This is a genomic window from Flavobacterium sp. FlaQc-52 (assembly GCF_044007495.1).
GTDB classification, from domain to species: Bacteria; Bacteroidota; Bacteroidia; order Flavobacteriales; family Flavobacteriaceae; genus Flavobacterium; species Flavobacterium cupriresistens.
The window spans coordinates 1-57,671 of record NZ_JBIPCV010000015.1; the positions used below are offsets into that span (position 1 = coordinate 1).

Annotated in this window: 45 protein-coding genes (1 of these 45 running past the window's edge); 31 read left to right on the forward strand and 14 right to left on the reverse strand. The window is 34.5% G+C overall.

The window, feature by feature from the left end; genetic code table 11:
• The first annotated feature begins 457 nt into the window (after positions 1–457).
• Positions 458–1,087 (forward strand): DUF4230 domain-containing protein, encoded by a 630-nt coding sequence (locus ACHRV5_RS20305; protein ID WP_230004712.1) that lies wholly within the window; start codon positions 458–460, stop codon positions 1,085–1,087.
• A 163-nt stretch (positions 1,088–1,250) separates the two neighbouring features.
• Here the strand turns inward: ACHRV5_RS20305 and ACHRV5_RS20310 are convergent, their stop codons facing one another.
• From ACHRV5_RS20310 to ACHRV5_RS20335, 6 genes are all read right to left on the reverse strand, one after another.
• Positions 1,251–3,008: an aromatic amino acid hydroxylase gene (locus tag ACHRV5_RS20310; protein WP_395427963.1), complete on the reverse strand. Its 1,758-nt coding sequence runs from the start codon at positions 3,006–3,008 to the stop codon at positions 1,251–1,253.
• Between the two features lie 245 nt (positions 3,009–3,253).
• Entirely contained in the window at positions 3,254–3,646 is a 393-nt protein-coding gene (locus ACHRV5_RS20315; RefSeq protein WP_047778025.1) for a group III truncated hemoglobin, read from the reverse strand.
• Between the two features lie 81 nt (positions 3,647–3,727).
• The gene (gene ilvA, locus ACHRV5_RS20320) at positions 3,728–4,972 is read right to left on the reverse strand and encodes a threonine ammonia-lyase IlvA (RefSeq protein WP_047777968.1); all 1,245 of its coding nucleotides are present in this window, start codon (positions 4,970–4,972) and stop codon (positions 3,728–3,730) included.
• Positions 4,973–5,490: 518 nt separating this feature from the next.
• Positions 5,491–6,036, reverse strand: coding sequence for a DUF4136 domain-containing protein (locus tag ACHRV5_RS20325; protein ID WP_230004714.1), 546 nt, complete (start codon positions 6,034–6,036; stop codon positions 5,491–5,493).
• 46 nt (positions 6,037–6,082) lie between these two features.
• Positions 6,083–8,059, reverse strand: a complete 1,977-nt coding sequence (locus tag ACHRV5_RS20330) for a urocanate hydratase (protein ID WP_395427964.1) — start codon at positions 8,057–8,059, stop codon at positions 6,083–6,085.
• Positions 8,060–8,331: 272 nt separating this feature from the next.
• Positions 8,332–8,514 (reverse strand): DUF5522 domain-containing protein, encoded by a 183-nt coding sequence (locus tag ACHRV5_RS20335; RefSeq protein ID WP_082210652.1) that lies wholly within the window; start codon positions 8,512–8,514, stop codon positions 8,332–8,334.
• Between the two features lie 111 nt (positions 8,515–8,625).
• On the opposite strand from ACHRV5_RS20335, the gene ACHRV5_RS20340 reads away from it, so the two are divergent.
• The 5 genes from ACHRV5_RS20340 to ACHRV5_RS20360 all read left to right on the forward strand — a co-directional run bounded on the left by ACHRV5_RS20340 (position 8,626) and on the right by ACHRV5_RS20360 (position 14,787).
• The gene (locus ACHRV5_RS20340) at positions 8,626–8,967 is read left to right on the forward strand and encodes a hypothetical protein (RefSeq protein ID WP_395427965.1); all 342 of its coding nucleotides are present in this window, start codon (positions 8,626–8,628) and stop codon (positions 8,965–8,967) included.
• A gap of 3 nt (positions 8,968–8,970) precedes the next feature.
• Complete coding sequence (locus ACHRV5_RS20345) at positions 8,971–9,867, forward strand: 1-aminocyclopropane-1-carboxylate deaminase/D-cysteine desulfhydrase (RefSeq protein ID WP_395427966.1); 897 nt, start codon at positions 8,971–8,973, stop codon at positions 9,865–9,867.
• Positions 9,860–10,759: a glucosaminidase domain-containing protein gene (locus ACHRV5_RS20350; protein ID WP_395427967.1), complete on the forward strand. Its 900-nt coding sequence runs from the start codon at positions 9,860–9,862 to the stop codon at positions 10,757–10,759. The genes ACHRV5_RS20345 and ACHRV5_RS20350 overlap by 8 nt, the downstream gene beginning before the upstream one ends.
• An 85-nt stretch (positions 10,760–10,844) precedes the next feature.
• Positions 10,845–12,131 (forward strand): glutamate-1-semialdehyde 2,1-aminomutase, encoded by a 1,287-nt coding sequence (hemL, locus tag ACHRV5_RS20355; RefSeq protein WP_395427968.1) that lies wholly within the window; start codon positions 10,845–10,847, stop codon positions 12,129–12,131.
• Between the two features lie 181 nt (positions 12,132–12,312).
• The gene (locus ACHRV5_RS20360) at positions 12,313–14,787 is read left to right on the forward strand and encodes a zinc-dependent metalloprotease (protein WP_395427969.1); all 2,475 of its coding nucleotides are present in this window, start codon (positions 12,313–12,315) and stop codon (positions 14,785–14,787) included.
• Between the two features lie 48 nt (positions 14,788–14,835).
• On the opposite strand, the gene ACHRV5_RS20365 is transcribed toward ACHRV5_RS20360, so the two are convergent.
• A complete protein-coding gene (locus ACHRV5_RS20365; RefSeq protein WP_047777954.1) occupies positions 14,836–15,270 on the reverse strand; it encodes a hypothetical protein in 435 nt (144 codons plus the stop codon).
• A gap of 195 nt (positions 15,271–15,465) precedes the next feature.
• Here ACHRV5_RS20365 and ACHRV5_RS20370 point away from each other — a divergent pair, with 195 nt between their 5' ends.
• Positions 15,466–16,485 (forward strand): 2-hydroxyacid dehydrogenase, encoded by a 1,020-nt coding sequence (locus tag ACHRV5_RS20370; protein WP_395427970.1) that lies wholly within the window; start codon positions 15,466–15,468, stop codon positions 16,483–16,485.
• Positions 16,486–16,538: 53 nt separating this feature from the next.
• On the forward strand, positions 16,539–17,141 hold the full coding sequence (locus ACHRV5_RS20375; RefSeq protein ID WP_395427971.1) for a hypothetical protein: 603 nt from the start codon (positions 16,539–16,541) through the stop codon (positions 17,139–17,141).
• Positions 17,142–17,232: 91 nt separating this feature from the next.
• Here the strand turns inward: ACHRV5_RS20375 and lysS are convergent, their stop codons facing one another.
• The gene (gene lysS, locus ACHRV5_RS20380; protein ID WP_047777948.1) at positions 17,233–18,936 is read right to left on the reverse strand and encodes a lysine--tRNA ligase; all 1,704 of its coding nucleotides are present in this window, start codon (positions 18,934–18,936) and stop codon (positions 17,233–17,235) included.
• A 332-nt stretch (positions 18,937–19,268) separates the two neighbouring features.
• On the opposite strand from lysS, the gene ACHRV5_RS20385 reads away from it, so the two are divergent.
• From ACHRV5_RS20385 to ACHRV5_RS20400, 4 genes are all read left to right on the forward strand, one after another.
• Positions 19,269–19,997 (forward strand): hypothetical protein, encoded by a 729-nt coding sequence (locus ACHRV5_RS20385; RefSeq protein ID WP_395427972.1) that lies wholly within the window; start codon positions 19,269–19,271, stop codon positions 19,995–19,997.
• Positions 19,998–20,907: 910 nt separating this feature from the next.
• Positions 20,908–24,183: a SusC/RagA family TonB-linked outer membrane protein gene (locus tag ACHRV5_RS20390; RefSeq protein WP_395427973.1), complete on the forward strand. Its 3,276-nt coding sequence runs from the start codon at positions 20,908–20,910 to the stop codon at positions 24,181–24,183.
• 11 nt (positions 24,184–24,194) lie between these two features.
• Positions 24,195–25,592 carry a RagB/SusD family nutrient uptake outer membrane protein gene (locus ACHRV5_RS20395; RefSeq protein WP_047777945.1) on the forward strand — a complete coding sequence of 466 codons (1,398 nt, stop codon included), beginning with the start codon at positions 24,195–24,197 and terminating at the stop codon, positions 25,590–25,592.
• A 106-nt stretch (positions 25,593–25,698) separates the two neighbouring features.
• Positions 25,699–26,601, forward strand: coding sequence for a glycerophosphodiester phosphodiesterase family protein (locus tag ACHRV5_RS20400; protein ID WP_395427974.1), 903 nt, complete (start codon positions 25,699–25,701; stop codon positions 26,599–26,601).
• A gap of 926 nt (positions 26,602–27,527) precedes the next feature.
• Here ACHRV5_RS20400 and ACHRV5_RS20405 read toward each other — a convergent pair.
• The 3 genes from ACHRV5_RS20405 to ACHRV5_RS20415 are packed head-to-tail and all read right to left on the reverse strand — an operon-like array spanning position 27,528 to position 31,412.
• On the reverse strand, positions 27,528–28,616 hold the full coding sequence (locus tag ACHRV5_RS20405) for a T9SS type A sorting domain-containing protein (RefSeq protein ID WP_395427976.1): 1,089 nt from the start codon (positions 28,614–28,616) through the stop codon (positions 27,528–27,530).
• A 21-nt stretch (positions 28,617–28,637) separates the two neighbouring features.
• Positions 28,638–30,320 carry a glycerophosphodiester phosphodiesterase family protein gene (locus ACHRV5_RS20410; protein ID WP_395427977.1) on the reverse strand — a complete coding sequence of 561 codons (1,683 nt, stop codon included), beginning with the start codon at positions 30,318–30,320 and terminating at the stop codon, positions 28,638–28,640.
• A gap of 12 nt (positions 30,321–30,332) precedes the next feature.
• Positions 30,333–31,412, reverse strand: a complete 1,080-nt coding sequence (locus tag ACHRV5_RS20415; RefSeq protein ID WP_395427978.1) for a hypothetical protein — start codon at positions 31,410–31,412, stop codon at positions 30,333–30,335.
• An 875-nt stretch (positions 31,413–32,287) separates the two neighbouring features.
• Between ACHRV5_RS20415 and ACHRV5_RS20420 the strand changes: the two genes are divergently transcribed.
• From ACHRV5_RS20420 to ACHRV5_RS20455, 8 genes are all read left to right on the forward strand, one after another.
• Positions 32,288–33,040: a hypothetical protein gene (locus ACHRV5_RS20420; protein WP_395427979.1), complete on the forward strand. Its 753-nt coding sequence runs from the start codon at positions 32,288–32,290 to the stop codon at positions 33,038–33,040.
• Between the two features lie 6 nt (positions 33,041–33,046).
• A complete protein-coding gene (gene lipB / locus ACHRV5_RS20425; protein WP_230004732.1) occupies positions 33,047–33,745 on the forward strand; it encodes a lipoyl(octanoyl) transferase LipB in 699 nt (232 codons plus the stop codon).
• Between the two features lie 27 nt (positions 33,746–33,772).
• Positions 33,773–34,594, forward strand: coding sequence for a DUF6597 domain-containing transcriptional factor (locus ACHRV5_RS20430; protein ID WP_395427980.1), 822 nt, complete (start codon positions 33,773–33,775; stop codon positions 34,592–34,594).
• A gap of 93 nt (positions 34,595–34,687) precedes the next feature.
• Positions 34,688–35,278: an NAD(P)H-dependent oxidoreductase gene (locus ACHRV5_RS20435; RefSeq protein WP_395427981.1), complete on the forward strand. Its 591-nt coding sequence runs from the start codon at positions 34,688–34,690 to the stop codon at positions 35,276–35,278.
• 120 nt (positions 35,279–35,398) lie between these two features.
• Positions 35,399–35,974 (forward strand): Crp/Fnr family transcriptional regulator, encoded by a 576-nt coding sequence (locus tag ACHRV5_RS20440; RefSeq protein WP_395427983.1) that lies wholly within the window; start codon positions 35,399–35,401, stop codon positions 35,972–35,974.
• A 64-nt stretch (positions 35,975–36,038) separates the two neighbouring features.
• On the forward strand, positions 36,039–36,779 hold the full coding sequence (locus ACHRV5_RS20445) for an SDR family oxidoreductase (protein WP_395427984.1): 741 nt from the start codon (positions 36,039–36,041) through the stop codon (positions 36,777–36,779).
• A gap of 135 nt (positions 36,780–36,914) precedes the next feature.
• Complete coding sequence (locus ACHRV5_RS20450) at positions 36,915–37,502, forward strand: Crp/Fnr family transcriptional regulator (protein WP_395427986.1); 588 nt, start codon at positions 36,915–36,917, stop codon at positions 37,500–37,502.
• Positions 37,503–37,564: 62 nt separating this feature from the next.
• A complete protein-coding gene (locus tag ACHRV5_RS20455; RefSeq protein ID WP_395427987.1) occupies positions 37,565–39,940 on the forward strand; it encodes a carboxypeptidase-like regulatory domain-containing protein in 2,376 nt (791 codons plus the stop codon).
• Between the two features lie 257 nt (positions 39,941–40,197).
• Here ACHRV5_RS20455 and ACHRV5_RS20460 read toward each other — a convergent pair whose 3' ends face one another.
• Both ACHRV5_RS20460 and ACHRV5_RS20465 read right to left on the reverse strand, forming a co-directional pair.
• The gene (locus ACHRV5_RS20460; protein ID WP_395427988.1) at positions 40,198–41,208 is read right to left on the reverse strand and encodes an OmpA family protein; all 1,011 of its coding nucleotides are present in this window, start codon (positions 41,206–41,208) and stop codon (positions 40,198–40,200) included.
• Between the two features lie 221 nt (positions 41,209–41,429).
• On the reverse strand, positions 41,430–42,086 hold the full coding sequence (locus ACHRV5_RS20465) for a ribonuclease HII (protein ID WP_395427989.1): 657 nt from the start codon (positions 42,084–42,086) through the stop codon (positions 41,430–41,432).
• A 360-nt stretch (positions 42,087–42,446) separates the two neighbouring features.
• Here ACHRV5_RS20465 and ACHRV5_RS20470 point away from each other — a divergent pair, with 360 nt between their 5' ends.
• The 7 genes from ACHRV5_RS20470 (at position 42,447) to ACHRV5_RS20500 (ending at position 53,077) form a co-directional block, all read left to right on the forward strand.
• Complete coding sequence (locus ACHRV5_RS20470; protein ID WP_395427990.1) at positions 42,447–45,587, forward strand: SusC/RagA family TonB-linked outer membrane protein; 3,141 nt, start codon at positions 42,447–42,449, stop codon at positions 45,585–45,587.
• A 12-nt stretch (positions 45,588–45,599) separates the two neighbouring features.
• Positions 45,600–47,072, forward strand: a complete 1,473-nt coding sequence (locus ACHRV5_RS20475; protein WP_395427992.1) for a RagB/SusD family nutrient uptake outer membrane protein — start codon at positions 45,600–45,602, stop codon at positions 47,070–47,072.
• Positions 47,073–47,429: 357 nt separating this feature from the next.
• Complete coding sequence (locus tag ACHRV5_RS20480) at positions 47,430–49,400, forward strand: putative porin (protein WP_395427993.1); 1,971 nt, start codon at positions 47,430–47,432, stop codon at positions 49,398–49,400.
• Between the two features lie 50 nt (positions 49,401–49,450).
• Positions 49,451–50,812, forward strand: coding sequence for a pyridoxal-phosphate dependent enzyme (locus ACHRV5_RS20485; protein WP_047777929.1), 1,362 nt, complete (start codon positions 49,451–49,453; stop codon positions 50,810–50,812).
• An 87-nt stretch (positions 50,813–50,899) separates the two neighbouring features.
• On the forward strand, positions 50,900–51,382 hold the full coding sequence (locus tag ACHRV5_RS20490; protein ID WP_047777927.1) for a 3'-5' exonuclease: 483 nt from the start codon (positions 50,900–50,902) through the stop codon (positions 51,380–51,382).
• Positions 51,383–51,460: 78 nt separating this feature from the next.
• Positions 51,461–52,732 carry a DUF2851 family protein gene (locus ACHRV5_RS20495; protein WP_395427994.1) on the forward strand — a complete coding sequence of 424 codons (1,272 nt, stop codon included), beginning with the start codon at positions 51,461–51,463 and terminating at the stop codon, positions 52,730–52,732.
• 117 nt (positions 52,733–52,849) lie between these two features.
• Entirely contained in the window at positions 52,850–53,077 is a 228-nt protein-coding gene (locus ACHRV5_RS20500) for a PspC family transcriptional regulator (RefSeq protein WP_047777924.1), read from the forward strand.
• Positions 53,078–53,134: 57 nt separating this feature from the next.
• Here ACHRV5_RS20500 and ACHRV5_RS20505 read toward each other — a convergent pair whose 3' ends face one another.
• Positions 53,135–54,595 carry an APC family permease gene (locus tag ACHRV5_RS20505; RefSeq protein WP_047777922.1) on the reverse strand — a complete coding sequence of 487 codons (1,461 nt, stop codon included), beginning with the start codon at positions 54,593–54,595 and terminating at the stop codon, positions 53,135–53,137.
• A 278-nt stretch (positions 54,596–54,873) separates the two neighbouring features.
• On the opposite strand from ACHRV5_RS20505, the gene ACHRV5_RS20510 reads away from it, so the two are divergent.
• The 4 genes from ACHRV5_RS20510 to ACHRV5_RS20525 form a co-directional block, all read left to right on the forward strand.
• Positions 54,874–55,770, forward strand: a complete 897-nt coding sequence (locus ACHRV5_RS20510; protein WP_395427995.1) for a ComEA family DNA-binding protein — start codon at positions 54,874–54,876, stop codon at positions 55,768–55,770.
• A 16-nt stretch (positions 55,771–55,786) separates the two neighbouring features.
• Positions 55,787–56,929 carry an acyl-CoA dehydrogenase family protein gene (locus ACHRV5_RS20515; protein ID WP_047777919.1) on the forward strand — a complete coding sequence of 381 codons (1,143 nt, stop codon included), beginning with the start codon at positions 55,787–55,789 and terminating at the stop codon, positions 56,927–56,929.
• Between the two features lie 194 nt (positions 56,930–57,123).
• On the forward strand, positions 57,124–57,318 hold the full coding sequence (gene rpsU / locus ACHRV5_RS20520; RefSeq protein ID WP_026985791.1) for a 30S ribosomal protein S21: 195 nt from the start codon (positions 57,124–57,126) through the stop codon (positions 57,316–57,318).
• Between the two features lie 338 nt (positions 57,319–57,656).
• Positions 57,657–57,671, forward strand: the beginning of a protein-coding gene (locus ACHRV5_RS20525; RefSeq protein WP_395427996.1) for a tyrosine-type recombinase/integrase. Its footprint extends 879 nt past the window's final position; the window shows 15 of its 894 coding nt (coding positions 1–15); the start codon lies at positions 57,657–57,659; its stop codon lies off the right edge, out of view.

Sequence of the window (57,671 nt, forward strand, 5' to 3'; positions counted from 1 at the left end):
TCAACACGAATTACACGAATTAACACGAAGGTTGGTGTCTTTTAAATGGTATTTCTCAAATTAAAAATTCGTGAAATTGAAGGGGCAAACACAAAGATTAATTAGTGTAAATCAGTGTAATTCGTGTTAAACCTTTTTTCGCCACGAATTACACGAATTACCGCGAAGGTTGGTGTCTTTTAAATGGTGTTTTTCAAATTAAAAATTCGTGAAATTGAAGGAGCAAACACAAAGAATAATTAGTGCAAATTAGTGCAATTCGTGTTAAACCTTTTTTCGCCACGAATTACCGCGAAGGTTGGTGTCTTTTTAATTGAATTTATCAAATAAAATTTGTGTAATTGACTATTATGCGCAAAGTGAGATTAGTGTAAATTAGTGAAATTCGTGTCAAAAAAAATAGCAACAGAAAACTTCTTAAAAAAAAGAAGTAAATTCGTCTAACTAATTTAATCGAATGCAAAACTTAATAAAGAGAATTTTAGCTGTAGCCGTAATCGTGGTCATTGTGATTTTGGCTTTTAAATATTGTGGGTTTAAAAAAGAGGAGGACCCGGAAATCGGTTATAACACCAATTTAATTCAGCAGCAAATTTTAAATGTTGGGAAATTGGTAGTCACCGAAGGTCATTTCTCGGAAGTCATCACATACAAAAACCAGCAGAAGTATTTGATGGATATGGTTTCTTTTGAGAAAAAAGCACTTATTGTAGTAAATGCCAATGTTACAGTAGCGTATGATTTACATCAAATGAAATACGATATCGACGAAAAAAATAAAACAATCACGATCCTGAATATTCCAAAAGAAGAAATTACAATCAATCCGGACATTCAGTTTTATGATGTGGAACAAAGTAAATTGAATCCGTTTACAGGAGACGATTACAATAAAATCAATAAATCGGTAAAGGCAAATCTGGCCAAGAAAATCGAAAAATCATCCTTAAAAACCAATGCTCAAAACAGATTGATTAGTGAATTATCTAAGATTTTAATTTTGACGAATTCAATGGGGTGGAAACTGCAGTACAATGGGAAAACGATTGAATCGGATAAGGATTTTAATAAGGATTTGAAATTGTAACGGTTAGCGCCGCAAAGGCTCAAAGCCGCAAAGTTTTTATTTTGCCACAATTTAAAATGATTAAAAAAAATTTTGCGATTTCGCGACTTTGCGAGATTAAAAAACCGCAGTAAAAACACGCAGTAAAAAAACTTAGTGCCTTTGTGCCTTAGCGGCAAAAAACCTAAACAGCTTCCTTATCAAAAATCAAATCCAAACCACCCGAAATCAAATGTGCTACTTCAGCACGTTTTGTTTTCAACTGATCCAGGTGTACTAATACTTCCTGTAAAAGCTGTGTTTCGTCTGAATCTTTCAAAAGCTCTGCAATTTCAACAGAAAGCAACCAATCGTTTGAATGGTTTTCTTTTAGTTTTTCAAATACAGTTTTTAGTTCTGCTTTAGAATTTTTATTTTCTCTAATGGTACGTACTGTTTGATATAGTGCTTCTAAATCATCACGTTCGTCAGTATGTACGGCTTTAATAGTGGTCGTTTTTGGAACATTATTGATCAAGTCAAAACTATTTACATCAGCTGGGCCTGAAAATGCCGAAACCACTTTTTTACCAATTGCCATATCGTAATTACCCCATTCCGGACGGAATAAAACTTCCTCTCCATGAGTTACGGTACAATTTCTGAAACTGATTAAAATAATCTCTCCGTGCAGGTTTCTGGAGCCGGTGATGATTTCACCCTCAACAATAATATTGCCTTCAAATTCAAGTCTTACAGCTTCATTTTCAACGATACTATAGGCTTGTAAATCTTTAGGACTCATGTCTTCAATGGCTAAATTGAAGCCTTTTAGTTTTCCGATCGGGCTTCCAAATCCATCAGGATGGGTTAGCGTTCCGTGGCCTACTAATTCTTTTTCACGGTAAGACAAAGCCGTTTTTCCGGTTGCCTGAATGTAAACCGGTTTTCCTTCGTCTTCAATCACTTTGGTAAATACTCCCGAAATCTGTAGACCGGTACTCAATTCGATAGTCCCTAAAGCATTCGAATGGATCAGTTTATTGATTCCCGAAAGACCTCCCGTACGTAAAGCCATTTTATTGGCAAATTCCTCTAAAATCAAACTTAAATACGAGAAATTTGGGGTTACATACAACTGCGGTTGCAATTGTGTAATATCAAAATTCTGATTGGCAGCCGAAATATCATAAGGAATTTTCTTTACGTTATCGGTCATACACCAAGCACTCTCTCCAATGGAAGAAAGTAATCCGGCGCCATATATTTTTGGATTTTCGACAGTGCCAATCAAACCATATTCAACCGTCCACCAATGCAGGTTTCTGATTTGGGCCATTTCAGATAATTCGCCCATATTGTTTTGTAAATCGGCAACCGCTTTCTCCGCCTCTTCAATTTTGTCCTGAGGAGTATCTTCAGCTTCTTTCAAAATCGAAAGTAATCGAATCGCTTCGTACATCTGATAATCTTTGTGAGAAGAAATCGCTTTACAGCCAATTTCTCCAAAACGACGCAGGTATTCCGCGTATTCCGGATTGGCAATAATAGGCGCGTGGCCGGCACCTTCGTGAATAATATCCGGTGCAGGAGTATATTCGATATGTTCTAATTGTCTGATATCTGATGCAATAACCAAAACGTTATAGGCTTGAAATTCCATAAAGGCGTTAGGCGGAATGAATCCGTCAACCGCAACGGCAGCCCAGCCAATTTCAGTGAGAATACGGTTCATACCGTACATACTTGGAATAGAATCTACTTCAATTCCAGTTTTTCTTAGTCCGTCTAAATACGAATGATGGGCAACTTTAGACAGATAATCTACATTTTTACGCATCACATAACGCCAAACTGCCTGATTGATAGGTGTGTAATCGCTATAGTCTTGAGGTTTAATAAATTGCTTTAAGTGTTTAGGCAATCGCTCTAATAAAGGATTTGTTTCAATAGTTGGGTTCATTTCGAAAACGTTGTAGTTTGAAATGTAAAATTACGAATTTACAGTGCGTTTTTTGGCATTCGTTACAACTTTTTGTACAAAATTATTTATTGCTGTTTTTTTTCGAAAGTTCTCTCAACCATGATGGGAAGAGAATTGGGTCTTTTTAAGGAATGAAGAATCTGTGCCTGTAGTTTTTATCAGCCACAAATTCACGAATCTTTTACTAAACTATAATTCGTGAATTTGTTTCGTTTGGCTGAAATCTAATTTTTTTGCTGTGCTTCTAAATTCCTGAAGTATTCAATTTTATAATTGAACATATAAGCCATATTGGCGGCACGGACTTTTGCCTCTTCGGCTAATTTTCCGGCAAATAAAAAATCGACTGTTGTAGTGAAAATCTCCATCCAACGGTCAAAATGTGCTTGATCTATAGGTAATTGCTTGTGTGGCGGAAACGGACTTCCGGAATAAGTGTGTTCTTCCAATAAAATAGTTTGCCAAAAGGAATACATTTTTTCCAGATGCTCCGGCCATCTTCCTAACATTTTTTGATTAAAAATAGGGCCAATTAAATCATCATCCTGCACTTTCGCATAAAAAGTATTTACTAAAAGTTTAATATCGCCTAAGCTTGAAATATCTTGAGTTGCCATGTTTATAAAAGTAAAATTCGCCTGCAAAAATACAATATAACTAAGGGTTTGCTTTCTGATATTTATCATTTAACGTTGTTTTTAACCAATCAACTGTGTAAATAAATCCTGATTGTCATTCAAATATTGAAATTCAAAGCCATTTGCAGTCATATTCCATTTGATGGACATGATATCTTTTTTGTTTTTCAATTCTAAACCAACAACAACAGACCCTACTTCGCGGTTGTTTTTTTTGTGAAACTGGAAATAAGTGATGTCATCGTCGGGTCCAAGAATGTTATTTACAAACTCTTTTAAAGCACCGGGACGTTGCGGAAATTGAATCATGAAATAATGCATCAATCCTTCGTAGAGTAAAGAACGTTCCTTTATTTCTGCCGTTCTTTCGATGTCGTTGTTACTTCCGCTCACGACACAGACTACATTTTTGTTTTTTATTTTGTCTTTATAAAAATCTAAAGCTGCGATAGTCAAAGCCCCTGCAGGTTCTACAACCATAGCTTCTTCATTGTACAATCTTAAAATTGTAGTGCAGACTTTTCCTTCCGGGACCAGAATGATATCGTCCAGATTTTTGCGACAGATCTCAAAAGTCAGATCACCAACTTGTTTTACGGCCGCTCCGTCAACAAATTTATCAATCGTTTTTAATGCTGTGTTTTTATCTTCCTTAATTGAATTTTTCATTGATGGAGCTCCCTGAGGTTCAACGCCTATAATTTTGGTATCAGGACTCAAATGTTTAAAAACCTCGGATAAACCGGAAGCCAATCCACCACCGCCAATGGGTACAAAGACATAATCTATCGGTTTTTTATAATGGTCGAGAATTTCCAGTCCCACTGTTCCCTGACCCGCAATCACTTTCAAATCATCAAAAGGATGGATGAAGGTTTTGTGGTTTTCCAGTGCATCAGCTGTGGCAGAGGCGTAAGCATCATCAAAAGTATCGCCGATAAGAACAATTTCAACAAACGATTTTCCGAATAATTGTACTTGTTTTACTTTTTGCTTTGGCGTTGTTTTGGGCATGTAAATTTTGCCTTTTATATGGAGTAAGTTGCAGGAGTAAGCAACGCCCTGCGCATGATTTCCGGCACTGGCACATACAATTCCTGTTGCTTTTTCAGGATCGCTTAACGAAGAAATTTTGTTGTAAGCCCCTCTGATTTTGTACGACCGGACAATTTGTAAATCTTCTCTTTTTAATAAAATAGTAGCTTTAAATTCTTCTGAAAGATTCAAGTTTTGAGTCAGTGGGGTAGCGGCAACTACATTTTCGAGTTGTTTTTTGGCGGCAAGTACTTCGTTAAATAGGTCCATGTTTTTTGTTTTATTTTTTGCCACAGATTAAAATGATTAGAGAGATTTAATCTGTGCGAATCTGTGAAATCTGTGGCAAAAATTAGCTGTATTTAAATTATTTAAAATAAAAAAACCTCCCGATTTGGGAGGTTTCATAAAATTGTATTTGTTTACTTCTTTATATAACACCTCGCCATTATCGCTGAATAGCAATAATGTTAATAATAGCGATACTAATGTTATTTAAATTCGTCATTTTTTAATTGTCTGAAAAACAAATGTATTAATTATTTTTTTATCTGCGTGTACTGAATTGTAATTTTAGTTGTAAATCTGGATTCTGTTCCAACAGGTAGCGGTAAGCACTTCATTAAAAAGATCCATTTTTTTTGTTTTATTTTTTGCCACAGATTAAAATGATTAGAAAGATTTAATCTGTGTGAATCTGTGAAATCTGTGGCAAAAATTAGCTGTATTTAAATTATTTAAAATAAAAAAAACCTCCCGATTTGGGAGGCTTCATAAAATTGTATTTATTATTTATTTACTTTTTTAACCGGAGGATATTGAGCTAAAATTTTAGAAACAAACTCGGTTACTTTTTCGTCTTTTTTGTCCACGTTTTTAGTCAGTGTACCAATACCTTCACCTTGCCAGATCATTTCTTTCTTTTTGGCATCGATCAAATCAATGTATAAAGTACCTTCTGTAGAAGTGGAAACTGTAGTTTGTCCTCCGTACATCATGTAAGGATTCCAACCCCAGCCCCAGCCGTAACCCCAGCCAGCACTAAATTGATTTACATTTACCTGTTCTCTTGCTTTAGTAAAAATGTTTACTAATACATCCGGATTGTCGCTTTTAGTAAAACCTTTGGCTAACATTTGCTCGTCTATGGCACGTAGTATACGTCTTTTATCCAAATCAGATATTTCAACCTTATCAATTCCGGGCTTAAAAAAAGCATACGTTTTATAAGGCGTGAAATCTACGTTTTTATCATAATCAGAATAAACACTAACGGTACTGCATGAGGTTAGTATTAAAAGCAGAAAAATCGGTACTAATTTGAATGTTTTCATATTTATAAAATTTTAATGTTCTAATTTTAAAATAAGAAACTCTAGATTAAAGCAGACTTTCGTCAACAATATTAGGTAAAGTAACTTTTAATAAAGGCTGAACTTCCATGGCTCTTTTTATTGCAAAAATTGCCTCGTCATTTCGAGCCCAGCTTCGTCTTGAGATTCCGTTGTTAACATCCCAAAAAAGCATTGATGCTAAACGTTTTGAAGCCTCTTTAGAACCATCAAGAACCATACCAAACCCACCATTTATGACCTCTCCCCAGCCAACTCCACCTCCATTGTGAATAGAAACCCAGGTTGCCCCTCTGAAGCTGTCTCCGATCACATTCTGAATGGCCATATCAGCTGTAAAGCGAGAACCGTCGTAGATATTTGAAGTCTCACGGTACGGAGAATCGGTTCCTGAAACGTCATGATGATCACGTCCTAAAACGACAGTACCAATTTCACCTCTGGCAATTGCCTGATTAAATGCTTCTGCAATTTTAATACGCCCTTCAGCATCTGCATATAGAATACGAGCCTGTGAACCTACCACTAATTTGTTTTCCTGCGCCCCTTTAATCCATTTGATATTATCCTGCATTTGTTGCTGAATTTCATTTGGAGCTGTTTTAGCCATTTCTTCTAAAACCTCAGAAGCAATAGTATCTGTTTTTTGTAAATCTTCCGGTTTTCCAGAGGTACAAACCCATCTGAAAGGGCCAAATCCATAATCAAAACACATTGGTCCCATAATATCCTGAACATAACTCGGGTATTTAAAATCGATGTTGTTTTCAGCCATTACATCAGCACCGGCGCGGGAAGCTTCTAATAAGAAAGCATTTCCGTAATCAAAAAAGTAAGTTCCTTTTGCGGTGTGTTTGTTGATTGCTGTTGCGTGGCGGCGTAATGTTTCTTGTACTTTTTCTTTGAACAATTCAGGATTATTAGCCATCATATCGTTGGCTTCTTCAAATGAAATTCCAACCGGATAATAACCACCGGCCCATGGATTATGAAGCGAAGTTTGGTCTGATCCCAAATCGATTTTGATGTTTTCTTTGTCGAAACACTCCCAAACGTCAACCACATTTCCTAAATAAGCAATAGAAACCACTTCTTTATTGGCTTTTGCCGTATGTACCCTTTTTACCAATTCTTCGGTTGAAGTTACAATTTCATTAATCCAGCCTTGTTCGTGGCGGATTTTAGTGATTTTAGGATTTACTTCGGCACAAACGGTAATACAGCCTGCAATATTTCCTGCTTTTGGCTGTGCGCCACTCATACCACCAAGACCCGATGTTACGAATAAATTGCCTTCCGGATTTTGTTTTATTTTTCTAAAACCATTTAAAACGGTAATGGTAGTTCCGTGTACAATTCCCTGTGGGCCAATGTACATATAACTTCCGGCCGTCATTTGTCCGTATTGTGAAACACCCAAGGCATTCATTTTCTCCCAATCGTCAGGTTTTGAGTAATTCGGAATTACCATTCCGTTTGTAACCACCACTCTTGGTGCTTCAGTATGCGAAGGGAATAAACCCATCGGATGTCCTGAATACATTGTTAAAGTTTGTTCGTCTGTCATTTCAGACAAGTACTGCATAGTCAACAAATATTGCGCCCAGTTCTGAAAAACAGCTCCGTTACCGCCATACGTAATTAACTCATGCGGATGCTGCGCCACAGCATAATCCAGATTGTTCTGAATCATGTGCATAATCGCTTTTGCCTGTACTGATTTTCCCGGATACTCGTCGATAGGTCGGGCGTACATTCTGTAATCCGGACGCAGACGATACATATAAATACGACCGTATGTTTCTAATTCTTCCGAGAATTCAGGAATTAATTCCGCGTGGTGTTTTGGATCAAAATAACGTAAAGCGTTCTTTAAAGCCAGTTTTTTTTCTTCAACAGAAAGAATTTCTTTTCGTTTTGGCGCATGGTTAATCGCTAAATCGTATTCTTTTTTTGAGGGTAATATAGAAGGAATTCCTTGTTGTATTTGTTCTTGAAAAGTCATTGTTTTTTGAGGTTCTAAGTTGCTAAGATTCGGAGTTGCTAAAGTCCTAATGAAGACTAATAAACAGCTCTCAATTTTTTAATTTACATATTTTAAATTAAAAAAAAGCTAGGGATAACGAATATCCGACCTGTGATAGGATTTGTGGATCTTAATCCTAAATTTCCGCAAGAGAATATCCATGTAATTATTTTAGATTGTTGATTTTAGATTTTAGATTGCTGATTTTTAATTATCAAATTGTCTAATTGACACATTTTCTAATTGTCACATTACCTCATTTTTTTAATTTCACCTGTTCGCTTGTCATATCCGTAGGGACAATGGCGGCATCCGCTTTTACAACAATAACCACGTTTTAGATGGTGTTTTTCGGTAAAGCATTTGTAACCTTCGGGTGTATAATAAAAATCTTCACCCTCGATTAATTTATTTTCATTACTTTGCTCTTTCATAATCCTGTTTAGATGCAATGTTTATTTGTTTTTTATTAAAGCCCTATTTTGATTATGGTTTTAATGAAAACAAACAATTTTGCCTTTACAAATTTATAAATTTTACAGCTAATGTTTCTGATTGTTGCTAAATATTTAATTCCGAATGGATATCGCGGCATGGCTGTATTTCCATTCGTTATTGTTAAATATAATTTGGATAAAGGAAACAAGGTTTTTTTAAATCATGAAAAAATTCATTTGCGACAGCAATTAGAAATGCTTGTTATCCCTTTTTTTGTCTGGTATTTTTTAGAATATTTGGTACGCTTAATTCAATACAAAAATGCAGAAAAGGCTTATCGGAATATTAGTTTTGAAAGAGAAGCCTATGCTAACGAAACCGACTTGAATTATTTAAAAACCCGTTCCTTTTTTCAATTTTGGAACTACTTAACTTTAAAACAAAAATAGATTTTGAACCAACAAATTCATATCGATCTTCCCAATCATATTTCTTTGACGATAAAACGCGAAGACTTACTCCATCCGTTTGTTTCCGGAAATAAATTTAGAAAATTAAAATGCAATTTACTTCAGGCAAAAGCCGAAAATCAAGAAACAGTATTGACTTTTGGCGGTGCTTTTTCCAATCATATTGCTGCGGTTGCTTATGCCGGAAAAGAGCAGGGTTTTAAAACAATCGGAGTGATTCGTGGGGAAGAACTTTTGGATAAAATAGATGGAAATCCAACTTTAAGATTTGCTCAGGAAAACGGAATGCAATTTGAATTTGTTTCCAGAGAAGATTACCGGCTTAAGAATGAAATTTCTTTCTTAGAAAATTTAAAACAGCAATTTGGCGACTTCTATCTGGTGCCCGAAGGGGGTACAAATGAATTGGCTGTAAAGGGCTGTGAAGAGATTTTAACCGCCGAAGATGCCGATTTTAATTACGTTTGTTGTGCCGTTGGAACAGGTGGAACAATTTCGGGATTGATAAATAGTGCCTTTCCAAATCAGAAAATTTTAGGGTTTCCAGCGTTAAAAGGTGATTTTTTAATGGATGAAATTCGTATTTTTGTCAAAAATGAGAACTGGAGCTTGATTTCTGACTATCATTTTGGAGGATATGGCAAGATAAATTTGGAATTAGTTGAATTTATTAATGCTTTTTTTGAAGAAAATAAAGTGCCTTTAGATCCGGTTTATACAGGAAAGATGGTTTTTGGCGTTATAGATATGATCCATAAAAACTATTTTCCTGCGCATTCAAAAATTTTACTCATTCACACCGGAGGACTACAGGGAATTGATGGAATGAATTTAAAGTTGAAGCAGAAAAAATTACCAATACTAAAAACGAATGTTTAAGAAAATAATAATACTCTTCCTGATTGCAGCGTTGGCAAGCTGTTCTTCCAGCAAACCTGCTATTGCAACAACTAAAAAAGCAGCAGCAATTCAGAAACCCAGAACCGCTTCGACAAGAAAAACGGCTAATTCTAAACCAGTAGCCAAAAATCCTTCTAAAAATAATACAAGCGAAGTTATTCAGTCTACTTCAAAAACCGTTGTTACCAGTGATCTAATCAATAATTATGTGTTGCAATACAAGGATATTGCAGTAGGTAATATGCAGAAATATGGTATTCCTGCCAGTATTATTCTGGCACAAGGAATTTTAGAATCGGGTGCAGGAAGAGGCGATTTGGCTTTGGAAGCTAATAATCATTTCGGAATAAAATGCCATAAAGATTGGGTGGGAGATAGTGTTCGTCATGACGATGATTCGGCTCAGGAATGTTTCAGGAAATATACAGAAGCTTCAGAATCGTACCGGGATCATGCTTTATTTTTGGTTGGAAAAAATAGATATGCTACCTTATTTACTTACGAAAAAGACGATTATAAAGCCTGGGCAAAAGGATTACGGGCAGCAGGTTATGCCACAGATCCTAACTATCCCGATAAATTAATTAGTTATATCGAGCGTTACAATCTGCATCAATACGATTGTCAGGTTACCGGAAAAGTCTATACGCCTTATAATAAATCGGCTCCGGTGAGAACTTCTTCTACCAATACAAGTTCTAGTCCCAACTCTAATTCCAATTCCAATGATCCTTCGTTATATGAAGTACAAAAAGGAGATACTTTGTATTCGATTTCCAAAAAATTCAATTTAATGGTGGAGGATTTGAAGCAGAAAAATAATCTTACTGATAATGCGCTTTCTATTGGGCAGAAGTTGAGAGTTAGGTAGTTTTTTAGTCTCAGTCTCAGTCTCCGTTTTCAGTTGGGTTGGAAACATTAAAAAAATCTAAAATCTAAATTCAGAAATCTAAAATATGATTTATAAAAGAAGTAGTCAGCTTTTTGCTGAAGCAGAAAAAGTAATTCCCGGAGGAGTAAATTCACCAGTACGAGCTTTTAAAGCCGTTGGAGGGACTCCAATTTTTGTAAAAAGTGCTAAAGGTGCTTATTTGTATGATGAAGACGGAAATAAATTAATTGATTACATTAATTCATGGGGGCCAATGATTTTAGGTCATGCCTATCAGCCTGTTGTGGATGCCGTAATCGAAAAAGCAAAGTTGGGAACTTCATTTGGAATGCCAACGGAATTGGAAACAGAAATCGCTGCTTTGGCCGTTTCTATGGTTCCGAATATTGATAAAATTCGTTTTGTAAACTCAGGAACAGAGGCATGTATGAGTGCGATTCGTTTGGCTCGTGGTTTTACAAAAAGAGATAAAATTATAAAATTTGCAGGTTGTTACCACGGGCATTCTGATTCGTTTTTGATTCAGGCAGGAAGTGGTGCTGTAACTTTCGGATCTCCAAATAGCCCGGGGGTTACAGAAGGAACTGCAAAAGATACTTTGTTGGCAAAATACAATGATTTAGAGAATGTAAAAACTTTAATCGAAGCGAATAAAAACGAAATTGCGGCTATTATTATCGAGCCTGTTGCCGGAAATATGGGTTGTATTCCTCCTCATGAAGGTTTTCTGCAAGGCTTAAGAGAACTATGTACCGCAAACGGAATTCTATTGATTTTTGATGAGGTTATGACGGGTTTCCGTTTGGCTCGTGGTGGTGTTCAGGAATTGTTTAATGTTAATGCTGATATTGTAACTTTCGGAAAAGTAATTGGTGGAGGTTTACCGGTTGGGGCTTTCGCTGCACGTGAAGAAATTATGAATTACTTAGCGCCACTTGGTCCGGTTTATCAGGCAGGAACATTGTCAGGGAATCCTTTGGCGATGGCTGCAGGATTAGCAATGTTACAATCCTTAAATAATGATCGTGCTATCTTTGATCGTTTGGAAGAAAAAACGGCCTATTTGGAAGCAGGAATTGATAAGGTTTTAAAAGCGAATAATGTTGTATTTACGATCAACAGAGTAGGTTCGATGATTTCGGTGCATTTTGATGCAAATCCGGTAACCGATTTTCAAACGGCTGCAAAAGGAGATAACGAAACTTTCAAAAAGTTCTTCCATGGATTATTGCAGGAGGGTGTTTATATCGCACCATCTGCTTATGAAACCTGGTTTATTACAGATGCTTTAAGCTACGAGGATTTAGATTTTACAATTAACGCAATTGATAAGGTTTCAAAGACGTTCTAAACCAAAGTATTAGAGATGAAATATACAATTGAGCCTGACTTTTTAAACTAAAGTCAGGCTTTTTTTATGGGCCGTATTTTAATTTTTAACAGTTAATTAAAAGTTAAATTAAATATAAATCCTTAAATATTAGCATCAAAAATTATTTTTGTTTATCAAATCACTATTAAATTTACCATTAATGAAGAAATTTTACATTTTCGCTGCGACTACAGTTTTTTTACTGTTTCCTGTAAGCCAATTTGCACAATCTAAAAAAGAGAAATCTAAGAAGGGCGAAGCTGCAGTTGCTCCACCGGAAAAAAAGCCGGAATCAACTATTAAAGAGTACAGTAAAGTCATTACTAAAGATGCCGTTTCAGATGAAGGGCTCTTTACAGTACATAAAGTAGATAAAAAATACTACTTCGAAATTCCGAATAAATATTTGAATAAAGACATGCTTCTGGTGAGCAGATTGTCTAAGTTGCCTTCTAATTTGGGTGGAGGTTATGTAAATGCAGGTTCAGAAACAAACGAACAACTAGTGGTTTGGCAACGTTTTCAGGATAAGATTTTAATCAAATCAAAGTCTTATAATTCAGTTGCAAACGACAGCTTGCCGATCAGTATTTCGGTTAAGGCAAACAATTACAACCCTACATTATTTGCTTTTGATATCGTTTCTTTCAGTAAAGATTCGGCTAATGTCGTTGTGGATGTTACTAAATTTTACAGTACAGACGTAAAAGCGATTAGCGGAATATCTCCGGAAATGAGAGAGGTTTACAAAGTAAAAGGTTTGGACGAATCGAGAAGTTTTGTGAATACGATGAAAAGTTTTCCAATGAATATCGAGGTGGTTCAGGACATGACTTATAATGCTTCTAAGCCGTCAATGCTGGAAGAAACAGAATCGATTAGTGTTCAGATGAATCAATCTATGATTTTGTTGCCGGAAGTTCCTATGAAGCCGAGGTTAGCAGATCCAAGAGTAGGATGGTTCACAATGAGCCAATACGATTATGGAAGTAATGAATTAAAATCAGATCTTAAAACTTACATCCGTCGTTGGAGAATGGAACCTAAAGACCCTGAAGCGTATGCAAGAGGAGAATTGGTTGAACCTGTAAAACCAATTGTATATTACTTAGATCCGGCAACTCCGGTAAAACTTAGAAAGTATATTAAACAAGGAATTGAAGAATGGCAAAAACCGTTTGAAACTGCCGGGTTTAAAAATGCTATTATTGCCAAAGATGCTCCAACAAAAGAGGAGGATCCTGATTTCAGCCCCGAAGATGTTCGCTATTCTGTAATTCGTTATGTGGCAAGCACAACCAGAAATGCAGTAGGTCCAAGCGTTTCAGACCCTAGAACAGGAGAAATTATAGAGAGTGATGTTATCTGGTACCACAATCATTTGCGTTCGTACAGAAACAGATATTTGCTTGAAACAGGAGCTGCAAACCCATCGGCAAGAACATTGCAAACAAGTGATGAGGAAATGGGAGAAATGATGCGAATGGTTATTGCACACGAAGTAGGTCATGCATTAGGTTTTCCTCATAATATGGGAGCAAGTTGTGCTTATGATACAGAAAGCTACAGAAATGGAGATTTTACACAGGAAAATGGTATCGCAGCAAGTATAATGGATTATGCCCGTTACAACTATATCGCGCAACCAGGTGATAAAAATATACGTTTTATTCGTAAAATGGGTGCTTACGATCATTATGCCTTAAATTGGGGATACAGAGTAATTCCGAATGCAAAAACAACACAAGACGAATTACCGACATTAGATAAGTGGATTGTGGAAAAAGCAGGAAATCCAATTTATAAATACGGGAAACAAAGCAGTTCATTTGACCCGACTTCACAAACAGAAGATGTGGGTAATAATTCAATGAAAGCAAGTTCATACGGACTTAAAAATTTGGAGTATGTAGCAGCTCATTTAAATGAATGGACGAGTAATGTTACCAACAACTATGACGATTTAGATGAATTGTATAAAGAATTATTAGACGTTTGGAGCCGTTATGTAGGTCACGTGGTTACGAATGTTGGAGGTGTTTATGAGAATACTAAAAACCCAAATCAATCCGGAAATGTGTACGAGGTAGTTCCAAAAGCAAAACAAATAGAGGCGATGAATTGGCTTCAGACTAATGCTTTTGCTTCTCCAACATGGATTGTAAATGTAACGACGTTAAAAAATACAGATTTCGCAGGTTATACAGAAAGATTCAGAGGGATACAAGTGAGACAATTGAACAGTCTGCTTAGTTTAGGACGTATCGGAAGGCTAATGGATAACGAAATTTTGGGAGCTGATACTTACAAAGCATTAGATTTGTTTAAAGATATTCGTAAAGGAATTTGGAAAGAAGCAGGTACAGCAGCTAATGTAACGATTTACAGAAGAAATTTACAACGTGCTTTTATTGACCGAATGGGGTTTTTGATGACCGAAGAAATTAAACCAACGGATCGATCTGCGACTTACTATAATGTGTCTCAGTCTGATGTTAGAGCTTTGGTTCGTGGTGAATTGAGTGCTTTAAGAAAAACACTTTCAGTAGCAAAAGCAACAGCTGTGAATACGGAAACAAAATACCATTATGAAGATTGTATCAAAAGAATAGATTTGATACTTAATCCGAAATAAAATAGGATACTAACGAAAAAAGAGGCTTTTAGGCCTCTTTTTTTTTTGTTATGGATTCTCTCTTCTTTCTTTTCTTTTTTCTTTGAATTTTTCCTTGTTGTCTTCCTGAATTGCTTTCCATTTGGTGTATTGGTCTGCTTTTAAGATCGATTTCATTTTGGCATCATTGGCTTCGACTTCATCCGTCATTTGTTTTCTGAAAGCTGCTTTTTCCTCTGCCGTTGGTTTCATATTACTGTCTTTTTTCGCCTGACGTGCTTCTTTAAAACTTTGTGCTTTGGCACTTCTGTCAGCTAAAAGTTGTTTTACCTGAGTTTGTTGGCTGGCATCCAGATTCAGTTCCGATGTTAGTTTTTTTAATTGTTTGTCATTGCGTTGTTCCGGTGTCAACTTCTCTCTTTGTGGCTTAGAAGTTTGATCTGCGTCTTGAGCAAAACTTACCATTCCAACGAATAGCAAAGCTGCGATAAGTAATTTTTTCATAATTTGTTTTTTAAAGGTTATAGCAATTAGACTTTATAAAATTTATTAGGTTTAATGGCGTGTCAATAATTATGGATTATTTAACAGCTTAGGCTTCATTGTTTTATAAAAGCGTCTTTTCTGTTTTTAAGAAAATTCGGAATTAATCGTTAAATTTAAGAAATTTATAAATGCGAATAAATAACAGATAAGTATATGGATTTAGGATCTTTGAGCGAAAATAAAGTAGCTTTCTTTTCGACGCAGCCTTACGATAAAACGTTCTTTAATAAATACAATGAGTTTGGTTTTGAATTGGATTTTTTCGAAACCCAACTCAATCCGCAAACGGCAACTTTAATTCAGGAGTGCGCTATCGTTTGTGTTTTTGTGAATGATATTGTCAATGAAGCCGTTATCAAACAATTGGCAGAAAAGAATGTGAAAATTATTGCTCTGCGTTGTGCCGGTTTTAATAACGTTGACTTAGAAGCGGCAAAAAAATACAATCTTAAGGTTTGTCGCGTTCCCGCTTATTCGCCGCAAGCAGTTGCAGAACATGCCATGGCAATGATTTTGACATTAAACAGAAAAACTCACAAAGCTTATAATAGGGTTAGGGAGCAGAATTTTTCCTTAAACGGATTGTTAGGCTTCGATTTGTTCGGAAAAACAATCGGAATTATAGGAACGGGAAATATTGGAAAAGCATTCGCTAAAATTGCCTTAGGATTCGGATGTAAAGTAGTTGCCTATGATATTGTAACGGATCCGGAAATGGAAAAAGACGGTATTGTTTTTACCGATTTAAAAACTATTTTTAAAGAGAGTGATATTATTTCACTGCATTGTCCGTTAAATGAACAAACGAAACACCTGATCAATAAAAACGCAATTGCTTTGATGAAAAACCATGTGATGATCATCAATACCAGTAGGGGAGGATTAATAGAAACAGCCAGTGTTATTGAGGGTTTAAAAGAGGGTAAAATAGGTTATTTAGGGATCGATGTTTACGAGCAGGAAGAAAAGTTGTTTTTCAGAGATCTTTCTGCCGACATTATTCAGGACGATGCCATTCAGCGGTTAATGAGCTTTCCGAATGTTCTGGTTACTGCGCATCAGGCCTTTTTTACCAACGAAGCATTAACTCAGATTGCTTTAGTTACTTTTGATAATATTAAGTCATTATTGCTTGAAAATGATATTAAAAACAAAGCGGCTTTGCTGGTTTAAAACCGAGTTGTTAATTGATTTTAATTAGAATGTTATAAATTTAAAATAGAGATATGAGAAATAAAATTTTAATGGCCTGTGCAATTTTGGTCCTGTATTCTTGCCAGAATAAAGAAAAACCGGCAAAGGAAAATATCGTTAAAACAATTGCAGAAGATACCTTAACAAAGACTGCTACGGGTTCTGCGGATGTAGGAGATGTTCCTGATAAAGATGATAAAGCGGTTGAAATGATCAGAAAGCAACTTCTAATTTTATTAAAAGATGATCTTAAAGCCATGGCAAAAGACGATCGATTCTTTTATTACGAAGCTTTCGATTTAAATAATGATAAGAAAAACGAATATTTTGTTGGCTTTTCCAACCCCTACTTTTGCGGAAGCGGAGGTTGTTCCGGTTATATTCTGAACAATGACGGAAGTGTGCTAAATTCTTTTACGGTAACTGATTTTCCTATTCTTACAGCAGCAACTTCTTCAGAAAAATTTCAGGATCTTATTGTTAATAGTGGGAGTGCTGTTCATCTTGTGAAAATGAAAAACGGAAAATATCCTTCTAATCCTTCTGTTCAGGAAGTTTGGAAAGGAAAAACACCTGAAAATTCTCCGAAAATTCTGGATATTCAGTCAGGGAAATTGGAGAAGTATTCTTTTTAGAAACTTAAAAAAATATATACATAAAATAATTAAACCCGACAGGTTTTAAAAACCTGTCGGGTTTAAATTTATATTTAAATCAGATAAAAAATTATTCCACCAATTCAACCATTTTAAAATCACCTTCAACGGCAACTTTAGTCAAACCATGTTTAGATAAACCTTTCATTGCAGAATCCCATTTTTTACCGCTTAGATTAGCTTTTATTTTTAACTGTGTTAACTCAACTTTATTTTCGTTTCCTTTCAAAAGATCGATGATAAATTTTTCTTCGTCAGTCAATTCAATAGCAATTTGTTTTTTCTCCGGACGCATTTGCGGGAACAATAAAACCTCCTGAATAGACACATTATTAGTCAGGTACATCATCAAACGGTCCATTCCAATCCCCATACCTGAAGTTGGAGGCATACCATACTCAAGAGCTCTTAAGAAATCCTCATCGATAATTCCGTTTGCTTCGTCATCCCCTTTTTCAGACAAGCGCATTTGATCTTCAAAACGCTCTCTTTGGTCAATTGGATCGTTCAATTCAGAATAAGCATTAGCTACTTCTTTACCACAAATCATTAACTCAAAACGCTCTGTTAACTCAGGATTATCGCGGTGTTCTTTACAAAGTGGAGACATTTCTTTAGGGTAATCCGTAATGAAAGTTGGCTGAATGTAATTTCCTTCACATTTTGCTCCAAAAATCTCATCAATCAATTTTCCTTTCCCCATTGTTTTATCAACGTCAATTCCCATTCCTTTAGCAGCTTCGTAAAGCTCCTCTTCCGATTTGCCTGAGATATCAAAACCGGTAAAATGTTTGATCGAATCCGTCATGGTTACACGCGCATATGGAGCCTTAAAATTAATGGTGTGTTCTCCAAAAACCACATCAGAACTACCATTAACGGCAACAGCACAATGCTCCAGAAGGTCTTCGGCAAAGTTCATCATCCAGTTGTAGTCTTTGTAAGCTACATATATTTCCATAGCGGTAAATTCCGGGTTATGCGTTCTGTCCATTCCTTCGTTACGGAAGTTTTTAGAAAACTCATAAACACCTTCAAAACCACCAACAATCAATCTTTTTAAATACAATTCGTTGGCAATACGCATGTAAAGCGGAATGTCAAGCGAATTGTGGTGCGTAATAAACGGACGCGCCGCAGCACCACCTGCAATAGGTTGTAAAACCGGAGTTTCAACCTCAAGATAACCCGCACCATTAAAAAAGTCACGCATTGCGTTAAACAATTTCGTACGTTTTATAAAAGTTTCTTTTACGTTTTGGTTTACCGTTAAATCTACATAACGCATTCTGTAACGCAATTCAGCATCGTTAAAAGCATCGTGTACATTTCCATCTTCGTCCACTTTTGGTAAAGGAAGCGGGCGTAACGTTTTACTCAAAAAAGTAAAACCGTCAACACGAATACATTGTGCACCCACTTTAGTCGTAAACAATTCCCCTTCAATACCAATAAAATCTCCTAAATCGGTCAATTTTTTAAAAACCGTATTGTACAAAGTTTTATCATCGCCTTCACACAAAACATCACGATTTACGTACAATTGTATACGTCCTTCGCTATCCTGCAATTCAGCAAAACAAGCTTTCCCCTGATCTCTCACACTCATCAAACGTCCGGCAACGATCACCTTCTTACCTTCTTCAAACGACTCCTTTATTTGCTTTGAAGTATGATTTACAGGAAAAAGATTAGCAGGATAAGGATTGATTCCTAAGTTGCGTAAGTTTTGAAGTTTCTCTCTTCGGATGATTTCTTGTTCAGATAAGGCCATTATATACTGTTTTTTAAGTGGGCAAAGATAGTCAATTTTGAAAAAATGACAATTTCAAAATTTGAAAATAATTCCAGTTTTTTCAGGAGCACAAAAAAACGGTTTTTCAGCACCATTTGTCCCGCTATTCGCTATATCTTTTCCCGGTTAAAGAAACCGGAAAAAGGATGCCGCTGCTATCGGGGCTAAACCAGAAATTTCATTTTCAGAAGCCTTTCGAGCATTTCTACAAGAAGATTGTGAAAATTTAAAACATAAAATATTTCGAAGTAAATCAACTAAAAATCTCAGTATCTTAGCCACTCAGTACCTTAGCATCTCTAAAAAAATAAATGAAAAAACTACTAGCCCTTTTGACCATAATTCTCCTTACAAGCTGTCAAATTACCGAAACGATAAACCTGAACTCAGACGGAAGCGGTACGATCGAAACCGTAGCAACTCGTGACGAACACAGTTATATGCAATTGACTGGTGAGAATTATTCAAGAGAAGAAAGATTCCGGGATACCACTTATGTTTTTCAGGAATACATCACAAAATATGCGGAGAATTTTGCAAAACTTCCTGCAGCTGAAAAAGCTGTTTTTAATCAGTACAAAGAGGTCAAAGTGCATCTCAAGGAAAGTTCCTTTGAGAAAGAAGTCAAAAATACATTTACGTATCATTTTAGCAAAGTAGAAGCTATTCCGGACTTACATAAAACAACAGAATATGCCGATGATTTGAAACATAATTATGCTTTAAGTGCTGAGGAACATTATTACCATGTCAGTTTTACTTTTGATGGTATCACTTTTAAAAGAGTTATAAAAATTACAAATCCGGAAGAACTAAAGAAAAAACAGGAAGAAATTGAGAAATTTAAAAAGAAAACTTCTGGTTTTAAATTAGTACAAACCTATAATCTGGAGTATCATTTTCCCCGGAAAATAAAAACGGTTTCTAATGAAAAGGCAATTGTCAGCTCTGATAAAAAGTCACTAAAACTGGTTTTGCAGCTTTCAGATTGTCTTCAAAATCCGGAAACTTCCAATCTGGAAGTGATTTTAGAGCAATAAGGTTAACCTAACCTATAAGATATAATTATTTTAGAACAGTCTGAAATTTTTAAGAACACAAAGATATTTCACTCATTTAAATTTTAAGGATTTGATAATGTGGTAGAAATTTGTTTCTTAATTACATTCTTTTATGTAAGTAAAATCCAGCTTTTCTCTTAGATGTTAAGTATACTTCTGGCGCGTTATACCGCAATATTTTTTCTTCCATGTTCCGGCGAACTGAAGCGTCCGGAAAATCTAGTGAAAGCATTTCCAACTTCTATGAAATGTTTTCTTTATTCTGTACTATTTAGTAGTGTTCAGCATTGCAATAGGATAAGCACAAACTTTTTCACAATGGAGTTCATTTTCTTTCATAGACCCTATTCGATTTTATACTAATTATATATTTTTTGCAGAAAGTAAAAAATACCTCGGTTGAAGATGGTTTAGCCAAAATCGTTTTTAAATGGAGTGGTTGGATAGGAGGAGAAAGGCAGAAAAGAACAGCTTCTGATGACAACTGCTTAGCGCTATTTTTTTGTTGTAACAATAGGAATATTGCAGAAATTAGGTACTCACGCGGCTTATTATTATTTGGAAATGACATGTTGTCTTAACAAATAACAATAAGCTAATGATCGATTATAGTTTTATGGTATACAGTAATAAAGCAAATTAAGGGCGATACATAAATTGATGTAGTTTTAATTCGAAATACAGAAAGTGTATTTTAAAAATAAAAACTATGGAGAAAAAAGGAGCAGTATTTAAAAAAAAAATCAAAATAAAAAATCAAAAAATAGCCGCATTTTCGAGTTCTATACTTTGAACCGTCTAGTCAGAAAATTCTGAAACAAGATATAAAAGTAAAAATTATCTCTTCTTCAGGATTAGATATCCAAAAATTAATATAAAAACCAATTTTATGAATAACAAAATAAAGGTCACATTGTTGACCATGGCACTGTATTTTCTAAATTTAACGTGTTATTCTCGAGTTATATGTTTGAATTATAGTGGTATAAGTATTAAAGAAACCGAAGGGATTCTGAAAGAGAAAAGTGAGCACTCTTTTGTTTTTGAATCAGATGATTTTGATACAAAAAGAAGGATTTCGATTGATGTAGTAAATCAACCTATTGATCAGATTAAGGAGAAAATTACAGGAATAATTACAGATAGTAAAGGGCTATTTATTGCCGGCGCAACTATAAAAAATAAGGAAACCAGTAAAACCACAATTTCTGATTCCGAAGGTAAATTTGATATAGAAGCTTCAATAGGGGATATACTCGAGATTTCCTGTATAAGTTATATCACCACATCAATTACAGTATCAGACAAAAACACGGTTAGTATTATACTTCAGGAAGACTCTAAAGTTCTGGACGAAGTAGTAGTTATTGGTTATGGAAAACAGTCAAAAACTAAGGTAATGGGAGCTTCGGTTCAAATAAAAACAGATGAACTGAATAAGGTCGCAGGAGCCAATTTTGCACAACAATTAAGTGGAAAAATGGCAGGAGTTCAAGTGAATGAAACATCAGGACAACCGGGATCCTCTTCAAAGATAATTATTCGCGGTACAGGCACATTAACTGCAGGCTCTAATCCTCTTATTGTTGTAGACGGTGTTCCTCTTTCTGAGGGAACAACATTAAACAGTATAAATTCTTATGATATTGAATCTATAAATGTGCTAAAGGATGCTGCTTCTGCCGCTATTTATGGCTCAAGGGGGGCAAATGGAGTTATTCTGGTTTCTACAAAAAAAGGAAAAAAAGGGGCTCCAACAATATCATTAGATTATTATACCGGTATCCAGAGACAGGCATCCAGAGTAGAATTAGTAAATGCAAATCAGGCGGCTCAATTTTTTAATGAAGCCCGGGATTGGGGATATGTCTCTAAAAAACCAACCACCCGCAGTGAAAGTGATGACGAAGCCACAAGAATAGCAAAGGGAGCTGGCAAGCGTGAGCTTAGACTTAATTACCTGAAAAACCCCGGATTATCAGGACTAGCAAACACCAATTGGATGAATGAAGTTTTTAGAGATGCACTTATGAAGAATTATTCGCTCGGAATTTCCGGAGGAAATGAAAAATCAAATTACTACATTTCTACAAATTATTTCAAACAACAAGGAATCGTTATCGAAACAGATTATGAACGTTATACTTCTTCGATTCGGTTTAATACGGAACTATCCGATAAATTTAAATTTGGTATTAGCTTGAACCCTTCTTATTCGGTTCAGAATAAGTACGATCAGGATGATGGATTTAACACCAATCCTGTTCTCTCACTTATTGTTTCCTATCCGTTTTTTAGCCCTTATACTAAAGATGGTTCCTTAGCTATTGGTGACCAACTTGCCGCAAATGCTCCTCAAGACGGTGCTTTGGCAGAAAATCCGGTTGCGATCATAAAGCTAAACTCAAATGCGGAGCGTTATTTCAGGCTGTTCGGAAATGCTTTTGTTACCTATGATATTAGTGATGGACTGCAATTTAAAACATTATTTGGTGGAGATTACAGAAATCCTTTAAAACAATTCTATAGTCCATCCTCAGTAGGATATTATCGAATGTCCGCTCCCAAGGCGCCTATAGCTTCTGAAACGGTTTCAATTGCAAAAAATATTATCACCGAGAATACATTAAATTATACTAAAAATTTTGGAGAGCATCAAATAGAACTATTGGCAGGATACACGTACCAAAGAGAAGAAGGAACCTCATCAGATATTACCGGTACAGGGATCTCAGATGATAATCTCCCAAATATTGCCGGAGCCAGTGCTTATAAAGTTTCCAGCTCAAAAGAGGCATGGGTGTTGATCTCCTATCTTGGCCGTGCTCAGTATTTTTATAAACAAAAGTATCAACTCACAGGGACTTTAAGACGTGATGGTTCTTCTCGTTTTGGCTCTAATTCAAAATGGGGTCTTTTCCCTTCGATAGCAGCAGGTTGGATAGTAAGTAAAGAAACTTTTTTCCCTGAAACGACGATTTTTAATTTTGCTAAAATACGCGCCAGTTGGGGGAAAACGGGAAATAATCAAATTGGGTCTTATGGGTCTATTGCGTTAGTAAATTCTCAAAATTATGTATACGGAAATGATTTAAGTCCCGGATTTACAACTACCAGTTCCCCTAATCCGGATTTATCATGGGAAAACAGAGCGTCAACCAATCTGGGACTGGATCTAACTATTTATAGAAAGTTTAATTTCACGGCTGATTTTTATAGATCTATTACCAGTGATTTACTTCTAAATGTGCCAGTACCGCAGCAATCAGGGTTTACAACTTCTACTCAAAATACCGGAGAATTAAAAAATTCGGGTATTGAAATTTCATTTGAAGGAAATGGAATTAATCTGGGGCAAGTAAAATGGAATTTTGGAGGAAATATTACAACCAATAAAAGCGAAGTATTAAAATTGGGTAATAATCAGAATGAAATAATAACAGGTTATCAAGGATCTTACAGAACAAAAGTCGGAGGCCCTATTGCAGAACTTTATGGATATAATATTTTGGGAGTCTATAAAACAAATGAACAAATTGCAGCAACACCCCATATACCAGGTACTCTAACAGGGGACTACATTATGGAAGATAGTAATAACGATGGAATTATTGACAACAAAGATAAAAAAGGCTTTGGAAGTTATGCTCCTAAGATTACCTATGGTTTTAATTCTTCTTTTGCTTATAAAGATTTTGAATTAAGCTTCTCTATCAACGGAATTCAGGGCAGAAAAAAACTCGCTAAAGAGACGGCTGTGTTTTTGGAATCCGGTGAAGGTTTTTCGATGCCAAGTACCTATTATTTTAAGAACAGGTATCATCCTGTTAATAATCCGAACGGTTTTTTGGGCCAACCCAACACGGGAAATTTTTCGTCAAACAGACAAGCAGCAAGAGGATCAAGTAACACTTTTGCAAATGCAGATTATATAAGACTTCGAGACATACAAATAGCTTACAATTTACCTAAGACAGCCCTAAAAAAGATTGGTTTAACAAGGGCAAGAATTTACCTTTCGGGTAATAATCTCATAAACATTACGAAATACAGAGGTTTTAATTCTGAAGCAGAAACAGACAATATTCTTGAAATGGGATTTAATAATAATCGTATTTATCCCAATACAAAATCTGTAATTTTTGGAATTAATTTAACTTTTTAACCATAGCTATTATGAAAAGAATAAAAATAATAAGTTTTTTCTGCCTGATGATGCAATTTTCCTGTACAGATGATTTATATCAGGATCCTATCACGTCAAAAGTGGCTACTAAATTTTATAGTACAGAAATCGAAATTGAAGAAGCCGTTAACGGTACTTATAATGGTTTGCAATTAAATGGACTTTATGGACTAAATATGGTAGCTCTGGGAGAGATTCCTTCTGATGCGACTTATGATGAAGTTCCACTAAATGATGACGGTACGTTCGGCAAGTTGGATGATTTTAGTGTTACAAGTATTGTCGGTTCAATAGGTGAAACCTGGAGAGATTCTTACAACGCAATTCAGTGCGCTAATGTGGTGTTAAACAGAATCGAAAAGATTCCCTTTAAAGTTGCCGTTACTAAAGATAATCGAATAGGAGAAATGAAATTTATTCGCGCACTTTTGTATTTCAATTTGGTAAGATTGTATGGAGATGTGCCATTAGTTACTAAGGAAACAACAAATCCTAATAGTTATTTAGGGCAGGGAAGAGCATCTACTAAGGTTGTATATGAGCAAATTATAAAAGACCTTACAGAAGCCGAAGTCCTTTTACCTGTAAAAGCCGCTAAACCGGGCAAAGTTATTAAAACTGCTGCGCAAGGCTTATTGGGCAAAGTTTATTTGACGCTGCATGATCTGCAAAAAGCTAAAATGTGGTTACTAAAAGTTAAAGATTCTAATAGTCATGATTTAGTGCCTATTGCAGATGTTTTTGATAGTAACAAGGAAACAAATAAAGAAATACTATTTTCAGTTCAATTTGCTTCCGGTATAAATGGTAATAGTGAAGGAAGTAGTATGCATCAAATATTTAGCCCCTCAGGAGCAATATCGGGAGCGAAAGGACATAACCTTCCGACCAAAAATCTGTATAATGAGTATACAACCGCAGATAGCCGTAAAGGCAAATACGTTACCATTACAGTATCAGGAGTTCCTTTTTCTCTAAAACTGACTAAAAGCAGTACAGTTCCTGCAGATGGAGGAAGTAATGTAGTCGTTATTCGTTATGCAGATATTATTTTAATGTTGGCGGAAATAGAAACGGAACAAGGTAATATTGCTGAGGCAGCAACTTACTTAAATTTAATACGAACCCGGGCAGGGCTTGCGAATATTTTTGCTGTAAATCAGGCGGATATGCGGAGTGCTGTTGATTTGGAACGAAAACTTGAATTAGTGGGAGAAGGAGACAGATGGTTTGATTTACTTCGCAAAGGCACGGCAATAACGGTAATGAATCAGTGGTTTAAAAGTGAGGGAATATTGATAACTATTGATAGCCATAATCTCTTAATGCCTATTCCTTTAACAGAGATAAACACGGATCCGGCTATCAAACAAAATCCGGGTTATTAAGTTTTATTAAACACCGGGAAAGAAGCATGATAATTGTAAAAAGTGTCAAAATTATGTTTTTTTTCTGATCATCAAATTTATTTAAATCCAAATATAAAAGTACAAAATGAAAAAAATACACATAGCCATAGTATTGCTGATACTATTCTCCAATATTATTCAGGCTCAAACCCATGCCGATAAGCTCATTGGTATTTTAGAAGATTCCGGAAGCAAATATATTTTTGTGGCTGCGCATCGCGGAGATTGGAGGAATGCTCCCGAAAATTCTATAAAAGCGTTAAAAAAATCTATTGAGATGGGAGTCGACATAATGGAAACAGATGTCAGATTTACAAAAGACAGTGTTTTAGTATTAATGCACGATACGACCATTGATCGTACCACCACCGGAAAAGGGAAATTATCCGATTATACCTATGCTGAATTACAGAAATTTTATCTTACCGGTGGTCTAAACAGAAAGACTTATGAACGAATTCCGACTTTTGAAGAATTTATGCTTACGGCAAAAGGGAAGATACTGATAAACGTTGATAAGAGTTGGGAATATATAGATAAGATTGTTGACGTATTAAAGAAAACGGGAACACTTCGTCAGGCATTAATCAAAGGAGAAGATTCTTATACTGAAGTGAATGCTAAGTATGGTTCACTGTTAAATGATATTTTTTACATTCCCATTGTCAAAGAAGAACAAACAAACCTAAATGCTTTTGTTGATGAGTACCTCAATAAGACCCGTCCTATCGCCTTCGAGATACTATATTCTTTTGAAAAATCACCTATGTTTGAACAAATAAAAAAGATAAAACAAAGAGGAAGAAGAATTTGGGTAAACACCTTATGGGGCGAAATGTGTGCCGGTCATGAAGATGAACGTGCTTTAGATTCCCCCAACGAAAATTGGGGATGGGTTATAGAGCATGGGGCAACAATGATACAAACCGACAGGCCGGCAGAATTATTAGAGTATCTAAAAAGAAAAAGACTTCATACTTTAAATTAGCGGAATTCATTACGAAAAGATACTATCCCAAAAGCGTGTAAGTTGAAAAAATTGCCGATAATTTCAGGATAGTGTCTTTAATTCGATAACTCTTTTTTTAATTTGTTGGTAAATAAGTCATTTGTATTCAGTGTTTTTTGATCTTTTGCCACACGTGCTTGATGAACAGGCGAGGCAATTACAGTTTGTCACTAATTATTTTTTTTGCCACTGACTTCAAGAAAGTGGGTTTACAACTTTGACAAAGAGTCGATAACTTTACAGGCCTATGAGCAAAGAAAGCCACAGATTAAAGGATTAAAAGGATTTACAAAATCTGTGTAAATCCTTTTGATCAGTGGCAAAAAAATAATTCGTGCCAATTGGTGAAATTCGTGGCAAAATGATTAAGAAGGTTATGAAAACGAGGAGTCTAAACAGCTTGTTTTTAATAACTTAAAAAGAATTAGATAGGATTAAAGGATTAAAAGGATTTACAAAATCTGTGTAAATCCTTTTGATCAGTGGCAAAAAAATAATTCGTGCCAATTGGTGAAATTCGTGGCAAAATGATGAAGAAGGTCATGAAAACGAGGAATCTAAACAACTTTTTTTTAATAACTTAAAAACAGTTAGATAGAATTAAAATAAAAAGATTCACACAGATAGTATCGAATAGTATCGAATCATTTTTAATTCTTTAATCTGTGCTATTTTTTGCTCGTAGGTTTTAAGATTAGGAACTTTTTGTCAAAGTCCCGAACGCGCTTTCTTAAAATCTAGAATTACTAAAGATTTTATCTGATTAAAGCTTTTTTCTAATATTTTTGTCGTCATATCTTTGAAGAAAACCTCGTTTTTGGCTCTTTTTGAGTGATTTCGGGGTTTGTTTCTTGCAAGGTAATTTTGTAAACGATAGTTTGTGTTATTGTGGATGTACCTAATTATTAGCTGTGCAATATTTTGTAAGAATAAATATTGCCTTTTGCGGTTATTTTTAAAAACATCACATTGCTACCCGACCTAAGATCACTATAGTTTATTGTAATTTTGTTATAACCTAAATTTAGATTTTTAGCTTTAGAATACAATTCCTGGCCGTGAATATTAAAAATTTGCACTTTAATTTCACTATTACTTTTTGAATTAATTTCTATGTTAAAGTATGCTGTGGAAGGGTTTGGGTACACTTTAAATTCAAAATCATTATTTGTTTCTAAATCCTCTGTTTGTACTATCCCTAATTTGTTATCCTTAGGTTCAATTGTTTTAGGTGTGGATGCAACTTCGCTTTTTTCTTGTGTGTTATTTACTTTTTGTGGATATGAAAAATGAGTTTGGATATGATCTTTAAGTTCAGAATATTTAAATTCATGTATTTTAAGTATCCCCGGTATTTTAAATTTTCTATTATTAGAATTAGAACCCAAGCGAATTTTAGCGGCAGTATTCTTCTGTAAAAATTCATTCATAGGAGAATTAGCATCGTTGAACTTGTAATCCAGACCAAAGTAAGTTGCTGACAAATATTGAGTGCTAATTGGAATTGTAGTTTGCTTTATTTGTACTTCAATCCACATAAATCGGGCTGTAAAAAAGTATCGGACTGTCCAGACTGCATCAACAGGAGTCTGCTCTTTTAGAGTAAATAACGGATCAAATAAAAGATAATCGTAATGAGTGCCATTTTCATGATATCTTCTAAGCATCATGGTTTGATTTTGATAGTAGACTTCTAAAGATCTCCCTTTACTGCTTTCAAAACTCAATAATTGATCCCCATTTTTTGGTGCTTCAAAATCACAAATGATTACTAGTCCATCATTATTTTGGGATAAATTATTTAATTGATTCGCAGTAATAATCTGTGAATTATGATCGGGTTCCGACGTGCTTGTAAACATATTATTCCCATAAGGCGCAAAATAGGAATAAGGCTCTGTTTGAGAAAAAGACATATTAAAATTTAGCACTAATAGTACGGATAAAAACTTTGTTTGTCCTATCGAAAAAGGATAAAGAGAAATATTTTTCATAACGCATAAATTTATATTTAATCAAAAAGTGGATTGTATTTGGGACCAGATATCAGGTCTGTCAGTTGTCAGGACGGATATATTAAAATAAGGGATACTCATTAAGTAGTAATGATCTCCTCTAACGTCAACACGAATATCTTTAATATTCCATTGTGCCCATCTGTCTACGTTACCTTTAGGTCCCATGGCCTCTTCAGTATAAGTTCCTGGTCTTAATCCAGTTACTTTATAAGTATACTCAAATAAGTTCTCATATAATTTACCTCCTCTTCTAAAAGAGGTATTGGTAATTTCGCTCTCGCTTTTAAAGTTGGTTTCAAAAGCCATAATCTTATTGCCGGCATGGCTATACCAGGTGTCAATAAATTGAGCTTTAGACTGGATATCGCCACCAGGTTGCAGAATAGGAAAATATAGGATTTTAGAAAGTAAATTAATATCGAAACCTGGTGGCATAGCATCTACAATGTCTTCATAGGTATATGCCACTTTGAATGCTACATATTGTAAGGCATTTTTAGTGTTGGCTTCTTCAATACATTTTCTTAATATTAACATATAATCCTCTTTTTGCATTCTTTCTGCGTTTGTTGGATTCAGTTGAGGGTCATAATCACACCTTGCTATGCACTCTTTGGTATACATATCGTTTCGCGATTTGGCACCTTTAATATCAACGGTTAGTACTGTTTTGTTTGCAATCATTTCATCTAGTATGTCAGAAAAAGTTATGAAATTATTGTCACTGATAGTTCCATTGCGCTTTTTTAACTTTAATGTTTTTAATTCATTCAGGGTTTTATCATAAATATAATCCGTATCTGGTCCCGAATAGTTTGTAAGACGGCGTAAGTAATAGTCGTGACTTACAACGATTAAATTATCTTTAGTTCGCGTAATATCCGATTCTATAACTGTTGTGTATTTCAATGCGGCTTTTATAGCTTCAGGAGTATTTTCAGGAGGACCATTACCTAAGTCGTATCCCCAATACCCTCTGTGTGCAGCAAATATGAAGTTAGATTTTTGCTCTAAATTTGGGGATTTAATTTTGCTCCAAATAGTGCAAATTGGATCACCGGAATTATCTAAATTGTAACAAAAATGATTGGAATCAAATTGTGCATTTCCTCCTGATGAATTAATAATGCCAATTCCCGGCACTTTGATTTTAGAAAAAACTGCATTTGTTGTAAATACAAAAATCCTTAATTTAATTTTAGTTGATAAAAAATTATAAACGGATGTTTTTTGAGCTTTACCATAACGGGATTTATCAATAGCCCATATGGCTCTTTTAATATCATTACTTGCCCAGTTATCTGGATAATTTGACAACCAACTGACGTCAGTATTGGGTATTGTATTCTTTGCATAAGTATAGGGGGCTCCCGCAAAATTAGCTGTGGAAGCACTAGTAGTCAGTAAATAGACTAAAACGCCTCTTTTATTAGGTTTACTTTCGTCATAAGTCCAAACTTCCATTTGAATAGTACCATTATTAGATGTTTCCCCTATTATTCCTCCGGTTAAATCTGCATTAGGATCAAAAATATTTAATAAACTTATTTCAGCTGTTGTATTTAAAACTTGGTTGGTCTGCCCCACAACTATGGTAACAGAGAAAAAAAACAGTAACTGACTTAAAAAGACCAAGAATTTTATACCAAAATTTTTGGCGTAAAGATTTATTTTATACATCGTTTTAAGTTTTTAATTAGGTTTGATCTGCAAATTATGAATGGATTTTTTTAATCCTGTATAGTCTTCTTTGAGTTTATCCAATTCCTTTTGCTGGTCAATGGTATAAAGCATAAGTTCTTCTATTTTCTCTAAAAGTGTTACATTCATTTCATGTAAATTATAACCGTTTTCGGATACAGATTTTTGAGATGGCATATTGGGTAAATGTTTATTTACAGAAATAAACTCATCGATTTCTTTTAGTGTTTTTAATTCATAAGTATCGTTAAAAACATAATCGGCCCATGTTGCTTTAGGCCCAATTCCATAATCTTCACTCAAAATACCATTATGAACAAATAAATCATAGGAACTTCTCATTGAAGTTTTAATATCGCTGGGTTGTACACCCCCAATATATACATTGTCACTAGTGTCCAAATACATATTTGAGCCTGTATTATTTGTTCCAATAAATAGACCGCTGTTTGAAAGAGTGCCAATCCATCCGGTACTATTTTTACCGGGCCCCATTATAACTTGAACACCATTAACATCACTAACGAATCCTCCATTTGCATGAACTTTAAATTGAGGAGAATCAATCCCAATCCCAATATTATTGCCGGGAAAAAAAACTTGATCATTGCTGTCACCTATATATACTTTATTTCCTGTATTGGACGAAATTTTTAAGCCCTGTTCATCACCATTACTCTGTATAAAAGAGGTCTCGCCTTCTACCCATGAAGTTAGATTGTCCCAACTTGCATTCCATGTAGGATTTTGTATAACAGTCTTACCAAAAAGATGGAGTTCATTTCCGGAAGCGGGAATCTTGGTAAGATACATCAATAAATCAGCGTCGGTAGTTCCTGGTCCTATAAACCAACTGAATGATCTTGGTATATTGGTGGCATTGTTATTAGCATCAATAGTAGTTGTAAAATTGGCATCGTTGGTCCAGTTGTTAGTTCTGTCTGCTGTCAGTTCTGCAAAAGTCAATAACTGTGATTGGGCATAACTCCAATTAAAAGGCATGGATAATAGTACTAAAACCAGTAACGATTTGTTTGCATTTTCAATTAATAATTTCATAGTTGTTTTCATGTTTTGTAGATTTTAAAGGTTAATTTTTGGTGTATGTTTTTTGTTTGTGGCTGGTCAAACACTATTAATCCATACGATTCAATCAGTTGTTACTCTGAGCTAGATTAGTAGAGCTTTGATTCCATATTGTTTCGGTATAATTACTTCTATTCCCGAAGATGAAATGCTTATTAATGAGAGTATGTTTTTCTCTATAAGAAGGAAATTATATGTATTAAAATTGTTGGTTTATTTTATAAGTTTTCTTAGTAGAAAATTCAAATTGAATGGCCCTTTAGTTTTGTTAATTGTTAATGAAATAAAGAAACTAATTTTTCGTCTGGAGAGCGATGATACTTTGTAATTCCGATTTGGGATTGACAAGTATATTTTGTCAGTTTCATTACTATATTTTCACGAGGCTCTTAAAGCCTGTATTTACATTGTTAACTTTTAAACCACATTAAAAAAAGTAAGAATAAAATTACAATTCAAAAGTAATGCATCTAGGAGTGATGCTTGTCTCTCGATTAATATTTGATTTTAGTGAATTTATATTTGAAAAAGCTTCTATAAGTATCAAAAGGTTGACATAGATTTATATATTTAAAAAAAAGCGTATAATGCTATACTTTTAGCAAAGAACAGCTATTCCGGATTTGCATTTTCTGGAGAAAATCAAAGTATTTCAAACTGAAATATTTTGATAGTGAGGTTTGTAATGTTTTTTTGTTGTTGGAATTCCGTTGCGAAACCCTCAAAAAAGGAGTGCAGGTTTTGGTTTTAAAGTAGAACTTGAATAATAACCTTTTGCTTTAAAATTGATGAAAAATCAAGAATTAAACGACTAATTAATTCAAATTAGACTTCGTATCTTTGATAAAAAATATACCACAATGAAATTATACAAATTACTTAGTTTTTCTTTTTTAGTAGCAACACTGACAAGCTGTACTTTCACAGAAAATATTTATGTAAATGACAACGGAACCGGGAAGTTTTCAGTAGACCTGGACGGTTCTTCCTTAATGGCAATGGCGGGAGACCAAATCGGAAGTCAAATGGGAGCCGAGGCTAAAAAAGACATTGATTCTACTTTTACCTTCAAGCAGTTGTTTGAAGAAAAGAAAGACAGTATTGCCAAGCTTTCGCCGGAAATGCAGAAAGAGTTTAAAAAAATAGAAAACTTTGTAGTTCACACCAAAATGAGTTCAGCAAAGAAAGAATTTTTAATGACTTTCTCAACCGATTTTAAAAATGTAAATGAATTACAGGACATATTACAAACACTAAGTACGTTCCAAAAGTTAGATAAAAGTGGAGCTGCAGCTCCATTTGGAGGTGATTTTGGCAACAATAACAGTAAGTTAAGTTATACCTATGACGGAAAGAAATTTACCCGTAAAGCCATAATTGACAAACAAAAATTGGCAGAAAAAGTAAAAGACAGTACCGCAGATATGTCTAAAATGATTTTTTCATCATCGACGTACATTTTAAAATATCACTTCCCGAAAAAAATCAAAAAAGTATCTAATCCGGACGCCTTGTTTAGTGAAGATCGAAAAACAATTACAATTCAATACCCATTTACGGATTATATGGAGAATCCTGACAAACTTAACTTTGACGTAGAGTTTGAAAAATAATTAAAAATGAATAAAAAAATTCAACTTCAAGATTTAGGAAGTAAAGACTATAAAGCGACCTGGGAATATCAAGAAGAACTTTTTAAAGATATTGTCGACTTAAAAATAAGAAACAGAAGAGAAGAACTCGATTTAGCAACGCCAAATTATTTGCTTTTTGTAGAGCATCCGCATGTGTATACGTTGGGTAAAAGCGGCGATTTTGAGAATTTGTTGTTAAACGAAAAGCAACTAGAGGCAAAAGGAGCAACGTTTTACAAAATCAATCGCGGTGGTGATATCACCTATCACGGACCAGGACAAATTGTAGGGTATCCGATTTTAGATTTGGAGAATTTCTTTACCGACATTCATAAATATTTACGTTTTTTGGAAGAATCTATTATTCTGACATTGGCCGAATATGGTTTAGAATGCGGACGCAGCGAAGGTGAAACCGGCGTTTGGCTAGGTGTTGGAACTCCGTTTGCTCGAAAAATTTGTGCCCTTGGTGTACGGGCTTCACGCTGGGTAACCATGCACGGATTTGCCTTAAATGTAAACGTAGATTTAGGGTATTTTGATAATATTATTCCGTGTGGAATTCGTGGAAAAGGAGTTACTTCTTTAAACGTAGAATTAGGTGTAGAGCGTGTCGATGAAGAAGAAGTGAAAGCCAAAATCTTAAAACATCTGACTGCATTATTTGAAACCGAATTCATTTAAAAATAAACTATTTAAAAGAGAAAAAACATGGGGAATTCTGAAGAAAATAACAATTATAAAATTGCTGTTCCTTTAGAATTTCAAACTGTTTTTTCTCATTTTTATTTTGCAGAAAACAAAACCGATTCTCCGATAACGAAAACACTAATACCCAGTTTTCAGACGATACTGGTATTTACCTTTGGTACAAAAACCTCTTTAAAATCACAGCAAAACAATATCCTTGAAGCCGAAAAATGTCTTGTTTTAGGTCCCATAAAACAAGCCTTTGATTATACATTAGCATCAGGTTCTCAAATTCTGGTTGCCAATTTCAAAGAAGATGCTTTTTACAGATTCTTCGGGAAGGCCCTTGCAAAACATACCTTACCCGTACATCCGGATGACTTAATTTCCGACAATTGTTTTGCCGCTTTATGGGAAGAGTTGCAGCAAATTCCCGATACAAATGATCGTGTGGCTCATATATTAGCATTTTGTAAACCATACTTGAGAGAGCAAAATGCAATTGCGATGCTCTTAGCTGATTTTAAAGAACAAGCCTTAAATCCGATTAAAACAATTGCATCCAAAACCAATCAAACAGAACGGAATATTCAGCTCAATCAAAAAAAGGCTTTCGGGTATACCATCAAAGAAGCCAATCGTTACGAGCGTTTTCTAAAAGCCGTTGAGCACATTCAGAAAGATGTAGAGACTACTGGAAAAGTAGACTGGCTTGCTATTGTGGAAGCATGCAGCTATTACGATCAAAGTCAGCTCATTCATGATTTTAAGTATTATATGAATATTTCGCCTACCAAATTTCTGAAATTCCAGAGCGATATCTGTGGTTTTAAGACCCAATAATTTTTTTTAGCATTTCGGATTTCGTTTTCTTACAATTGGTATTCTTTCTTCCGATCTACATTTGTCATGTTCAATCTTAAAAACATAGAAAACATGAAAAACTTAATCATTTACGCACATCCAAATTCAGACAGTTTAAGCCATTTTTTTAAACAAACGATTATCGAAAGCCTTCAGGAATCAGGTCAGGAGGTTGAAATTCGCGATTTAAATAAGATCGATTTTAACCCCGTTCTTTCTTTAGAAGATATGAAGGGTCAAAGAATAGGAAAAGTAGCCGCAGAAGTGCAAAAAGAGCAGGATTTTATAACTTGGGCAGATCAGATCATTTTTGTTTATCCGATTTGGTGGACAGGAATGCCCGCAATAATGAAAGGCTATATTGACCGTGTTTTTAGTTATGGATTTGCATACCGATACGATCAGGGCGTTCAAAAAGGACTGTTTACAGGCAAGAAAGCCATCATTGTAAATTCGCATGGGAAATCAAAAGAAGAATATGAAGCCATTGGAATGGATAAGGCGCTGGCTTTAACTTCAGACACTGGGATTTTTACTTATTGTGGATTTGAAATTCAAGAGCATTTTTATTTTGATAAAGCCGATAAAGCTTCTTCGGAGAATACTACAGAATGGAGAAATCAGATTAAATCACTCTTAGTAAAAAGAACCACTTTTGCGTAATTTTTTTTACGGAACAATTGGAAAGAATAAATTTATTTGTTTGAAAATTAGCGCATTGTTTTTTTAGAGTAATCAAGCGACGAATGTTTATATTTAAAGAATCTTAAATTAAGTAGTTACATGAAAAAAGAAGATACAGAAACAATCTTTGCCGGTTTGAATCTTCCTGAAAAAGAACAACGCGAATTATACGGGATTTCTCAGTTTAAAAAAATAGAGAAAAACGAATACTTTATCGCCGAAGGTCAGGTGCCTCGTAAGCTGGCCTTTGTGGTTAAAGGACTGTTCAGATATGTTTATATCGATCAGAAAGGCAATGAATTTACCAAAGGGATTATTTCAGAAAACAGCTTTATAAGTTCCTATTCGGCTATGATTCATGGGAATCCGTCCTCCTTTTTTATTGAAGCTTTAGAAGAATCAGAAATTTTAGAAATAGAGTATCATAACTGGTTAGAGATTAAGGAAAAGAATCCGTTTTGGACCTTTTTTTTGTTGAAAGTAATTGAAGATGCATTTTGTGTTAAAGAAAAAAGAGAAAGAGAATTGTTACTGTTGGATGCAGAAAAACGATATGAAATTTTCATAGAAGAGTTTCCGCATTTAGAAAACCGCATTTCACAGCAAATTTTGGCTTCATACTTAGGAATCAAACCGGAATCGCTGAGTCGGATCAAAAAGAAACGTAAGACTTAACATAGGTCAATGCAAGACTGAAAAACGGCTGTTATTTTTGATTCCTAATCTTAAATTATAAGTTATGGAGATCTCAAATAGTACCATTGTTATCACGGGTGGAAGTTCGGGTATCGGGTTAGAAATGTGTAAGCGATTTATGGATAAAGGGAATATTGTAATTACCTGTTCAAGATCTTTAGATAAACTAAAAAAAGCGCAGCAACAACTGCCTGATTTGATTGTTTACCAATGTGATATTGCCGACGAAAAGCAATGCAACCATTTTGTCAAATGGATTCAAATTAACTATCCCAAAGTGAATGTTTTGATTAATAATGCCGCAATTTCTTCCAATATTAATTTTGCCAATGACGATTTTGTTTTAGAAAAGTTACAAGATGAAATGGCAACTAATTTAATAGCTCCGATTCGGTTAATCAAGTTGTTGTATCCCGCATTAATTAAGAACAATAGTGCGAAAATTATAAATATTACGACCGGTTTGGTTTACGTACCGAGGGTAAATTACACCTTTTATAACGCCTCAAAAGCAGCATTACATTCTTTTACACAAGTGCTACGGGAACAGCTTAAGAAGGAGAAAGTACAAATCATTGAAGTGTTATTTCCAGCTGTTGATACTCCTTGGCATAATGGGAACCCTCCTAAAATTGCAATTAGGGTAGAAAAAGCAGTGTCAGAAATGTTAAAAGCCATTAGTCAGGACAAACTTGAAATTCGAATAGCAAAAGTAAAATTACTTTATCTTCTTTCCAGAATTGCACCAAAATTAGCTTTCAAGAAAGTCAATAGTTTAAATTGATTTTTGTTGAAGTGTAGATTGTATTAATTTGTTATGGTTTGAAAATCTTTTACTTAGCGCAATTTTTAATAATAATTGGAGTTATTTGTTTTAGATATCCAAAAACAAATTAGTATTCTTAAAACCTAAAAAATCATGCAAAGTGTAATTACCGATCTCTCGCGATTTATGGAATTTAATGAAGCGGAAAGTAGTGCTTTTAGAAGTATACTTAAACTGAAAAAAGTTAAAAAAAATCAGCATCTTTTAATCGAAGGGGAGGTTTGTAATTTTGGCGTTTTTGTAGCAGAAGGTTGTATTCGCTATTATTATCTGGTTGATGGCGTAGAATCCACGGGGAATTTTTTCTTTGAGAATGATTGGTACTCCGATTTTGAAAGTTTTTTATACGGTAAACCCTCCAGAATAAATATTGAGGCCTTAGAAGATTGTGTATTTTATTTGGCCTATAAACATGATTTTGAAAAATTGGTTGCCGAATATCCGGTCTTTAATTCTTTTTTGCGTGTCATGATGGAAAGAACGATAAAAGGGCTAACAGGACGAAATATGATGATGTCATTATTGTCTAATGAAGAGCGTTACCTGAAGTTTATTAAATATTGTCCAAAAGTAATGGAAAGAGTTTCTTTAAAACACATTGCCAGTTATTTGGGAATAAAACCCGAGAGTTTAAGCCGAATCAGAACCCGATTAACGCTTAATAGTAAAATCTTAACTTAAGTCAATTTTTAAGAAATTTCGTCACTCTATTTTTGCTTTAGTAACTGTAAAGCAAAATAAAAATGAAACGCATATTCCTGATTATTTTTGGCCTTTTTGGCTTTATTTCCGAGGCTCAAACCGGAGCTGTAAAAGGAAAGGTAATTGACAAACAATCTGAAAAACCTTTAGTCGGCGTTCTTGTCACCCTAGTCGGAAATGAGAGTATCGAAGCCGTAACGGATAGTAACGGTAACTTTAAATTACTGAATATCCCTATTGGAAGACAGAATCTTACGATCAGTTTTACAGGTTATGAAAACACTTCTGTTTCTGATCTGGATGTAACTACCGGAAAAGACAATCTGCTGACCATCTCGATGATTGAAAAGTTCAATGCACTGGATGAAATTGTTGTTACTTCCGGATCCAGCAAAGCCAAAGCGATCAATAAAATGGCACTTGTTTCAACCAAACAATTTACCACCGAAGAAGTAAACCGATATGCCGGAGGAAGAAGTGATGTCGCGCGTTTGGTGTCTAATTTTGCTGGAGTATCTACCGGAGATGACAGTCGAAACGATATCGTAGTGCGTGGGAACTCTCCGTCGGGGATGTTGTGGAGGATAGAAGGGATGCCGGTTCCAAGTCCAAATCACTTTTCGACTTTGGGAACAACGGGAGGGCCTATTTCGGCATTAAATCCCAATCTTTTGGCTAATTCTGACTTTTTGACCTCGGCTTTTCCTGCTGAATACGGGAACGCAATAAGCGGCGTTTTTGACCTTAGTTTCCGAAAAGGAAATCCGGATGACTATGAATATATGATTAGTGCAGGTGCCTATCCCGGTGTGGAATTTATGGCAGAGGGACCGTTGGGCAAAAAAGGAGGTTCGTTTGTAGCAGCTGCAAGATATGGTTTTGTTGGGGTTTTAGGGCTGGCGGGAACAGATGCTCAACCTAATTATCGGGACATTAGTTTTAATGTAGATTTAGGGAAAAGTAAGATTGGAAACTTCTCTTTTTTTGGAATCTATGGCACTTCGGATATTAAATTTCTGGGAAGTAAAATTGATAAAGAAGACCCTTTCGCAGCGCAGGATGAAGATGCTTTTGTGAAGTCGAGATTTGCTTCTATAGGCGTAAAACATAATTTAGAGATTGGAACCCGATCTTATTTAAAGACAATTATCGGAGCTTCCAATGCTGAAAACTCCTACAGAAATGACCGTTATTATGGTTTTCAAACGCCAAACGAAACTAAATTATCTTTCACAGACATCAAAAATTCGGAAAACAGAATTACATTCTCAACCTTGTTCAATTCTAAAATAAATAAGAAAACAACATTCAGGGCAGGGTTGCTTTTTGAACATTACACACTTGATGCGAAAATGGCTTCGCGTGACAGACAGCAGGATTCAGATGGAGATGGTTATCCTGATTTTGTTCAGGTTGTCGATAATAATGGTAGTTATAATATTATGCAACCCTTTGCTCAGGGTCAGTTTCGATTGACTGAAAAACTGACTTTTAATGCGGGTGTTCATGGACAGTATTTTTCGATCAATAAAGAGTTTGTTTTGGAGCCCAGAACAGCCTTGTCTTATGCGGTAAATCCAAAAAACTCCATTAGTTTCGGTTTTGGTATACATCATCAAAGTGTACCGGTTCCTGTTTTGTTTTTGAATGAATTTAGAGATGGAAATCCGTTGCAGACCAATAAGAATTTAGATTTAGTAGAAAGCAAACATTATGTTTTAGGGTATGATGTTCGACTGGCTAAAAAATGGAGAGGAAAAGTAGAGGTATATTATCAGGATATTGACAAAGCGGCTGTACAATCCTTTCCAAGTAGTTATTCCTCCTTAACAGAAGGAGCGGATTTTGGTTATTCAATCGATAAAACTTCGCTGATCAGTAAAGGAAAAGGATACAATCAAGGAATAGAATTTACAGTCGAAAAGTTCTTTAGCGAGGGGTATTACGCCTTGTTTACAACGTCATTTTTTGAAAGTAAATACAAAGGAAGTGATGGTATAGATCGAAATTCGCCGTTTAATAATGGTTATGTAATTAATCTTCTGGGAGGAAAAGAATTTAGAATCGGAAAGGAGAAGAAAAATGTCTTTTCAATTGATACTAAGTTTACAACGGCAGGAGGACGTTATTATACCCCTGTAGATTTGGCAGCTTCAAATGATGCAGGTTATGAAATTAGGGATGATGCCAATGCCTTTAGTAAACAATACGATCCCTATTTGAGATTGGATATTAAGTTCGGAATTAAATTTAATAGTAAAAAGAAAAAGAGATTCCACCAGTTTTATATCGATTTTCAAAACGTAACCAATCACACCAACATTTTTACTAAAGAATACAATCGATTAACGAATAGTATCAATCAAAAAGACCAAATCGGATTTTCACCTGATTTCGGGTATAAATTTCAATTTTAAGAATCTTAAAAGGAGTATAAATAAGGAAGCAAAAGAGATGTTTTTTTGCTTCCTTTTGTTGTTTTGATTCAATATGGAATCTCGAAAAGTACTCGATTAATATCGCCTTTCAATATAAAAAATCTGTTTATATCAGCGTTTTTGCCATTGCAAACCCGTATAATCCGCGTCCAATTCTACACAATCTGTCGCGACTTAATTTCACACACGGATTAAAAAAGCTGCAAAATTCTTTTCAATAAAATTTAAACAAGCACTTATACTTTTACAATTTCTACCCTGCGGTTCTTTGCTTTATTCTCCTCACTGTTGTTATCCGTGACAGGCTTATCAGCTCCCCAACCTTTGGTTTGTAATCTTGTCGCATTTATTCCTTTAGAAGTTAATGCAGCTTTTACGGCATTTGCTCTGTCTTCAGAAAGTTTTTTATTGCGAGCGGCAATACCGCTGTTATCGGTATGCCCTTCAATAACGATCTTAAGACTAGGATTATTCGTCAGTAATTTTTGGATTTCATCAACAATCGGTAAGGATTCTGTTTTTATTGTGGCTTTATCCGTGTCGAAATTTATGTATAGCGCTATATGTCCTTTAGTATCAAGTTCGTTTTTTATAGCCTCTGCTTTGATAAGAGAAGCCGTCATTTTAAATGGTTTTGTTTCCAGAACCATCCATCCGGCAGAAACAGCATCATCACCGGGCGTAAGTTGTACCCAAATGTTTTTGTCGGCACGGCGAATCAGATAAGTTGTGGTAACGGCACTTGCCATAAAACCATAACCATTCATATATTTTACACGGTTATTATCCGGTACGGTATGAGAGGAGTCCACCGGTACTTTCATTTCAGATACTTTTACACCATCAACACTTTTAATTAACTCTTCCAGATTTCGTGCTACTTCAAGATCGCTGTATGATTTTCCTTCTTTAGCCTTAATTCGGGCATAGAAAATTTTCCCCTCCGGTTTTTCAAAATGGTCTTTTACCCAAAAATAGGCAACATCAAAGTCAGAAGTGTTATCTTTTGGATTGCCTTCATAATTTTCAGGCAGATTAAAATAAGGGAAAGCACCAAGAGGTTTGTCTGAAACAGGGATCGAATTAATGTCGAATTGATTAGCGGAAATTGCTGCAGCAGGTTTCTCAGCAGTTGGAGTCGATACCAGAGAATCTGTGGTATCGGTCAGATCATTCTGCTTTTTATTAGAATTGCATGCAAAGGTTATGCACGCAATTAGGACTAAGGTTAAGGTTTTGATTTTCATATTGGTTCGTTTTTTGAAAATCAAAGATAATAAAGTGAGGAGATTTTAACAAGAATACAGGTCTTGAAAATGTTGTTTTTTGATGTGTAATTGTTTAATAAAGTGGTGGTTATGGTTTTTGTGATTTGCTAGCTTTTTGTTTTTTGTAGGTCGTCTTACCGATGGTAGTGTTTTAGTGGTGCATATACCGTAATAGTATTGGAATCACCAGGGACCTATTTTTAGAACAACTCCAATTGATCCGGTAGTAATCTAAAAGACATGCGATGGTATTTGGTTGGGCCATATTTTTTAATGGCTTCGCGATGTTCTTTAGTAGGATAACCTTTGTTCTTTTTCCAATTGTACATCGGAAACTCTTCGTGAATTTGATTCATATATTCGTCACGATACGTTTTAGCTAAAACGGAGGCAGCGGCAATACTTAAGAATTTAGAATCTCCTTTTATTATACTTTGATTTGGAATTGACTTTAATAAGGCTATTTCAGTTTTGGAGAATTGTTTTCCGAAAGTATTTTTTAAACCCAGTTTTGCATTCAAAGCACGATTACCATCTACAATAATAAATTCCGGGGTCTGATTTAATTTTAAGATACATTCCTGCATGCCTTTCATGGAAGCGTTCAAAATGTTTATTTCATCAATCTCTTTCGGATGTAAGTGTGTTACAGAAAAGCAAATGGCCTCCAGTTCTATAATCGGTTTTAGTTTCTCTCTGACTTTTTCGGATAACTGTTTACTATCATTTAAAATGGAATTGCTAAAATCAACAGGCAGAATTACAGCAGCTGCAGTTACAGGACCAGCCAAACAACCTCTTCCAGCTTCGTCTGTACCAGTTTCAAAAGTAAATCCGGAGAAATTTTTTTCAAGCATTTTGATGTTTTTTTTCAACGACAAATATTGTAATTTTTTTTTATAGATTTTGTAAAATTACCGTTCGGATTTCGTAAAAATATACAAAATGTAAGTATTTGATTTTTAGTAACATATAGTTAAATGCTAGCGATATAGCGCCCTGTAGCATGTTTTTAAATTGTTAAGTTTTATTTTTTTATTAAATGAAATAATGTTAATATTTAGGGTAAAATCTTGTGAAAAGCACGTATAAATACCTCTTTTTGCGGTCAATATTGATGTATTGTTAATCATTGTGTATAAGTTTTGTTAAAAATGTTTTGCTATTTTAAGAAATAATTAAGATGTTTGCGCCATACTAATTCAAAACAAATTAAAATGAAATTAAAATTACAATGGATTTTTACGCTATTAGTAGCGTTGTCTATGCAGTTTTCTTTTGCACAAGAGCGAACTGTATCCGGAAAGGTGTCTGACCAAACAGGTGTCATTCCAGGAGTGAATGTTGTTGTTAAAGGAAGTAAGGTAAGTACTTATACTGATTTCGACGGAAGTTATTCAGTAAAAGCAAAAACAGGAGATGTTTTAGTTTTCTCATACGTAGGTTTGAGTAACAAGCAAGTGACTGTTGGAACTTCAAATACTTTAAACGTTAGTTTAGAGTCTGAGGCTCAAATAATGAATGAAGTAGTTGTTGTAGCTTACGGAAAAGTTAAGAAAAGCAGCTATACTGGATCTGTTTCTTCTGTAAAAGCAGAGCAGATTGAAGATAGAGCTTTAACGAACGTTTTATCTGGTTTAGATGGTGCTACATCTGGAGTTCAGATTCAAAGTTCAGCTGGTCAGCCAGGTTCAGCTCCTGCGGTACGAATCAGAGGATTTAGTTCTATCAATGGATCTAATACACCTTTATATATTGTTGATGGAGTTCCTTTTACAGGTGATATCAGTACTATTAATAGTGCAGATGTTGAAAGTATGAGTATCTTAAAAGATGCTGCATCTACTTCTTTATACGGATCAAAAGCAGCGAATGGGGTAATTATTATTACTACTAAAATTGGAAAATCTAAAAAAGATAAATTTACATTGAATATCAGTCAAGGTTTATCTACAAGATCAATTCCTGAGTATAGCAGAGTAAGTGCACAGCAATATTACCCATTAGAATGGGAAGCTATCAGAAACAGTAGAGCTATGGGAACTCCGGCTCAACTAGCTATTGCGAATCAATATGCAACTGACAATGTTACTCGTTTATTAGTTACAAATCCGTTTAACGTAGCCAACAATAAAGTTGTAGGTATTGATGGTAAATTAAATCCTGATGCGCAATTATTATATCCAGGTGATTTGGATTGGGAAAAAGCACTTTCAAGAGCTGGTGTAAGAAGAAATGTTGATTTCTCTTATCAAGGAAGAACAGATACTTCAAATTACTATGTGTCTTTAAGTAACTTGAATGAAGAAGGGAATATTGTAAATTCTGATTTCGAAAGAACTACAGCTCGTATTAATGTTACTTCAAAATTTAAAGAGTGGTTTAAAACAGGTGTGAACTTATCTGGAGCTATTACTGATTCTAATCAGGCTGTTAACGGAGTTGATAACACATCTTCATTCAATAACCCATTTAGAACGATCAGATATATGGGGCCAATTTACCCAATTTTTGATCATAATGCTGATGGTAGTTTTATGTTAGACGAGGAAGGTAATAAAATATACTCTACTTTAAGAGGTGCTCAAGCTTCAAACGGACGTAATATTGTTTATGAAACATTAAACAATAAAGATCGTGATCAGGCAATCTCTTTAAATGCAAGAGCTTTTGCTGAATTCAAAATCTCTAAAGATCTTAAGTTTACTACAAACTATGCAATTGATAAAAGATCATTAAATTCATCATCATATACAAATAGACTTATTGGTGATGCTGCAGGAGCAGGAGGAGCTACTAAAGAAAATACTGTTTTCACAGGGGTTACTTTTAATCAGATTTTTGATTATTCAAAATCTTTTGGTTTACATAATTTAACTGCAATGTTAGGTCACGAGAGTTTCGAGTATACGACTTCATTCGTAACAGGAACAAAAAGAGGACAAACGGTTAATGATAATACAGAATTGATTAACTTTGTAAGTGTTACTGATTTATCATCTTACAGCAGAGGTTATACTACTGAGTCTTATTTCTCTAGATTAGGATATGATTATGATGGTAGATATTTATTATCAGCATCATACCGTAGAGATGGTTCTTCTAAATTTTCTAAAGACAACCGTTGGGGAGATTTCTGGTCTTTTGGAGCAGCTTGGAATATTTCAAAAGAAAGTTTCTTAGTTAATAATTCTTGGATTAATGATTTAAGACTTAGAGGATCTTTTGGAGAAGTAGGTAATGATTCTCATACGGATAATACAGGTCTTAATTTTTATGTAAACCAACGTTTATACTCGTTAGGATTTGATAATATTACAGACGGAGGTTTTATTGCTAACTCTGTAGGTTCGCCAAATTTAAAATGGGAGAAAAATACTCAGGCAGATATCGCTGTTGAGTTCTCTACTTTTAAAAACAGATTTAGTGGTAGTGTTGAATACTATAACCGTAAAACAGATGGTCTTATTTTTGAAGTACCTTTGCCATTGTCACTTGGTTTAGATAATAAAGTTGAAAATATTGGATCTATGTACAATCACGGTATAGAGGTTTCATTAAACGGAACAATTATAAAAACTGCAGATTTTTCTTGGGATCTTAATGTAAATGCTTCAACAATTGATAATAAGATTACATCATTACCTCAAAAAGAAATTATCAGTGGATCAAAAAAATATTCAGTAGGTAGTTCAGCTTTTGATTATTGGTTAAGAGACTGGTATGGTGTAGATTCAGCAGACGGATATGCATTGTATGTTATAGATCCGAATTTAAGCACTGCAGGAGCTGCAGATGAGCGTGTTGTTAACGGAGTTAATGTAACAACAAACCAAAATAAAGCATTATATCACTATGCTGGTTCAGCATTACCTGACTTGTTTGGTAGCTTTAACAATACTTTCAAATACAAAGGATTTGAGTTAAGCATGTTGTTCACATACCAATTAGGTGGTAAAACATACGATACTAACTATGCTAGTTTAATGCACACTGGTAATCAATATGGATCAGCGTTAAGTACTGATATCTTAAACAGATGGCAGAAACCTGGAGATGTAACTGATGTTCCAAGATTAGACATCAACAGAAATACACAATCTTCTGCAGCTTCTGACAGATGGTTAATTGATTCTGATTACTTATCATTCAGACAAGCAAACTTAGCATACAACTTGCCTAAAAACTTAGTTGAGAAGTTAGGTGTTGATAATATGAGATTTTTCGTAAATGGAGAGAATTTAATGCTTTTTACTAAGAAAAAAGGAATGGATCCAACTCAGAATTTTAATGGTACAACTCAAAACAGATTTTCTCCGTCAAGAGTAATATCATTAGGACTTAACTTAAACTTTTAATTTTAAAAAAATATGAAAATTAATTTATCAAAATATATAATGGTAGCTTTTTCTGCGCTGCTGTTAGGATCATGTTCAAGTGATTTTTTAGATCAAAGCCCGACTCAGTTCGTAAATGAGGCCGATGCTTTGAAAGATACAGACGCTCTTTATGGTGCATTGAATGGTTTACACCGTTCTATGTATATCAGATATAATGACGATCAAGGGCAAATGGGTCTTGGTGGTATTATGCAGCAAATGGATGTTGCAGGAGAAGACTTGGTTTATCCAGCAACAAATGGTTGGTATTTATCAGTGTATAACTGGACTGCACAGGAAAGTGAAAATTCAGCTGAAATTAAATTTCCTTGGAGAACATTATATAGAGCGGTTAGAAATGCAAATGGAATCATAAATAGTGTTGCAGCAGCAAAGGGCGCACAAGAGGATAAGGATATTGTTGAAGGACAAGCCCTTTTATATAGAGCTTTTTGCCATTTCCAGTTGGTTCAAATTTATGCAAAACGATATGTTCCCGGAGCAGTTAACAGTCAGGATGGAGTGCCAGTTATATTAAATTCTAGTGATATTGTTGGAAGATCTTCTGTAGAAGATGTTTACAAAAGAATCCATGAGGATCTTGATAAAGCAGTGGTATTATTGAACGGTTACGGAAGACCAAATAATTCATATTTAGATGCATCTGTAGCTAATGGACTTAAAGCTCGTGTAAATTTAGTGCAAGGAAATTGGGCACTTGCTTCTGACTTTGCTGTTAAAGCAAGAGCTGGTAAAGTTTTGATGCCAAGAGAAGAATATGCTTTAGGATTTAATGATTATAAAAATAAAGAATGGATGTGGGGAAGTCATGTTATTGAACTTCAGACAGAATATTTTGGAAATTTTGGAGCGTATATGTCTCGTAATTTTGCCTCTACAGTAATCAGATCTTGCCCTAAAGCAATTAACAGTAAGTTATATGATCAGATTCCAACAACAGACATACGTTCAGCTTTATTTGATAAAACTGGACAGCATACTGCTCTAAAGTTGTCAAGTGCTTTTGTTAAATTTCCATATACAAGCCAGAAGTTCTTAGCGGTAAGCGATTCTGATAGTAGATGTGATATTCCTTACATGCGTGTTGCTGAAATGTATTTAATTGAAGCTGAAGCAAAAGCAAAATTAGGTCAGCCAGGTGCAGCACAGATTTTATATGATCTTGTAGTAAAAAGAGATCCATCTTATGTGTTGTCTACAAATACAGGACAAGCTTTAGTTGATGAAATTTGGTTCCAAAGAAGAATTGAATTATGGGGAGAAGGATTTAGATTCTTTGACTTAAAAAGAACTAATTCTGCTTTAGATAGAACTGGAGCAAATCATAACTCAACGTTTACAGGTGGTGTTTTATCTGTTCCTGCAACTGATAAAAGATGGCAATGGCTTATCCCTCGTGATGAGATAAATGCTAACCCATTAGTAAAACAAAATCAACTATAATCAATTTTTATAGATTATATAAAGAACTGCCCAATTAAGTTTGGGCAGTTTTTTTTTGCCCAAAACTCAACTGTAAAATTCTTTAGGTTTTAGTATGAAAATAAAACGTTTAAATTTTAGTTTATAAAGTCTGACAGAGTGAGTTTTGTTTTTTTTACCTGATTAATTTGAATATTTGCAGTTTCAATGATTTTATATCCTATCCGTTTGGAATTTGGAATTTAAAAGTTTGGAATTTCTTTCGTGCTATTAGCTAATGTATTGCTATAATTTCAAGTGTTTTTTTATTTATACGGTTTAATCTTTTACCTTTGCTCCACAAATTTTTGCTTAAATAATTATTTATAAAGTTATCAAATGAGAATATTCTTTTTTCTATATCTAGCGGTAGTGCCAGCAGTGTTGTTTTCTCAGACCAAGCCTATTGCTAAAGACAATTTGGATATGAATACAAAATATTCAAGTATTACAGATACCGTAAAAAAGAAAAAAGCCAAGATCGCGACTATAGATCAATATCAGATTATCACGATTGAGCATGATACAACTTATGCCGATACTTCCTTAACGTTGAAAAACGCGTACAAGCATAATTACCTCAGAAAAGATAATTTTGGACTTTTGGCATTTTCTAATATTGGACAGACTTATAATACGTTGCAATACAGTTTGACAGATTTTTCACCCTATCCGGAATTTGGTTTTAAAGGGAAACATTTTAATTTTTTAGAGGCCAACCAAATTAAGTATTATTCAGTAGCAACACCTTTGACAGAATTATTTTTTAATAGCACTATTAATAAAGGTCAGAATGTAGATTCATTTATCACACTAAACACTTCAAAAAATCTTAATTTCTCTATTGCATATAGAGGATTGCGTTCAGAAGGAAAGTACATAAATCAGTTGGCAAGTACAGGAAATTTCAGGTTTACAACCAGTTATTTTACAACCGATAAAAGATATGTTTTAAATGCGCATTATACCTATCAGGATATTTTGAATGAAGAAAATGGTGGAATAACAACTCCTGCAGATTTTGAAAGTGGCGATCAAAATTTTAAGAACCGCCAAAGATTGCAGGTTTACTTACTTGATGCGGAATCTTTTTTGAAAGGAAAACGATTGTTTTTTGATCACGCTTTTAGGATTAACCCGAAAGAAGGAAATAATAATGCCTATCTGACACATCAATTTAATTACGAAAACAAATTTTACGAATACAATCAGGCTACTGTTACTTCTACTGTTGATAATAAGCCTGTAAATAGATTTGGAGATTCTTATGTAACCAGTGGTATAAAAGACCAGACCCGTTTTGAGAAATTGTACAATAAGGTTGGCCTTACCTATGAGAATTCGCTTTTAGGAAAGTTTAATTTTTTTATTGACGACTACAGATCGAATTACGAATACAACAGAGTGATACTTGATAACAGTGGAGTTGTTGCAATTCCAAACAATCTTTACAGACAGATCAATAATGTTGGAGGACAGTACGAATATCAGAAAAACAAATGGAACGGTCGTTTTTTATATTCCAGATCAATCACCAATCAGTCGCTTTCTGATTTAGATGCCAAATTAAGATATGACTTAAATGAAAAGATCAAATTTGATTTCAGGTATCAGAATATTAATAAATTGCCTAATAATAATTACGACCTGTACCAAAGTAGTTTTATAAAATACAACTGGTCTAATAATTTTAAAAACGAAAAAATAAATTCGCTTAGCGCTAATGTTTTTACACCATGGTTAAATGCCGAGGTTCAATATTCAGTTCTAAAAGATCATTTGTATTTTAAAGATGAGTCCAATGCTGTTGAGATTGCCGCTCAAACTCAGATAGTGAGACCGTATCAGTACGGTAATGCAATTAATTATTTGTCTGTAAAAGCAAGTCGTGAGTTTAAATTTGGACCGTTTGCTTTAGACAATACATTATTATATCAAAAAGTTGAACAATCGGATTTAATTTTAAATGTACCTGATTTTGTAACCAGAAATACATTTTACTATTCAGGTTATTTTTTCAAGAAAGCATTATTTATGCAAAGCGGAATTACATTTAATTATTTTACTGAATATTTCGGTAATAGCTATAATCCTGTTATCGGTGAATTTTTTGTTCAACAAAATAAGAAGATTGGAAACTATGCCAACTTTGATTTTTTTGTGAACGCCAGAATTCGTCAGACGCGATTTTATTTTAAAGTAGAACACTTTAATGCTGCTTTTTCTCAGAGTAACTATTATTCAGCTCCTAATAATCCATATCGTGATTTAGCGATTCGATTTGGTTTAGTTTGGAATTTCTTCCAATAGAATTTTAGACTCTTTATTAATTTTAAAACCAAATATTAAATTTAAATAAAATGGACTTTTCAAAAAATATTTTAGAGACAATTGGTAATACACCATTGGTAAAACTCAACAAAATTGTTGCTGAAATTGATGCGTTAGTATTGGCAAAAGTCGAAACTTTTAATCCGGGGAATTCTGTAAAAGACAGAATGGCCGTAAAGATGATTGAAGATGCTGAGGCCGATGGTCGCCTAAAACCAGGAGGAACTATTATTGAAGGAACTTCCGGAAATACCGGAATGGGACTTGCTCTTGTAGCAATTATTAAAGGTTACAAATTAATCTGCGTGATCTCTGACAAACAGTCAAAAGAGAAAATGGATATTCTTCGTGCTGTTGGAGCAAAAGTAGTAGTTTGTCCTACAGACGTAGAACCTACGGACCCACGTTCTTATTACTCGGTTTCAAAGCGTTTAGCAGAAGAAACTCCTAATTCCTGGTATGTAAATCAATACGATAATATGTCAAATTCTTTGGCGCATTATGAACAAACCGGACCTGAAATCTGGAAACAAACCGATGGTAAAATCACGCATTTTGTGGTTGGAGTAGGAACGGGTGGTACCATTTCAGGAGTGGGTAAATTTTTGAAAGAGAAAAATCCGAACATCAAAATTTGGGGAATTGATACCTATGGTTCTGTTTTTAAAAAATACCACGAAACCGGTATCTTTGATGAAAACGAAATCTACTCTTATATCACAGAAGGAATCGGTGAAGATATTTTGCCTAAAAATGTTGATTTTTCTCTAATCGACGGATTCACTAAAGTAACAGATAAAGACGCAGCTGTTTATACCAGAAAAATTGCTCTTGAAGAAGCTATTTTTGTCGGGAATTCTGCTGGAGCTTGTATAAAAGGATTGTTACAGCTTAAAGAACACTTTAAGCCGGATGATGTAGTTGTGGTACTTTTTCATGATTCAGGAAGTCGTTACGTGGGGAAAATGTTTAACGACGACTGGATGCGTGAACGCGGATTCTTAGAAGAAAATATAACAAAAGCAGAAGATGTAATCAAAGATCATATTGACAAACAATTAATTGTTGTTCGTACAGAAGAATTGGTTTCACATGCGATTGAGCGTATGCGTAAGTACAAAATTTCGCAAATTCCAGTTGTAGATATTAATGGTTTTGTTGGTTCTGTTGATGAAACAGATTTGTTCAGAAGTTATGTGGCAGACAAAAATGTAGCCGAAAAACCAATAAAAGAAGTAATGGGGAAACCGTTCCCGATTGTAAAATTAGGAACTCCAATTGAAGAAGTTTCACGATTATTTACCAAAGAAAACGATGCTGTTTTAGTGGATTTAGGAAATGGCAATCACCATATTATTACCAAATACGATATTATTGGGTCTATAAAATAATAACCTAGTTCGTAACTTTGTAATCCATAGATCTAATTTGTAAAGATTAGATTTATGGATTTTTTTTAGTTTTAAAATAAAATGAATATGAATTTTACTGCCATAGATTTTGAAACGGCAACTGCTTACCATCCTTGTTCTGTTGGAATCGTAACGGTACAAAACGGGATAATTGTAGACGAGTTTGTCACTTTGATAAAACCGCCCAATAATGAATACAATCCGTTCACCATTCGTGTACATGGAATTTACCCGCGAGATACTGTAAATGCTAAATCATTTTTGCAAGTCTATCCGGAAATCGAAAAAAGATTAAAAAATAGAGTAGTGGTAGCGCATAATGAAAGTTTCGATCGTAATGTTTTATTTAAATCAATGGCGCTTTATGGCTTAGATTATGAAGAGCTCAATATTGCCCCACGTTGGGAATGCACAGTGAAAATATATAAAGCAAAAGGAATAAAGCCGACGAAATTAAGTGATTGTTGCCGGGAAATGAACATTCAGCTGAGTCATCACGAAGCACTTTCTGATGCACGGGCCTGTGCTAAATTATATCTGTTGAAATAATTTAAATTATTTTGTAAGATTAATACTAATTTTTATTTATTTTTAGGCTTGTTTATGAATTAATATAAAGCCCTAAAAATGAAAGAAGAATTTCTTCATTACCTGTGGAAGTTTAAGAAATTTGAAACCTTAAATTTAAAGACGACTCAAAATGAGCCTGTAACAATTATTAAGTCAGGAGACTATTTGGGGCTTTCGGGGCCTGATTTTTTTAATGCTCAAATTATAATTGGAAAGCAAAAATGGGCTGGGAATGTCGAAATTCATCTAAAATCATCCGATTGGTATGTGCACGGTCATGAAAGCGATATTGCTTATGAAAATGTAATTTTACATGTAGTTTGGGAGCACGATACTGCAATATTTCGGGTAGATAATACTGAAATTTCTGTTTTGGTATTAAAGGATTATGTTTCGTCAGAAATACTAAATAATTATGAGCTCTTAACTAAACCAAAGTCATGGATTCCCTGTGAAAGGGAAATTGCTCGGATTGATGAATTTGTTTTTAAAAATTGGCTGGAACGTGTTTTTTTTGAACGATTAGAACGCAAATCGGAACTTGTTTTTAGTTTGTTGAAGGAAAAAAATCAGGATTGGGAAGCCGTTCTATTCTGTTTACTGGCTAAAAATTTTGGTTTGAATATAAATGGAGATTCTTTCTTTCAAATCGCCAGCTCAATTCCGTTTTCAATTGTCAGAAAAGAAGGTTTCGAAACAGAAAATCTGGAAGCTTTGTTTTTTGGAATTTCGGGTTTACTGGATACGGAGAAAGAAGATCTTTATTTTGCCGATTTAGAAATCAGATACTTTTATCTTATTAGTAAATACCAGTTACCGAAAGTGTACATTGATCCACTTCAGTTTTTTAAACTTCGTCCGGATAATTTTCCGACCATTCGACTTTCGCAACTAGCGGCCTTATATAAAAAACATCAAAACTTATTCACTGCAATAATTGAAGTAAAATCGATCAAAAAGGTGTATGAATTGTTTGCTGTTTCTTCTACTTTGTACTGGCAGAATCATTACCAGTTCGATAAAGAAAGTCCTAAAAAAGTAAAAACGCTATCGAAATCATTCATAGATTTAATAATTCTAAATACAATAATTCCGCTGCAATTTGCTTACGCAGAAAAGAGAGGAGAATTTATTTCAGAAGATTTAATTGATTTTATGAAGGAGGTTGCTCCCGAGAAAAATTCGATTATTGATAAGTTTGAATCCTTCGGAGTAGTATCAAACAGCGCTTTTGATACACAAGCACTCTTGCAACTAAAAAAAGAATACTGCAATCTAAACGCCTGTTTAAAATGCGCAATCGGAATAGAATTATTAAAAGGCAATTAGAAAACAGGTTCGTTATATATTTTTGTACTTTTGTCCAAAGTTTAGAATCTAAGTTTTAAAATCTGAAGTTTAGAATCTAAAATCTAAAGTCATCAATCTAAAATCAAAAATCAACCCATGTCAGCAATAGTAAAACTCAAATTCTTTTTTGAAAAATATGGTTTTCATGTCTCTTCAAGATTGGCAGATAAATTGGGTATGCGGGTAACTAGCGTACGGTTATTTTTTATTTATATTTCATTTGTGACTGTAGGCTTGGGTTTTGGAGTTTATTTAACTCTGGCTTTCTGGATAAGACTAAAAGATTTAATTAGAGCAAAACGAACTTCCGTTTTTGATTTATAATCATAAAAAAACTCCAAATTAAATTTGGAGTTTTTTTATGAAATAGTATGCTGAAAACTATTCTGTTTTATTCAGTTTTGATCTTTTCTTGCTATAGCCAAAATAAACTAATATGCCAATAGCCAACCATCCTAGTGAAAGTAATTGAGCATCTATACTTAAGTTAATCATTAAGTAAGTATTGATTGAAATACCAAGAACTGCAATTACAGGTAAAGCTGGTACTTTAAAAGTTCTGGTTAATTGAGGTTGTTTAACTCTCAAAATCCAAACTGCAATACAAACCATTGTAAAGGCAAATAGAGTACCGAAGCTAGTCATATCCGCTAATTTGTTGATTGGTGTAAAAGCAGCAACAATTGCAATAATACCACCCAAGATCATTAAGTTGGTTTTTGGTGTTCCTGAAATTGGATTAACTTTAGAGAACACAGAAGGAATTAAGCCATCTTTAGACATTCCAAGGAAAATTCTTGATTGTCCCATGATCATTACCATTAATACAGAAACTAAACCAACAGTTGCAGCAATAGTAATTATTAAACCTGCCCAACCTTGTCCTGCAATATCAAATGCATAAGCAACCGGTGCTTTTATAGCCTCAGGATATTTTCCTAGTGGGTTAAAATCTTTATAGTTCATCATTCCTGTTAGTACTAAAGAAACAAGAATATATAAGGTAGTACAAATTAATAACGAAGCAATAATGGCAAATGGAACGTCCTTTTTAGGATTAATAGCCTCACCAGCTTGAGTAGAAACAGCATCAAAACCTACATAAGCAAAGAAAATTGCTGCAGCTCCGGACACAATTCCGCCAATTCCGTAAGCGTTATGTGTAGTTTCTTTTTCAATAATTTGAGTTGCTGCCGGAATAAATGGATGCCAGTTAGCAGTATTGATGAAGAAAAGTCCCGCAATAATTACAAATATTACAGCAGAAACTTTAAGAATTACAATCATATTGTTAGCTTTTGCTGCACTTTTTGTTCCTTTAATAAGGATTGAAATAACAAAAAGAACGATACAGAAAGCAGGTAGATTCATAGAGAAACCTTCTCCTGTATAACTGCTGGGATCTGTTGTAAGCCATTCAGGGAGGTGAATATGAAACATTTTGAGTAATTTATTAAAGTAGCCCGACCAGGAAACGGCGACCGTCATAGATCCCATGGCATACTCGAGGATAAGCCCCCAACCGATAATCCAGGCGAAAATTTCTCCAATTGTACCATAGGCATAGGCATAAGCAGAGCCTTCAACAGGTAAAATAGAAGCGAACTCAGAATAACAAAGAGCTGCAAAAACACAGGCAATACCTGCAATAATGAAGGAAACGGCTAGTGCTGGTCCTGCATGGTAGTAAGCTCCGGTACCGGTAAGAACAAATATTCCTCCACCAATAATGGCTCCAACTCCAATGGCAGTAAGGCTCCATTTTCCTAAAACCCTTTTTAAATCACTTTTCTTCATATCAGCTTCAAAAGCCGATATTGGTTTAACTCGCATAATTGACATACTATAATCGTGGTTTATTGTTATTAAGTTCCAAATGTATCGTTTTTTATAAAAAATAAAAACAATTATGTAATATTAAGTGACAAAATCTTCACTATTTATATAAATCGCACTTAAAGTATCCGTTAATGCTTGAAATCATTAATTAATTCTATGAAGGCATTTAAGCTGAAAAAAGACCTTAAATTAAATTTGTAAGATTTTTCTTTTAAAATTAAACATTTTTAATTAATTTAGGCTTATAATAAAGTGTAAAGTTTTAGGTGAATAGGAGTTTTATGACGTTAGTAAGGTATTTTAAGTTTACAAATCAGCAACGAACCGGAATTATTTTGCTTTTTGGAGTAATAATAGTGTTGCAAATGATTTACTTTTTGGTAAACTTCACGGAACTCGAAAAAAAAGTTCCCGAAAAAGAACAGTGGATGTCTTTGCAGGCTGAAATTGATTCCTTAAAAATAGAGAAATACAAGAACAAGCGACAAGTCTATTTGTTCAATCCTAATTATATGTCAGATTACAAAGGGTATAAATTGGGCATGTCTGTTCAGGAGATTGACAGGTTGATGGCTTTTCGTAAAGAAAACCGCTATGTAAATTCGGCTGAAGAATTTCAGCAGATCACAAAAATTTCAGATTCGTTATTAAATGTCATTTCGCCTCTTTTTAAATTTCCGGAATGGACGAGCAATAAAAAAAGAGTTGTTGGGAATAAAATGGACTTTAATAAAAGTGAAAAATATGGTAATTCAACCTTTGTAAAAAAAGTGAAGAGTGCTGTGATGGATCTTAATTTAGCGACTCAGGAAGATTTGATTAAAATTTATGGAGTTGGTGATGCATTATCCTTACGAATACTCAAACAGAAGGAAATCTTGGGCGGATTTGTTTCAATGGAACAATTAAAGGAAGTTTGGGGACTTTCACCCGAAGTGATTAATGAATTGAATGTACATTTTAAGATTTTCGAAATCCCGAAGCTTAAAAAGATTGCAATAAACAAGGTCTCTTTAAAAGAATTATCCCAGTTTCCTTATTTTAAATATGCATTAGCAAAACAAGTCATTACCTATAGGAGTATGAATGGAGATTTTAAGAATATTGAGGATTTAGCAAAAATTAACGGTTTTCCTGTTGAAAAAGCAAAAATAATTAGTTTATATTTGGAGTTCTAAAATTAAACTGACCACTATGAATTTTGATTATAACGAAACACAATTAATGATTGCGCAGTCAATAAAGGAATTTGCGGACAAAAACATCAGACCAAATATAATGGAATGGGATGAAGCGCAAACTTTTCCTGTTGCCTTATTTAAAGAATTAGGAGAAATGGGATTCATGGGCGTTTTAGTTCCTGAAGAGTATGGAGGAAGTGGCTTAGGGTATCACGAGTATATTACTGTTGTAGAAGAAATCTCAAAAGTAGATCCTTCTATTGGGTTATCCGTTGCGGCGCATAATTCATTATGTACAAATCATATTTTGACTTTTGGAAATGAAGAGCAAAAGAAAAAATGGTTACCAAAATTAGCAACTGCGGAATTTATAGGAGCTTGGGGTTTGACAGAACACAATACAGGTTCTGATGCCGGAGGGATGAATACCACTGCTGTTAAAGATGGTGATTTTTGGATCGTAAATGGTGCTAAAAACTTTATCACACATGCGATTTCAGGTGATGTTGCTGTTGTAATAGTTCGTACAGGAGAAAAAGGCGATTCAAAAGGAATGACGGCTTTTGTTTTTGAAAAAGGAATGCCTGGATTTACGTCTGGCAGAAAAGAAAATAAATTAGGAATGCGTGCCAGTGAAACAGCTGAGTTGGTTTTTGACAATTGTCGTATTTCTGATGCTAACCGATTAGGAGAAGTGGGCCAGGGCTTTGTTCAGGCAATGAAAATATTAGATGGTGGTAGAATTTCTATCGGAGCTTTGTCACTTGGAATTTCCAAAGGAGCATATGAAGCAGCATTAAAATATTCAAAAGAAAGACATCAATTTGGACAACCTATTAGTAGTTTTCAAGGTATCTCTTTTAAATTGGCCGATATGGCAACGGAAATTGAAGCTTCAGAACTGTTGTTACATAAAGCAGCTTTCTTAAAACAGCAGCACAAACCGGTTACGACAAGTGGAGCTATGGCAAAAATGTATGCCTCAGAAGCCTGCGTTAAAATTGCAAATGAAGCAGTTCAGATTCATGGAGGTTATGGATATACTAAAGATTTTCCAGTTGAGAAATTCTATCGTGACTCTAAATTATGTACGATAGGTGAAGGAACGACTGAGATTCAGAAAGTAGTAATTGCCAGAAACTTGCTAAAAGAATAGAATTATAGAGCAAAGAGAATAGAATATAGAGTAGGTTTTGTTGGTCTAAGTTAGGATTGACGTAGCTTGAGTCTGTTTTCTATATTCTATTCTCTCTTTTCTTTTATTTAAAGAAAAATAATTCATAATTTATAACTGATAACTCATAATTAATAATTACTTTTGCAGCCTTAACGAGAGGAGGTGTCAATATTATGTTAATTATACCAATTAAAGACGGAGAAAATATCGATAGAGCATTAAAGCGCTATAAAAGAAAATTTGATAAAACAGGAACTGTTCGTCAATTAAGAGCACGTACTGCTTTTATTAAGCCTTCTGTAATCAAAAGAGCTCAAATTCAAAAAGCGGCTTACATTCAAAACATGAGAGATGGTTTAGAAAGTTAGTAGTAGCTTATCAAAATAATTACCGTTAGCGGTCAAAAATATACTTTTTTGATGCTAACGGTTTTTTTATGCCTAATTTTGAGATTATCGAATTTTCGACATGATCCTTTTTGAGTGACTTTTAGATTAGCTTCAGAAAAGTTTGTCGTTCAGATTTGAAATTTGGAATTTCAAAGATTGGAATTTTATTTCAACTTGTGTTTTAAATAGTTTTGGGATTAAGGTTGGAAAGGTTTATCGTTCAGATTTGGAATTTGGAATTTCAAAAATTGGAATTTTAATATCCTTTGGTTTTTTCGAGAAACAAATAGGTGTAATGTGCGTAACTGTGGTTTTGTATGAAAACAAATAAA

What these genes read in the sequence shown, in the direction of transcription:
- ACHRV5_RS20305 (WP_230004712.1), top strand. Translation starts at nt 458, where the DNA reads ATGCAAAACTTAATAAAGAGAATTTTAGCTGTAGCCGTAATCGTGGTC.
- ACHRV5_RS20310 (WP_395427963.1), bottom strand. Translation starts at nt 3,008, where the DNA reads ATGAACCCAACTATTGAAACAAATCCTTTATTAGAGCGATTGCCTAAA.
- ACHRV5_RS20315 (WP_047778025.1), bottom strand. Translation starts at nt 3,646, where the DNA reads ATGGCAACTCAAGATATTTCAAGCTTAGGCGATATTAAACTTTTAGTA.
- ilvA (WP_047777968.1), bottom strand. Translation starts at nt 4,972, where the DNA reads ATGGACCTATTTAACGAAGTACTTGCCGCCAAAAAACAACTCGAAAAT.
- ACHRV5_RS20325 (WP_230004714.1), bottom strand. Translation starts at nt 6,036, where the DNA reads ATGAAAACATTCAAATTAGTACCGATTTTTCTGCTTTTAATACTAACC.
- ACHRV5_RS20330 (WP_395427964.1), bottom strand. Translation starts at nt 8,059, where the DNA reads ATGACTTTTCAAGAACAAATACAACAAGGAATTCCTTCTATATTACCC.
- ACHRV5_RS20335 (WP_082210652.1), bottom strand. Translation starts at nt 8,514, where the DNA reads ATGAAAGAGCAAAGTAATGAAAATAAATTAATCGAGGGTGAAGATTTT.
- ACHRV5_RS20340 (WP_395427965.1), top strand. Translation starts at nt 8,626, where the DNA reads ATGTTTCTGATTGTTGCTAAATATTTAATTCCGAATGGATATCGCGGC.
- ACHRV5_RS20350 (WP_395427967.1), top strand. Translation starts at nt 9,860, where the DNA reads ATGTTTAAGAAAATAATAATACTCTTCCTGATTGCAGCGTTGGCAAGC.
- hemL (WP_395427968.1), top strand. Translation starts at nt 10,845, where the DNA reads ATGATTTATAAAAGAAGTAGTCAGCTTTTTGCTGAAGCAGAAAAAGTA.
- ACHRV5_RS20360 (WP_395427969.1), top strand. Translation starts at nt 12,313, where the DNA reads ATGAAGAAATTTTACATTTTCGCTGCGACTACAGTTTTTTTACTGTTT.
- ACHRV5_RS20365 (WP_047777954.1), bottom strand. Translation starts at nt 15,270, where the DNA reads ATGAAAAAATTACTTATCGCAGCTTTGCTATTCGTTGGAATGGTAAGT.
- ACHRV5_RS20370 (WP_395427970.1), top strand. Translation starts at nt 15,466, where the DNA reads ATGGATTTAGGATCTTTGAGCGAAAATAAAGTAGCTTTCTTTTCGACG.
- ACHRV5_RS20375 (WP_395427971.1), top strand. Translation starts at nt 16,539, where the DNA reads ATGAGAAATAAAATTTTAATGGCCTGTGCAATTTTGGTCCTGTATTCT.
- lysS (WP_047777948.1), bottom strand. Translation starts at nt 18,936, where the DNA reads ATGGCCTTATCTGAACAAGAAATCATCCGAAGAGAGAAACTTCAAAAC.
- ACHRV5_RS20385 (WP_395427972.1), top strand. Translation starts at nt 19,269, where the DNA reads ATGAAAAAACTACTAGCCCTTTTGACCATAATTCTCCTTACAAGCTGT.
- ACHRV5_RS20390 (WP_395427973.1), top strand. Translation starts at nt 20,908, where the DNA reads ATGAATAACAAAATAAAGGTCACATTGTTGACCATGGCACTGTATTTT.
- ACHRV5_RS20395 (WP_047777945.1), top strand. Translation starts at nt 24,195, where the DNA reads ATGAAAAGAATAAAAATAATAAGTTTTTTCTGCCTGATGATGCAATTT.
- ACHRV5_RS20400 (WP_395427974.1), top strand. Translation starts at nt 25,699, where the DNA reads ATGAAAAAAATACACATAGCCATAGTATTGCTGATACTATTCTCCAAT.
- ACHRV5_RS20405 (WP_395427976.1), bottom strand. Translation starts at nt 28,616, where the DNA reads ATGAAAAATATTTCTCTTTATCCTTTTTCGATAGGACAAACAAAGTTT.
- ACHRV5_RS20410 (WP_395427977.1), bottom strand. Translation starts at nt 30,320, where the DNA reads ATGTATAAAATAAATCTTTACGCCAAAAATTTTGGTATAAAATTCTTG.
- ACHRV5_RS20415 (WP_395427978.1), bottom strand. Translation starts at nt 31,412, where the DNA reads ATGAAAACAACTATGAAATTATTAATTGAAAATGCAAACAAATCGTTA.
- ACHRV5_RS20420 (WP_395427979.1), top strand. Translation starts at nt 32,288, where the DNA reads ATGAAATTATACAAATTACTTAGTTTTTCTTTTTTAGTAGCAACACTG.
- lipB (WP_230004732.1), top strand. Translation starts at nt 33,047, where the DNA reads ATGAATAAAAAAATTCAACTTCAAGATTTAGGAAGTAAAGACTATAAA.
- ACHRV5_RS20430 (WP_395427980.1), top strand. Translation starts at nt 33,773, where the DNA reads ATGGGGAATTCTGAAGAAAATAACAATTATAAAATTGCTGTTCCTTTA.
- ACHRV5_RS20435 (WP_395427981.1), top strand. Translation starts at nt 34,688, where the DNA reads ATGAAAAACTTAATCATTTACGCACATCCAAATTCAGACAGTTTAAGC.
- ACHRV5_RS20440 (WP_395427983.1), top strand. Translation starts at nt 35,399, where the DNA reads ATGAAAAAAGAAGATACAGAAACAATCTTTGCCGGTTTGAATCTTCCT.
- ACHRV5_RS20445 (WP_395427984.1), top strand. Translation starts at nt 36,039, where the DNA reads ATGGAGATCTCAAATAGTACCATTGTTATCACGGGTGGAAGTTCGGGT.
- ACHRV5_RS20450 (WP_395427986.1), top strand. Translation starts at nt 36,915, where the DNA reads ATGCAAAGTGTAATTACCGATCTCTCGCGATTTATGGAATTTAATGAA.
- ACHRV5_RS20455 (WP_395427987.1), top strand. Translation starts at nt 37,565, where the DNA reads ATGAAACGCATATTCCTGATTATTTTTGGCCTTTTTGGCTTTATTTCC.
- ACHRV5_RS20460 (WP_395427988.1), bottom strand. Translation starts at nt 41,208, where the DNA reads ATGAAAATCAAAACCTTAACCTTAGTCCTAATTGCGTGCATAACCTTT.
- ACHRV5_RS20465 (WP_395427989.1), bottom strand. Translation starts at nt 42,086, where the DNA reads ATGCTTGAAAAAAATTTCTCCGGATTTACTTTTGAAACTGGTACAGAC.
- ACHRV5_RS20470 (WP_395427990.1), top strand. Translation starts at nt 42,447, where the DNA reads ATGAAATTAAAATTACAATGGATTTTTACGCTATTAGTAGCGTTGTCT.
- ACHRV5_RS20475 (WP_395427992.1), top strand. Translation starts at nt 45,600, where the DNA reads ATGAAAATTAATTTATCAAAATATATAATGGTAGCTTTTTCTGCGCTG.
- ACHRV5_RS20480 (WP_395427993.1), top strand. Translation starts at nt 47,430, where the DNA reads ATGAGAATATTCTTTTTTCTATATCTAGCGGTAGTGCCAGCAGTGTTG.
- ACHRV5_RS20485 (WP_047777929.1), top strand. Translation starts at nt 49,451, where the DNA reads ATGGACTTTTCAAAAAATATTTTAGAGACAATTGGTAATACACCATTG.
- ACHRV5_RS20490 (WP_047777927.1), top strand. Translation starts at nt 50,900, where the DNA reads ATGAATTTTACTGCCATAGATTTTGAAACGGCAACTGCTTACCATCCT.
- ACHRV5_RS20495 (WP_395427994.1), top strand. Translation starts at nt 51,461, where the DNA reads ATGAAAGAAGAATTTCTTCATTACCTGTGGAAGTTTAAGAAATTTGAA.
- ACHRV5_RS20500 (WP_047777924.1), top strand. Translation starts at nt 52,850, where the DNA reads ATGTCAGCAATAGTAAAACTCAAATTCTTTTTTGAAAAATATGGTTTT.
- ACHRV5_RS20505 (WP_047777922.1), bottom strand. Translation starts at nt 54,595, where the DNA reads ATGTCAATTATGCGAGTTAAACCAATATCGGCTTTTGAAGCTGATATG.
- ACHRV5_RS20510 (WP_395427995.1), top strand. Translation starts at nt 54,874, where the DNA reads ATGACGTTAGTAAGGTATTTTAAGTTTACAAATCAGCAACGAACCGGA.
- ACHRV5_RS20515 (WP_047777919.1), top strand. Translation starts at nt 55,787, where the DNA reads ATGAATTTTGATTATAACGAAACACAATTAATGATTGCGCAGTCAATA.
- rpsU (WP_026985791.1), top strand. Translation starts at nt 57,124, where the DNA reads ATGTTAATTATACCAATTAAAGACGGAGAAAATATCGATAGAGCATTA.